Origin of the sequence: Streptomyces pimonensis (genome assembly GCF_041380215.1) — a bacterium.
GTDB classification, from domain to species: Bacteria; Actinomycetota; Actinomycetes; order Streptomycetales; family Streptomycetaceae; genus Streptomyces; species Streptomyces pimonensis.
In genome coordinates, this window is record NZ_JAHWZY010000008.1 from 110,922 (window position 1) to 167,655 (window position 56,734).

The 56,734-nt window shown below is 72.7% G+C and carries 52 protein-coding genes and 5 pseudogenes (2 of these 57 only partly in view); 33 read left to right on the forward strand and 24 right to left on the reverse strand.

What is annotated here, in order from left to right:
* The 12 genes from KYY02_RS10755 to KYY02_RS10810 form a co-directional block, all read left to right on the forward strand.
* Nucleotides 1–506, forward strand: partial view of a GNAT family N-acetyltransferase gene (locus KYY02_RS10755; protein WP_371237560.1) — the 3' portion only. Its footprint begins 67 nt before the window's first position; 506 of the gene's 573 nt are visible here — the last part of the coding sequence; its start codon lies off the left edge, out of view; it ends in the stop codon at nt 504–506.
* Between the two features lie 127 nt (nt 507–633).
* Nucleotides 634–717 carry a putative leader peptide gene (locus KYY02_RS10760; protein WP_310887545.1) on the forward strand — a complete coding sequence of 28 codons (84 nt, stop codon included), beginning with the start codon at nt 634–636 and terminating at the stop codon, nt 715–717.
* 158 nt (nt 718–875) lie between these two features.
* On the forward strand, nt 876–2,576 hold the full coding sequence (locus tag KYY02_RS10765) for a nitrite/sulfite reductase (protein WP_371237561.1): 1,701 nt from the start codon (nt 876–878) through the stop codon (nt 2,574–2,576).
* The gene (locus tag KYY02_RS10770; RefSeq protein ID WP_371237563.1) at nt 2,573–2,752 is read left to right on the forward strand and encodes a hypothetical protein; all 180 of its coding nucleotides are present in this window, start codon (nt 2,573–2,575) and stop codon (nt 2,750–2,752) included. Before KYY02_RS10765 ends, KYY02_RS10770 begins: the two co-directional genes overlap by 4 nt.
* The gene (locus KYY02_RS10775) at nt 2,749–3,459 is read left to right on the forward strand and encodes a phosphoadenylyl-sulfate reductase (RefSeq protein WP_371237564.1); all 711 of its coding nucleotides are present in this window, start codon (nt 2,749–2,751) and stop codon (nt 3,457–3,459) included. The genes KYY02_RS10770 and KYY02_RS10775 overlap by 4 nt, the downstream gene beginning before the upstream one ends.
* Before the next feature lies 1 nt (nt 3,460).
* Entirely contained in the window at nt 3,461–4,030 is a 570-nt protein-coding gene (gene cysC / locus KYY02_RS10780; RefSeq protein ID WP_371237566.1) for an adenylyl-sulfate kinase, read from the forward strand.
* Nucleotides 4,027–4,962: a sulfate adenylyltransferase subunit CysD gene (gene cysD, locus KYY02_RS10785; RefSeq protein WP_371237567.1), complete on the forward strand. Its 936-nt coding sequence runs from the start codon at nt 4,027–4,029 to the stop codon at nt 4,960–4,962. Before cysC ends, cysD begins: the two co-directional genes overlap by 4 nt.
* A 2-nt stretch (nt 4,963–4,964) precedes the next feature.
* Nucleotides 4,965–6,299, forward strand: a complete 1,335-nt coding sequence (locus KYY02_RS10790; RefSeq protein WP_371237568.1) for a sulfate adenylyltransferase subunit 1 — start codon at nt 4,965–4,967, stop codon at nt 6,297–6,299.
* A 230-nt stretch (nt 6,300–6,529) separates the two neighbouring features.
* On the forward strand, nt 6,530–7,633 hold the full coding sequence (locus tag KYY02_RS10795) for an aliphatic sulfonate ABC transporter substrate-binding protein (protein ID WP_371237569.1): 1,104 nt from the start codon (nt 6,530–6,532) through the stop codon (nt 7,631–7,633).
* A gap of 36 nt (nt 7,634–7,669) precedes the next feature.
* Nucleotides 7,670–8,458 carry an ABC transporter ATP-binding protein gene (locus KYY02_RS10800; protein WP_371237570.1) on the forward strand — a complete coding sequence of 263 codons (789 nt, stop codon included), beginning with the start codon at nt 7,670–7,672 and terminating at the stop codon, nt 8,456–8,458.
* Complete coding sequence (locus tag KYY02_RS10805; RefSeq protein ID WP_371237571.1) at nt 8,445–9,341, forward strand: ABC transporter permease; 897 nt, start codon at nt 8,445–8,447, stop codon at nt 9,339–9,341. The genes KYY02_RS10800 and KYY02_RS10805 overlap by 14 nt, the downstream gene beginning before the upstream one ends.
* 8 nt (nt 9,342–9,349) lie before the next feature.
* Nucleotides 9,350–10,087 (forward strand): sirohydrochlorin chelatase, encoded by a 738-nt coding sequence (locus KYY02_RS10810; RefSeq protein ID WP_371237573.1) that lies wholly within the window; start codon nt 9,350–9,352, stop codon nt 10,085–10,087.
* A gap of 34 nt (nt 10,088–10,121) precedes the next feature.
* Here KYY02_RS10810 and KYY02_RS10815 read toward each other — a convergent pair whose 3' ends face one another.
* Entirely contained in the window at nt 10,122–10,496 is a 375-nt protein-coding gene (locus KYY02_RS10815; RefSeq protein ID WP_371237574.1) for a nuclear transport factor 2 family protein, read from the reverse strand.
* Nucleotides 10,483–11,037: a DUF1697 domain-containing protein gene (locus tag KYY02_RS10820; protein ID WP_371237575.1), complete on the reverse strand. Its 555-nt coding sequence runs from the start codon at nt 11,035–11,037 to the stop codon at nt 10,483–10,485. The genes KYY02_RS10815 and KYY02_RS10820 overlap by 14 nt, the downstream gene beginning before the upstream one ends.
* Before the next feature lie 259 nt (nt 11,038–11,296).
* On the opposite strand from KYY02_RS10820, the gene KYY02_RS10825 reads away from it, so the two are divergent.
* A complete protein-coding gene (locus KYY02_RS10825; RefSeq protein ID WP_371237576.1) occupies nt 11,297–13,546 on the forward strand; it encodes an MMPL family transporter in 2,250 nt (749 codons plus the stop codon).
* Between the two features lie 205 nt (nt 13,547–13,751).
* Here the strand turns inward: KYY02_RS10825 and KYY02_RS10830 are convergent, their stop codons facing one another.
* The gene (locus KYY02_RS10830; RefSeq protein WP_371237577.1) at nt 13,752–15,002 is read right to left on the reverse strand and encodes a glycosyltransferase; all 1,251 of its coding nucleotides are present in this window, start codon (nt 15,000–15,002) and stop codon (nt 13,752–13,754) included.
* Nucleotides 14,999–15,650, reverse strand: a pseudogene (locus KYY02_RS10835) (rRNA adenine N-6-methyltransferase family protein); the annotation flags it as partial. The pseudogene KYY02_RS10835 and the gene KYY02_RS10830, both read right to left, overlap by 4 nt.
* A gap of 21 nt (nt 15,651–15,671) precedes the next feature.
* On the opposite strand from KYY02_RS10835, the gene KYY02_RS10840 reads away from it, so the two are divergent.
* The 3 genes from KYY02_RS10840 (at nt 15,672) to KYY02_RS10850 (ending at nt 17,738) form a co-directional block, all read left to right on the forward strand.
* On the forward strand, nt 15,672–16,535 hold the full coding sequence (locus KYY02_RS10840; protein ID WP_371237578.1) for a phosphotransferase: 864 nt from the start codon (nt 15,672–15,674) through the stop codon (nt 16,533–16,535).
* 665 nt (nt 16,536–17,200) lie between these two features.
* Nucleotides 17,201–17,470 carry a hypothetical protein gene (locus KYY02_RS10845; protein ID WP_371237729.1) on the forward strand — a complete coding sequence of 90 codons (270 nt, stop codon included), beginning with the start codon at nt 17,201–17,203 and terminating at the stop codon, nt 17,468–17,470.
* 163 nt (nt 17,471–17,633) lie between these two features.
* Nucleotides 17,634–17,738, forward strand: a complete 105-nt coding sequence (locus KYY02_RS10850; RefSeq protein WP_371237723.1) for a hypothetical protein — start codon at nt 17,634–17,636, stop codon at nt 17,736–17,738.
* A 13-nt stretch (nt 17,739–17,751) separates the two neighbouring features.
* On the opposite strand, the gene KYY02_RS10855 is transcribed toward KYY02_RS10850, so the two are convergent.
* The 3 genes and pseudogenes from KYY02_RS10855 to KYY02_RS10865 all read right to left on the reverse strand — a co-directional run bounded on the left by KYY02_RS10855 (nt 17,752) and on the right by KYY02_RS10865 (nt 20,181).
* On the reverse strand, nt 17,752–18,462 hold the full coding sequence (locus tag KYY02_RS10855; protein WP_371237580.1) for a 3'-5' exonuclease: 711 nt from the start codon (nt 18,460–18,462) through the stop codon (nt 17,752–17,754).
* A gap of 89 nt (nt 18,463–18,551) precedes the next feature.
* A pseudogene (locus KYY02_RS10860) lies at nt 18,552–18,833 on the reverse strand (3'-5' exonuclease family protein); the annotation flags it as partial.
* A gap of 106 nt (nt 18,834–18,939) precedes the next feature.
* Entirely contained in the window at nt 18,940–20,181 is a 1,242-nt protein-coding gene (locus tag KYY02_RS10865; protein ID WP_371237581.1) for a DUF5919 domain-containing protein, read from the reverse strand.
* 300 nt (nt 20,182–20,481) lie between these two features.
* Here KYY02_RS10865 and glgX point away from each other — a divergent pair, with 300 nt between their 5' ends.
* From glgX to KYY02_RS10880, 3 genes and pseudogenes are all read left to right on the forward strand, one after another.
* Nucleotides 20,482–22,617, forward strand: a complete 2,136-nt coding sequence (gene glgX / locus KYY02_RS10870) for a glycogen debranching protein GlgX (protein ID WP_371237582.1) — start codon at nt 20,482–20,484, stop codon at nt 22,615–22,617.
* Between the two features lie 101 nt (nt 22,618–22,718).
* Nucleotides 22,719–25,076 carry a malto-oligosyltrehalose synthase gene (gene treY / locus KYY02_RS10875; protein ID WP_371237583.1) on the forward strand — a complete coding sequence of 786 codons (2,358 nt, stop codon included), beginning with the start codon at nt 22,719–22,721 and terminating at the stop codon, nt 25,074–25,076.
* Nucleotides 25,077–25,142: 66 nt separating this feature from the next.
* Nucleotides 25,143–26,390 (forward strand): annotated as a pseudogene (locus KYY02_RS10880) (M14 family zinc carboxypeptidase).
* Nucleotides 26,391–26,591: 201 nt separating this feature from the next.
* Here the strand turns inward: KYY02_RS10880 and KYY02_RS10885 are convergent.
* Both KYY02_RS10885 and KYY02_RS10890 read right to left on the reverse strand, forming a co-directional pair.
* Nucleotides 26,592–27,008, reverse strand: a complete 417-nt coding sequence (locus tag KYY02_RS10885) for an SSI family serine proteinase inhibitor (RefSeq protein WP_371237584.1) — start codon at nt 27,006–27,008, stop codon at nt 26,592–26,594.
* Between the two features lie 123 nt (nt 27,009–27,131).
* A complete protein-coding gene (locus KYY02_RS10890) occupies nt 27,132–27,683 on the reverse strand; it encodes an FHA domain-containing protein (RefSeq protein ID WP_371237586.1) in 552 nt (183 codons plus the stop codon).
* Nucleotides 27,684–27,856: 173 nt separating this feature from the next.
* Here KYY02_RS10890 and treZ point away from each other — a divergent pair, with 173 nt between their 5' ends.
* Complete coding sequence (treZ, locus tag KYY02_RS10895) at nt 27,857–29,602, forward strand: malto-oligosyltrehalose trehalohydrolase (RefSeq protein WP_371237588.1); 1,746 nt, start codon at nt 27,857–27,859, stop codon at nt 29,600–29,602.
* Between the two features lie 9 nt (nt 29,603–29,611).
* Here the strand turns inward: treZ and KYY02_RS10900 are convergent, their stop codons facing one another.
* Nucleotides 29,612–30,568, reverse strand: coding sequence for an aminoglycoside phosphotransferase family protein (locus KYY02_RS10900; protein WP_371237590.1), 957 nt, complete (start codon nt 30,566–30,568; stop codon nt 29,612–29,614).
* 50 nt (nt 30,569–30,618) lie between these two features.
* Nucleotides 30,619–31,746, reverse strand: a complete 1,128-nt coding sequence (locus KYY02_RS10905; protein ID WP_371237591.1) for an aminopeptidase P family protein — start codon at nt 31,744–31,746, stop codon at nt 30,619–30,621.
* Between the two features lie 331 nt (nt 31,747–32,077).
* Between KYY02_RS10905 and KYY02_RS34055 the strand changes: the two genes are divergently transcribed.
* Nucleotides 32,078–32,206, forward strand: a complete 129-nt coding sequence (locus tag KYY02_RS34055; protein WP_503167863.1) for a hypothetical protein — start codon at nt 32,078–32,080, stop codon at nt 32,204–32,206.
* On the opposite strand, the gene KYY02_RS10915 is transcribed toward KYY02_RS34055, so the two are convergent.
* The 4 genes from KYY02_RS10915 to KYY02_RS10930 all read right to left on the reverse strand — a co-directional run bounded on the left by KYY02_RS10915 (nt 32,199) and on the right by KYY02_RS10930 (nt 36,987).
* On the reverse strand, nt 32,199–32,627 hold the full coding sequence (locus KYY02_RS10915) for a PDZ domain-containing protein (RefSeq protein WP_371237594.1): 429 nt from the start codon (nt 32,625–32,627) through the stop codon (nt 32,199–32,201). The two genes, KYY02_RS34055 and KYY02_RS10915, sit on opposite strands and share 8 nt — an antisense overlap.
* Nucleotides 32,628–32,858: 231 nt before the next feature.
* Entirely contained in the window at nt 32,859–35,018 is a 2,160-nt protein-coding gene (gene cyc2 / locus KYY02_RS10920; protein ID WP_371237596.1) for a germacradienol/geosmin synthase Cyc2, read from the reverse strand.
* Nucleotides 35,019–35,113: 95 nt separating this feature from the next.
* Nucleotides 35,114–36,298 carry a damage-control phosphatase ARMT1 family protein gene (locus tag KYY02_RS10925; protein WP_371237597.1) on the reverse strand — a complete coding sequence of 395 codons (1,185 nt, stop codon included), beginning with the start codon at nt 36,296–36,298 and terminating at the stop codon, nt 35,114–35,116.
* 41 nt (nt 36,299–36,339) lie between these two features.
* Nucleotides 36,340–36,987 (reverse strand): ScbR family autoregulator-binding transcription factor, encoded by a 648-nt coding sequence (locus tag KYY02_RS10930; protein ID WP_371237599.1) that lies wholly within the window; start codon nt 36,985–36,987, stop codon nt 36,340–36,342.
* A 968-nt stretch (nt 36,988–37,955) separates the two neighbouring features.
* Between KYY02_RS10930 and KYY02_RS10935 the strand changes: the two genes are divergently transcribed.
* The 5 genes from KYY02_RS10935 to KYY02_RS10955 are packed head-to-tail and all read left to right on the forward strand — an operon-like array spanning nt 37,956 to nt 42,796.
* Nucleotides 37,956–38,966, forward strand: a complete 1,011-nt coding sequence (locus tag KYY02_RS10935; protein WP_371237600.1) for a substrate-binding domain-containing protein — start codon at nt 37,956–37,958, stop codon at nt 38,964–38,966.
* A gap of 51 nt (nt 38,967–39,017) precedes the next feature.
* Nucleotides 39,018–41,384, forward strand: coding sequence for a sensor histidine kinase (locus tag KYY02_RS10940; protein ID WP_371237602.1), 2,367 nt, complete (start codon nt 39,018–39,020; stop codon nt 41,382–41,384).
* Between the two features lie 36 nt (nt 41,385–41,420).
* A complete protein-coding gene (locus KYY02_RS10945; protein WP_371237603.1) occupies nt 41,421–41,852 on the forward strand; it encodes a roadblock/LC7 domain-containing protein in 432 nt (143 codons plus the stop codon).
* A 1-nt stretch (nt 41,853) separates the two neighbouring features.
* Complete coding sequence (locus KYY02_RS10950) at nt 41,854–42,213, forward strand: DUF742 domain-containing protein (protein ID WP_371237605.1); 360 nt, start codon at nt 41,854–41,856, stop codon at nt 42,211–42,213.
* On the forward strand, nt 42,200–42,796 hold the full coding sequence (locus KYY02_RS10955; RefSeq protein WP_371237607.1) for a GTP-binding protein: 597 nt from the start codon (nt 42,200–42,202) through the stop codon (nt 42,794–42,796). Before KYY02_RS10950 ends, KYY02_RS10955 begins: the two co-directional genes overlap by 14 nt.
* Before the next feature lie 43 nt (nt 42,797–42,839).
* Here the strand turns inward: KYY02_RS10955 and KYY02_RS10960 are convergent, their stop codons facing one another.
* The 5 genes from KYY02_RS10960 to KYY02_RS10980 form a co-directional block, all read right to left on the reverse strand.
* Nucleotides 42,840–43,799, reverse strand: a complete 960-nt coding sequence (locus KYY02_RS10960; protein WP_371237609.1) for an ABC transporter substrate-binding protein — start codon at nt 43,797–43,799, stop codon at nt 42,840–42,842.
* Nucleotides 43,800–43,873: 74 nt separating this feature from the next.
* A complete protein-coding gene (locus KYY02_RS10965) occupies nt 43,874–44,539 on the reverse strand; it encodes an ABC transporter permease (protein WP_371237611.1) in 666 nt (221 codons plus the stop codon).
* The gene (locus KYY02_RS10970) at nt 44,536–45,237 is read right to left on the reverse strand and encodes an ABC transporter permease (protein ID WP_371237615.1); all 702 of its coding nucleotides are present in this window, start codon (nt 45,235–45,237) and stop codon (nt 44,536–44,538) included. The genes KYY02_RS10965 and KYY02_RS10970 overlap by 4 nt, the downstream gene beginning before the upstream one ends.
* Nucleotides 45,234–46,358: an ABC transporter ATP-binding protein gene (locus KYY02_RS10975; protein WP_371237616.1), complete on the reverse strand. Its 1,125-nt coding sequence runs from the start codon at nt 46,356–46,358 to the stop codon at nt 45,234–45,236. The genes KYY02_RS10970 and KYY02_RS10975 overlap by 4 nt, the downstream gene beginning before the upstream one ends.
* A 326-nt stretch (nt 46,359–46,684) precedes the next feature.
* Entirely contained in the window at nt 46,685–46,921 is a 237-nt protein-coding gene (locus tag KYY02_RS10980) for a hypothetical protein (protein ID WP_371237617.1), read from the reverse strand.
* Nucleotides 46,922–47,360: 439 nt separating this feature from the next.
* Here KYY02_RS10980 and KYY02_RS10985 point away from each other — a divergent pair.
* From KYY02_RS10985 to KYY02_RS11005, 5 genes and pseudogenes are all read left to right on the forward strand, one after another.
* Nucleotides 47,361–48,203: pseudogene (locus tag KYY02_RS10985) on the forward strand (aminoglycoside phosphotransferase family protein).
* Nucleotides 48,204–48,310: 107 nt separating this feature from the next.
* Nucleotides 48,311–48,895 carry a TetR/AcrR family transcriptional regulator gene (locus KYY02_RS10990; protein WP_371237618.1) on the forward strand — a complete coding sequence of 195 codons (585 nt, stop codon included), beginning with the start codon at nt 48,311–48,313 and terminating at the stop codon, nt 48,893–48,895.
* A 78-nt stretch (nt 48,896–48,973) separates the two neighbouring features.
* The gene (locus KYY02_RS10995; protein WP_371237619.1) at nt 48,974–50,320 is read left to right on the forward strand and encodes an MFS transporter; all 1,347 of its coding nucleotides are present in this window, start codon (nt 48,974–48,976) and stop codon (nt 50,318–50,320) included.
* 25 nt (nt 50,321–50,345) lie between these two features.
* Entirely contained in the window at nt 50,346–51,104 is a 759-nt protein-coding gene (locus KYY02_RS11000; protein WP_371237621.1) for an SDR family NAD(P)-dependent oxidoreductase, read from the forward strand.
* A gap of 229 nt (nt 51,105–51,333) precedes the next feature.
* Nucleotides 51,334–51,723 carry a hypothetical protein gene (locus KYY02_RS11005; protein WP_371237622.1) on the forward strand — a complete coding sequence of 130 codons (390 nt, stop codon included), beginning with the start codon at nt 51,334–51,336 and terminating at the stop codon, nt 51,721–51,723.
* 148 nt (nt 51,724–51,871) lie between these two features.
* Here the strand turns inward: KYY02_RS11005 and KYY02_RS11010 are convergent.
* From KYY02_RS11010 to KYY02_RS11020, 3 genes and pseudogenes are all read right to left on the reverse strand, one after another.
* A pseudogene (locus KYY02_RS11010) lies at nt 51,872–52,594 on the reverse strand (FAD:protein FMN transferase); the annotation flags it as partial.
* A 1-nt stretch (nt 52,595) separates the two neighbouring features.
* Nucleotides 52,596–52,994, reverse strand: a complete 399-nt coding sequence (locus KYY02_RS11015; RefSeq protein WP_371237624.1) for an FMN-binding protein — start codon at nt 52,992–52,994, stop codon at nt 52,596–52,598.
* 37 nt (nt 52,995–53,031) lie between these two features.
* Nucleotides 53,032–54,372, reverse strand: coding sequence for a ferredoxin reductase family protein (locus tag KYY02_RS11020; RefSeq protein WP_371237625.1), 1,341 nt, complete (start codon nt 54,370–54,372; stop codon nt 53,032–53,034).
* Between the two features lie 149 nt (nt 54,373–54,521).
* On the opposite strand from KYY02_RS11020, the gene KYY02_RS11025 reads away from it, so the two are divergent.
* Nucleotides 54,522–55,211, forward strand: a complete 690-nt coding sequence (locus tag KYY02_RS11025; protein ID WP_371237627.1) for a response regulator transcription factor — start codon at nt 54,522–54,524, stop codon at nt 55,209–55,211.
* A complete protein-coding gene (locus KYY02_RS11030) occupies nt 55,208–56,689 on the forward strand; it encodes a sensor histidine kinase (RefSeq protein ID WP_371237628.1) in 1,482 nt (493 codons plus the stop codon). The genes KYY02_RS11025 and KYY02_RS11030 overlap by 4 nt, the downstream gene beginning before the upstream one ends.
* A gap of 9 nt (nt 56,690–56,698) precedes the next feature.
* On the opposite strand, the gene msrB is transcribed toward KYY02_RS11030, so the two are convergent.
* Nucleotides 56,699–56,734, reverse strand: partial view of a peptide-methionine (R)-S-oxide reductase MsrB gene (msrB, locus tag KYY02_RS11035; RefSeq protein ID WP_371237630.1) — the 3' end only. It continues 372 nt past the right edge of the window; 36 of the gene's 408 nt are visible here — the last part of the coding sequence; its start codon lies off the right edge, out of view — the gene reads right to left on this strand; it ends in the stop codon at nt 56,699–56,701.

A 56,734-nucleotide genomic window follows, 5' to 3' on the forward strand; every position in this document is an offset into this window, starting at 1 on the left:
CCGCGCCCGAGGGGGACGTGCGGGTCGTCCGCTCCGAGGTGCCCTGCCCCGAGTTCAGCCGCTTCCTGTACGCCTCGGTCGGCGGGGACATCCGCTGGACCGACCGGCTGGGCTGGACGTACGCGCGGTGGCTGGAGCACCTGGACCGGCCCGAGGTGGAGACGTGGGTCGCCTACGACCGGGGGACGCCCGCCGGGTACGTGGAGTTGGAGGCCCAGGAGGGCGGGGTCGTCGAGATCGTCCACTTCGGGCTGCTGCCCGCCTTCCGGGGACGGCGCATCGGCGGGCACCTGCTGTCGTACGGCACGGCCCGCGCCTGGGACCTGGCGGACCGCCGGCCGGGGCTGAAGCCGACCACGCGGGTGTGGCTGCACACCTGCAGCAAGGACGGCGAGCACGCCCTGGACAACTACCGGCGCCGCGGCTTCACCCTGTTCGACACCAAGGTCGAAAAGGAACCGGAAGTACCGGCTCCCGGTCCGTGGTCCGGGGCCTATCCCACCTGACCGGCACGGACAAGACCACCTGCGGCACTTGTGACCAAGAACACCCTTGTCTCTTACTTCGAGACAAGGGTGTCCGCAGTTTGGACGAAGCTGGACTGTGTCCAGATCGCCGTGCCACGCTTCCGCCATGCCTGGAACTGGAATCGCCTTGGTGAGTCGGCGGCACGTCGACCTCGGCCGCATGTCCAGCGCCATCTGTCCGGCGCGCTGAGAGCGCCCAGCATCGCCCGGCGCCCCTTCCTCGCCCCACTCCCCGCGCGATGAGGCGCACTTGAACCCGCGCACGCACGCGTGCAGGTCAGAGCCGCCCCTCGCCGACGGCGCCACGCGCCGACACCACCCATCGCTGTCCCGAAGGACGTATCAACCATGGCCGCCACCCCGCAGAAGCCTGCTGCCGCGACTTCCCGCCGCAAGGTGAGCCGTCACCGCGGAGAGGGACAGTGGGCCGCGGGCCACTTCACCCCGCTCAACGGAAACGAGCAGTTCAAGAAGGACGACGACGGTCTCAATGTGCGGACACGTATTGAGACGATCTACTCCAAGCGCGGTTTCGACTCGATCGACCCCAACGACCTGCGCGGCCGGATGCGGTGGTGGGGTCTGTACACCCAGCGCAAGCCCGGGATCGACGGCGGCAAGACCGCGGTCCTGGCGCCGGAGGAGCTGGACGACAAGTACTTCATGCTGCGGGTGCGCATCGACGGCGGGGCGCTGACGACCCGGCAGCTGCGGGTGATCGGCGAGGTCTCGCAGGAGTTCGCGCGCGGTACCGCCGACATCACCGACCGGCAGAACATCCAGTACCACTGGATCCGGGTCGAGGACGTGCCCGAGATCTGGGAGCGTCTGGAGGGCGTCGGCCTGTCCACGGTCACCGCCTGCGGCGACACCCCCCGCGTGATGATCGCCTCCCCCGTCGCCGGCATCGCCGAGGACGAGATCATCGACGCCACGCCGGCGCTGGAGGAGATGAAGCGCCGGGTCCTGAACAACAAGGCGTACTCGAACCTCCCCCGGAAGTTCAAGACGGCCATCTCGGGTTCGCCGCTGCTGGACGTGGTGCACGAGATCAACGACGTCGCGTTCGTCGGCGTACGGCACCCCGAGCACGGCCCCGGCTTCGACGTCTGGGTCGGCGGCGGCCTGTCCACCAACCCCAAGCTGGGCGTGCGGCTCGGCGCCTGGGTGCCGATCGACGAGGTGCCGGACGTCTACGAGGGCGTCATCTCGATCTTCCGTGACTACGGCTACCGCCGGCTGCGCACCCGGGCCCGCCTGAAGTTCCTCGTCGCCGACTGGGGCGCGGAGAAGTTCCGCCAGGTGCTGGAGGACGAGTACCTGGGCGGGCGCAGGCTGATCGACGGACCCGCTCCCGAGCAGCCGGTGCAGCAGTGGCGCGACCACGTCGGTGTGCACCGGCAGAAGGACGGCCGCTACTACGTCGGTTTCGCCCCGCGGGTCGGCCGCGTCGACGGCACCACGCTCACCAAGATCGCGGACCTCGCGGAGGCGCACGGCTCCGGCCGGATCCGTACCACCGTCGAGCAGAAAATGATCATCCTCGACGTCGAGGAGGACCGGGTCGACTCCCTCGTGGAGTCCCTGGAGGCGCTGGACCTCAGTGCCCGGCCCTCCTCGTTCCGGCGCGGCACCATGGCCTGCACCGGCATCGAGTTCTGCAAGATCGCCATCGTCGAGACCAAGGCGCGCGGCGCCTCGCTGATCGACGAACTCGAGCGCCGCATCCCGGACTTCGACGAGCCGATCACCATCAACCTCAACGGCTGCCCCAACGCCTGCGCCCGCATCCAGGTGGCGGACATCGGTCTCAAGGGCCAGCTGATGATCGACGAGAAGGGCGAGCAGGTCGAGGGCTACCAGGTGCACCTGGGCGGCGCGCTCGGTCTGGAGCCGTCCTTCGGACGCAAGGTCCGCGGCCTGAAGGTGACCTCGGACGAGCTGCCCGACTACATCGAGCGGGTCCTCAAGCGCTTCCAGGAGGAGCGCGAGGACGGCGAGCGGTTCGCGGCCTGGGTCGGCCGCGCGTCGGACGAGGCCCTGTCGTGAGCGAGCGTGCGGCGCCGTTCCACTGCCCCTACTGCGGCGACGAGGACCTGCGTCCCGGGGAACAGGGCCACGGGGCGTGGGAGTGCGGCGCGTGCAACCGAGCCTTTCAGCTGAAGTTCCTCGGGCTGCTCGCCCGGGGACTCGAGCGATCCGACACGCGAGGGGACCGGACATGACGGCTGGTCAGGAAGAGCGAACCGCCGAGGACCTGAAGGCCCTGGCCGAGCAGGCGGGCCGGGACCTGGAGGACGCCTCCGCCCTGGAGATCCTCCGGTGGGCCGCCGGGACCTTCGGCAGGCGGTTCTGCGTGACCTCCTCGATGGAGGACGCGGTGGTCGCCCACCTCGCCTCCCGCGCGCTGCCCGGCGTCGACGTGGTGTTCCTCGACACCGGCTACCACTTCCCGGAGACCATCGGCACCCGCGACGCGGTGGAGGCCGTGATGGACGTGAACGTCATCACGCTGACCCCGCGGCAGACGGTCGCCGAGCAGGACGCGGAGTACGGCCCGAGGCTGCACGACCGCGACCCCGACCTGTGCTGCGCGCTGCGCAAGGTCCGGCCGCTGGAGGAGGGCCTGGAGGGCTACCTGGCCTGGGCGACCGGCCTGCGCCGCGACGAGTCCCCGACCCGGGCGGGCACCCCGGTCGTCGGCTGGGACGAGAAGCGGCGGAAGGTGAAGATCTCCCCCATCGCGAAGTGGTCACAGGAAGACGTACGAACGTACGTAGACGAGCACGGCGTCCTCACCAATCCACTGCTGATGGACGGCTACGCCTCCGTGGGCTGCGCGCCCTGCACCCGCCGGGTGCTTCAGGGCGAGGACGCGCGCGCCGGCCGCTGGGCGGGCCGCTCCAAGACCGAGTGCGGGCTGCACGGCTGACATGACGACGACCACCGAGATCCAGGAGAACCACGTGACGACCGGAGCCACCGTCTGGCTCACGGGTCTGCCGAGCGCAGGCAAGACCACCATCGCCCACGAACTGGCGGGCCGGCTGCGCGAGCAGGGCCGCCGGGTCGAGGTGCTCGACGGCGACGAGATCCGCGAGTTCCTCTCCGCGGGGCTCGGCTTCACCCGCGAGGACCGGCACACCAACGTGCAGCGCATCGGCTTCGTCGCCGAACTGCTCGCCCGCAACGGCGTACTCGCCCTCGTCCCGGTCATCGCGCCGTACGCGGACAGCCGGGACGCGGTCCGGGGGCGGCACGAGACGAACGGCACGCCGTACGTCGAGGTGCACGTGGCGACCCCGGTCGAGGTGTGCTCCGTACGCGATGTGAAGGGCCTGTACGCCAAGCAGGCCGCGGGCGAACTCACCGGACTGACCGGTGTGGACGACCCGTACGAGGAGCCCGAGACGCCCGATCTGCGGATCGAGTCCCAGAACCAGACCGTGCAGGAGTCCGCGGCGTCGGTGCATGCCGTGCTCAGCGAAAGGGGACTGGCATGACGACCGTCGCCACCGTGGAAGAGGGGACGGACAACCCGTACGCCCTCTCCCATCTGGACGCCCTCGAGTCCGAGGCGGTGCACATCTTCCGTGAGGTGGCGGGCGAGTTCGAGAAGCCGGTGATCCTGTTCTCCGGCGGCAAGGACTCCATCCTCATGCTGCACCTGGCGCTGAAGGCGTTCACCCCGGCGCCGGTCCCGTTCCCGCTGCTGCACGTCGACACCGGGCACAACTTCCCCGAGGTCCTCGACTACCGCGACCGCACGGTCGCGAAGCACGGGCTGCGGCTGCACGTCGCCTCCGTGCAGGACTACATCGACCGCGGGGTGCTCAAGGAGCGCCCCGACGGCACCCGCAACCCGTTGCAGACCCTGCCGCTCACCGAGAAGATCCGAAGCGAGAGGTTCGACGCCGTGTTCGGCGGCGGGCGCCGCGACGAGGAGAAGGCCCGCGCCAAGGAGCGGGTGTTCTCGCTGCGCGACGAGTTCTCCCAGTGGGACCCGCGCCGTCAGCGCCCCGAGCTGTGGAACCTGTACAACGGCCGGCACGCCCCCGGTGAGCACGTCCGCGTGTTCCCGCTGTCCAACTGGACCGAGCTGGACGTGTGGCAGTACATCGCCCGCGAGGACATCGAGCTGCCGGAGATCTACTACGCGCACGAGCGCGAGGTGTTCCGCCGCAGCGACATGTGGCTGACCGCCGGTGAGTGGGGCGGCCCGAGGGACGGCGAGACCGTCGAGAAGAGGCTCGTGCGCTACCGCACCGTGGGCGACATGTCCTGCACCGGCGCGGTGGACTCCGACGCCGACACCGTCGAGAAGGTGATCACCGAGATCGCCGCCTCCCGGCTCACCGAGCGCGGTGCCACCCGCGCCGACGACAAGCTCTCCGAGGCCGCGATGGAAGACCGCAAGCGCGAGGGGTACTTCTAGACATGAGCACCATCACCACCGAGGAGCTCGCGGCCACCACCCTGCTGCGGTTCGCCACCGCCGGCTCCGTCGACGACGGCAAGTCCACGCTGGTGGGCCGGCTGCTGCACGACTCCAAGTCGGTCCTCACCGACCAGCTGGAGGCCGTGGAGCGCGCGTCGGCCGGCCGCGGTCAGGGGGCGCCCGACCTCGCGCTGCTCACCGACGGTCTGCGGGCCGAGCGGGAGCAGGGCATCACCATCGACGTGGCCTACCGCTACTTCGCCACGCCCCGGCGCCGGTTCGTCCTCGCCGACACCCCGGGCCACGTGCAGTACACCCGGAACATGGTCACCGGCGCCTCCACGGCCGAGCTGACGGTGGTCCTGGTCGACGCCCGCAACGGCGTCGTCGAGCAGACCCGCCGGCACGCCGCCATCGCCGCCCTGCTGCGCGTCCCGCACGTGGTCCTCGCCGTGAACAAGATGGACCTGGTGGACTACCGGGAGTCCGTGTTCGCCGGCATAGCCGAGGAGTTCACGGCGTACGCGACCGAGCTGGGCGTCCCCGAGGTCACCGCGATCCCGATCTCGGCCCTCGTCGGCGACAACGTGGTGGAGCCGTCCGCGCACATGGACTGGTACGGCGGCCCGACCGTGCTGGAGCACCTGGAGACCGTCCCGGTCAGCCACGACCTGGCGCACTGCCACGCCCGGCTGCCCGTGCAGTACGTGATCCGGCCGCAGAGCGCCGAGCACCCCGACTACCGGGGCTACGCGGGGCAGATCGCGGCGGGCACCTTCCGGGTGGGCGACGAGGTGACCGTGCTGCCGTCCGGCCGGACCACGACGGTCACCGGGATCGACCTGCTGGGCGAGCCCGTCGACGTCGCCTGGACGCCGCAGTCGGTGACGCTGCTGCTGGCCGACGACATCGACATCTCCCGCGGTGACCTGATCGTCCCCAGCAAGGACGCGCCGGCCACCTCGCAGGACGTCGAGGCCACCGTGTGCCACGTCGCCGACCAGCCGCTGACCGTCGGCCACCGGGTGCTGCTCAAGCACGGCACCCGCACCGTCAAGGCGATCGTGAAGGACATCCCGTCCCGGCTGACGCTGGACGACCTGTCGCTGCACCCGCACCCCGGGCAGCTCACCGCCAACGACATCGGCCGGGTGAAGATCCGCACCGCCGAGCCGCTGCCCGCCGACTCCTACGCGGACTCGCGGCGCACCGGTTCGTTCATCCTCATCGACCCGGGCGACGGCACCACGCTCACCGCCGGCATGGTCGGTGAGTCCTTCGCCGCACCGGAGCCCGTCAGGGACGGGGCCGAGGACGACGGGTGGGACTTCTGAGCATGAACCCCACCGACTTCTACTCCGGGTTCGCGAAGGAGGGCGGCCGCGTCGGCAGCGGGGCCCTCGGCAGCGGGCAGGGCGGAGTGGCCCGATGTGCGCGATGACGTACGCGCACCGCTCGCGCGCCCTCACCCCCCGCCGCCGTAGACGAAAACCCGCCGACTTCCCGGCCACGGCCTGAGAGACCAGGACCGTGACCGCCGGGCCCTGCGAGAGGAACACCTCCCGTGCCTGCCACGAACGCCCTGCGCCGTGCCCTCGCGGTGACGGCCGTGCTGCCGCTGCTCACCCTGGCAGCCTGCGGCTACGGGTCCCAGGCCAAGGACGACGACTCCGTGAAGGTCGCCGCCGGGGCGAAGAAGACCGACGGTCTCGACTCCGTCCGGATCGGCTACTTCGGCAACCTCACCCACGGCACCGCGCTGGTGGGGAACAGGAAGGGCCTGTTCCAGAAGGAACTCGGCGGCACCGAGGCGAAGTACGCCGTCTTCAACGCGGGGCCGTCGGAGATCGAGGCGCTCAACTCCGGTTCCATCGACATCGGTTTCATCGGCCCCTCCCCCGCCGTCAACGGCTACACCAAGTCCGGCGGCAGGAACCTGCGCATCATCGGCGGTTCGGCGTCCGGTGGGGTCAAGCTCGTGGTGAACCCGGACGAGGTGAAGTCCCTGAAGGACGTCGAGGGCAAGCGGATCGCGACCCCGCAGCTCGGCAACACCCAGGACGTGGCGTTCCTCAACTGGGCGGCCGAGCAGGGCTGGAAGGTCGACGCCCGGAGCGGCAAGGGCGACGTCACGGTCGTCCGCAGCGACAACAAGGTCACCCCGGACGCGTTCGGGGCCGGGTCGATCGACGGCGCCTGGGTGCCGGAGCCGACCGCGTCGAAGCTGGTCGCGCAGGGCGGCAAGGTGCTGCTGGACGAGACGTCCCTGTGGCCGGACGGGAAGTTCGTGATCACGAACATCATCGTGCGCCAGGAGTTCCTGGAGAAGCACCCGAAGGCCGTCGAGGCGGTGCTGAAGGCGTCCGTCGAGACCAACCGGTGGATCAACGCCCATCCGGACGAGGCGAAGACGGTCGCCAACGAACAGCTGGCGGCCGACTCCGGCAAGGCGCTGCCCGCCGAGGTGCTGGACCCGGCGTGGGAGTCGATCACGTTCACCGACGACCCGCTGGCCGCCACGCTCGCCGCCCAGGCCGAGCACGCCGTCAAGGCGGGTCTGCTGGAGCAGCCGGATCTGGACGGCATCCACGACCTCACGCTGCTCAACGAGGTCCTGGAGGCCGCCGGTGAACCGGCCGCCGACGACGCCGGACTCGGCGCCAGGTAAGCCCGGATCACGATGAGTTCCCAGGAGGTGACGACCATGGCCACGACCCTCGCCAAGGCCGCCGACAGCACCGAGGCGCACAGGCCCGCCGCCCGGATCGAGCACGTCTCGAAGTCGTATCCGGGCCCCGCCGGACAGCAGCTCGTGCTGGACGACATCAGCCTCGATGTCGCGCCCGGTGAGTTCGTCACCCTCCTGGGTGCCTCGGGCTGCGGGAAGTCCACGCTGCTGAACCTGGTCGCGGGGCTCGACCGCCCCACGGCCGGCACGATCGGCACGGACGGCCGGCCGGCGCTGATGTTCCAGGAGCACGCGCTGTTCCCGTGGCTGACCGCGGGCAAGAACGTCGAACTCGCCCTGAAGTTGCGGGGTGTGCAGAAGAACGAACGCCGCGGACGGGCCGAGGAGCTGCTCGGGCTCGTCCGGCTGAAGGGCGCGTACGGCAAGCGGGTGCACGAGCTGTCCGGCGGCATGCGCCAGCGTGTGGCGCTGGCCCGGGCGATCGCCCAGGACAGCCGGCTGCTGCTGATGGACGAGCCGTTCGCGGCGCTGGACGCCATCACGCGGGACGTGCTGCACGACGAGCTGACCAGGATCTGGCGCGAGACCCGGCTGTCCGTCCTGTTCGTCACGCACAACGTGCGCGAGGCCGTCCGGCTCGCGCAGCGGGTGGTGCTGCTGTCCTCCCGTCCGGGCCGGATCGCCCGCGAGTGGACGGTGGACATCCCGCATCCGCGCCGTATCGAGGACACCGCCGTGGCGGAACTGTCCGTCGAGATCACCGAAGAACTCCGTGGGGAGATCCGCCGTCATGGCCAGCACTGAGACGACCGCGAGGGACAAGGACGGGGGCGACCTCGCCGGTCTGGAGGCGGGTCTCGACGCGCTGGAGACGGTGCAGACCGGACGCAAGCCGCTGCGGCGGACCTTCGTGGAGAAGATCCTGCCGCCGGTCGTCGCCATCGCCCTGGTGCTGGCGGTGTGGCAGGCCCTGGTCTCCTTCGGGATCGTCGACGATCCGACCAAGCTGCCCTCGCCGGGCGCGGTGTGGGGCGTCCTGCGTGAGGCGTGGCTCCAGGGCGAGCTGCTCGGCTACATCTGGACCAGTGTCTCGCGCGGTCTGCTCGGCTTCTTCTTCGCGCTGTTGATCGGCACCCCGCTGGGGCTGCTGGTGGCGCGGGTGAAGTTCGTGCGCGCGGCGATCGGGCCGATCCTGTCCGGGCTGCAGTCGCTGCCGTCGGTGGCGTGGGTGCCGCCGGCGGTGATCTGGCTGGGTCTGAACAACCAGATGATGTACGCCGTCATCCTGCTCGGCGCGGTCCCCTCGATCGCCAACGGCCTGGTCTCCGGCGTCGACCAGGTGCCCCCGCTGTTCCTGCGGGCCGGCCGCACGCTGGGCGCGACGGGGCTGAAGGGCACCTGGCACATCGTGCTGCCGGCCGCGCTGCCGGGCTACGTCGCGGGCCTGAAGCAGGGCTGGGCGTTCTCCTGGCGTTCGCTGATGGCCGCGGAGATCATCGCATCCTTCCCGGACCTCGGCGTGGGCCTCGGCCAGCTCCTCGAGAACGGCCGCAACGCCAGCGACATGGCCATGGTCTTCGAGGCCATCCTGCTGATCCTGACCGTCGGCATCGCCATCGACCTGCTGATCTTCAGTCCGCTGGAGCGGTGGGTGCTGCGCAGCCGCGGTCTGCTGGTGAAGGGGTGAGGAACACCGTGCGCCGTCCGGTACTTCTCGTCGTCGCCCACGGCAGCCGCGATCCGCGGCACGCCGCGACCGTGCACGAACTGGTGGGTCGGGTACGGTCGCTGCGGCCGGGGCTGCGGGTGGAGACCGGGTTCCTGGACTTCAACATCCCCTCCGTCCAAGGGGTGCTGGAGTCCCTGGACGCGGAGGGCGTCCGCGACGTGGTCGCCCTCCCGCTGCTGCTGACCCGCGCCTTCCACGCCAAGTCGGACATCCCGGCGGTGCTGACCCAGGCGCCGCCGCGGCTGCGGATCCACCAGGCCGAGGTGCTGGGTCCGTCCCCGCTCCTGCTGTCGGCGCTGGAGCGCCGGCTGTACGAGGCGGGCCTGACGCCCGCCGACAAGTCCTCGACAGGGGTCGTGCTGGCCTCGGCGGGGTCCTCCGACCCGGAGGCGATCGCAGTGATCGCAGCAATCGCGCGGGAGTGGCGGCACACCGGTTGGTGCGCCGTGCGGCCTGCGTTCGCCTCCGCATCCCTGCCCCGCACCGAGCAGGCGGTACGCGAACTGCGCGCCCTCGGCTGCGCTCGCGTCGCCGTCGCGCCGTACGTCCTGGCCCCCGGCTTCCTCCCGGACCGGATCGCCCGGGGCGCGGCCGGGGCGGACGTCCTCGCGGGCGTGCTGGGCCCGGCGCCGGAGGTGGCGCGGGTCCTGCTGGAGCGGTACGACGAGGCGCGGGCACCGCTGCTCGCGGCGGTCGGCGCCTGATCCGCCGGGGCCCCTGTGCGGGTGGCCTGCCGGGTCACGCCGTGTCGGCGTGGAACAACGTGCCCTGGTGGAAGTAGAGGCGCCAGCCCTGCCCGGTGAGACGCCACAGCGAGCTTCGACGGGCTCGACGGCCGCCCTGGTCCGTGTCGAAGGTGAGATGGACGACGTCGGGTGCGAGCCGGACGGCGTTCATGCGGGAGACGGTGGTGGCAGCGCCGCCGGAGGCGTGCTCCGCGGCGAGCGCGGCGATGACCGAAGCACGGTCCCAGATCCGTCCGGACGCGCCGAACTCGAGGAACTCGGGGTGCAGCAGCTCCCCGACACGCTCGGGCGAGCGGCGCACCTGCGGGTCCAGCAGACTCAGCTCGCCCGCGACGGCCGCCTCCACAGCGGCGTCATGGCCGGTCACCGGTGAGCTCCGCCAGTTTGAGGACGGTGTTCCAGTTGCGGCTGGTGGCGACGGTGCCCTTGGTGACACGGGGCCCGGCCAGCTGCCCGGCGAGCGCGGAGCGGCCCAGGCCGTTCGGGGCGTACAGGTAGAGCGCGCGGTCGCCCAGCCGGAACTCCTCGGGCAGGTACGCCCGTGGATCGATCCCGGCGAAGCGCTCGGGAGCGACGGGCGCGGAGAAGTACATGACGTGGAGCTGCCTGGGCTCCAGCTCGTCGGCCGGGTACGGGCAGGCCTCGACGATCCCCTTCAGATAGGCGTGGTCGCGCACGATCACGTCCACGGCGAAGCCGAAGTGCCGCCCGATCGCCTCCGACAGCCCGGCGGCCAGCGACTCCTCGTCGCCGTGCGCGGCGGTGAACACCGCCTGACCGCTCTGCAGGTGGGTGCGCACCCCGTCGTGGCCGAGGCCCTCCACGAGGGTCCGCAGTTCGGCCATCGGCACTTTCCGGCTGCCACCCACGTTGATCCCGCGCAGCAGCGCCGCGTATCTCGTCGCCATGCCGCACAGCCTAGAACGGCTTGCTCCACGGGAGGGACATGACGGCGGGTCCGCACCCTGACCACCGGCCCCGACATCCCGGACAGGTGTAAGGGGCCGCTGTCCTCCCCAGTGGGGAGGGGCCGGGCGCCGAGGGGATGACCCGGGGCCCCCGAGCCTCACCGGACAGCACGACGAGACGGGCTTATCCGGCCCATACCTTCGGAAGCGTCAGGTGGCGGCAGGGGGTCGCTGCCGAGCACGAGGGAGCGAGCCCGTCATGGGGAACGGACAATCACGAGTGCGGGGCCTCGCCGCCCGGGCCGGCGGCTGGAGCGCCCGGCACCGCTGGGCGGCCGTCGGCATCTGGGTGCTGTTCGTCGTGCTGGCGATGGGACTCGGCTCGGCCGCGGGCCGGGCCGACGTCGGCGACAGCGATCAGCTCAAGGGAGAGACCAGTACCGCCGCCCGCATCGTCGAGGACGCCGGCATCGAGGAGCCGGCCGGTGAGAGCGTGCTGATCCAGGCGAAGGGAGAGGGCCTCACGGCCACCGACCAGGAGTTCCGGTCCGCGGTCGCCGCGGTCGTCACGGCGGTGGAGGGGACCGGCGAGGTCACGGAGGTCACCTCGCCGTACGAGAGCGACACCATCTCGAAGGACGGGCGCAGCGCGCTGGTCCAGTTCGGCATGCGGGGCGACTCGGACACCGCCGGTGAGCGGGTCGAGCCGGTGCTGAACGCCGTGGAGGAGGTCCAGCGGGACCACCAGTCGCTGCGGATCGAGGAGATCGGCGGCGCCAGCATGATGAAGACGTTCGACGACGCGTTCGGCGACGACTTCAAGAAGGCCGAGTACTCCGCGGTGCCGGTGGCGCTCGGCATCCTGCTGATCGCGTTCGGCGCGCTGGTGGCGGCGCTGTTGCCGGTGGTGCTGGCGATCACCGCGATCATGGCGACGATGGGGCTGATGGGTCTGGTCAGCCATCTGCAGCCGATGAGCGAGACCGCGAACTCGGTGATGCTGCTGGTGGGCCTGGCCGTGGGGGTCGACTACTGCCTGTTCTACCTGCGTCGTGAGCGTGAGGAGCGGGCGGCCGGACGGGACGCGCAGACCGCGCTGCGGATCGCCGCCGCCACCAGTGGCCGTGCGATCGTCGTCTCCGGTGTCACGGTGTGCGTGGCCATGGCGGGCATGCTGTTCACCGGGCTCGCCGAGTTCGAGGCGATGGGCCTGGCCTCGCTGATGGTCGTGGCGGTCGCCATGGTCGGTTCCGTCACCGTCCTGCCCGCGCTCCTGTCGCTGCTGGGCGAGCGGGTCGAGAAGGGCCGTCTGCCGTTCCTGCGCCGGCGGCGCACCGGCGGCAGCGGTGACAGCCGGTTCTGGTCGGCCGTACTGGAGCGGGTGCTCGCCAAGCCGGTGCTGTCGGTCGTGGTGGCGACCGGTGCGCTGCTGGCGGCAGCCGCTCCGGCGATCGGGATGAAGACGCAGAACCTCACGCTGGACCAGGAGTTCGGCGACTCGCTGCCGATCGTGCAGACCTACAACCGGGTCAACGAGGCGTTCCCGGGCGGCTCGGAGCCGGCCGAGGTGGTCGTCAAGGCGGACGACATCAACGCACCCGAGGTGAAGTCCGCACTCGCCGCCTTCCGTGAGCAGGCGATCAGTTCGGGGGCCTCGCGCGGCCCGGTCGAGATCAAGCTGCACGACCAGCGGAACGTCGCCTTCGTCCACGTGCCCCTGGTGGGCGGCTCCGACCAGGACAAGGCGGGCGAGAGCCTGGACAAGCTGCGCGACGAGGTACGGCCCGCCACGCTCGGTGCGGTCGACGGCGTCGAGGCGCCGATCACCGGACAGGTCGCCGGGAACAAGGACTTCAACGACCAGCTGGTCGGCTCCGTCGCCCCGGTCTTCGCCTTCGTGGTGGTCTTCGCCTTCCTGGTGATGCTGCTGTCGTTCCGCTCGCTGACGGTCGCGATCACCTCGATCGTGCTGAACCTGCTGTCGGTGGGCGCCGCGTACGGCATCCTCGTGGCGGTCTTCCAGCACGGCTGGGGCGCCTCCCTGGTGGGCGCGGAGGGCGTCGGCGCGATCATCACGTGGCTGCCGCTGTTCCTCTTCGTGATCCTGTTCGGCCTGTCGACGGACTATCACGTGTTCGTGGTCTCCCGGATCCGCGAGGCCCGGCTGCGGGGCCGTACGACGCGGGACGCGGTCCGGCACGGTGTGGTCACCACGGCCGGCGTGGTCACCAGCGCCGCGGTCATCATGGTCGCCGTGTTCGGGATCTTCGGGACGCTGTCCATGCAGTCCATGAAGCAGATGGGCGTCGGCCTGGCGGCGGCGGTGCTGATCGACGCGACGGTCATCCGGGGTGTGCTGCTGCCCGCGGTGATGACGCTGCTGGGCGAGCGCAACTGGTACCTGCCGAAGTGGCTGCACCGGATGCCCGACCTGACCCACGACGAGTCACCGGAGGCGGTGGCGCCGCCGGCGTCACGGGACGACGAGGGCGAGCGGGTACCGGTGTGATCCGGTAGGCGCGCTGCGGGAACGGGCCCGGCGGTTCTCCGCCGGGCCCGCACAGCTGCGGACAAGTCGTGCCTCCCCCGGCGCCTTGAGGGCCCGGGAGGTGCCCCGGGGCGGTGGGGCCCGCTCGAGCGCGGCCGGGAGCGGGGAGGCACCCCTCGAACGCGGGTGGGTGGGACGCGTCCCCGCCCAGCTGCCCGCAGTCGCATCAGCGCCGCGCAGGCAACTCCGCCTCGATCAGATCTGCCGCCCGACGCGTACCGCCCTCCTCCGCCATCTCCGCCCGGATGCCCCTCAGTCGCCGGGCGACCTCCGGGTCGTCGACGAGGGCGAGGGCCGCCGCCCTCAGCACCTCGGCGTTCGCCTCGTCCGCCGGAACGTGCCGGGCCACCCCGAGCCCCTGGAGCATGTCCGCGTTGCCGAACTGGTCCACGGCCTGCGGTACGGCGATCATCGGCGTGGCCGTGGCCAGCCCCTCCTGGCTGCCGCCGGCCCCGGCGTGGGTGACGAACAGGTCGGCCTGCTCGAGGATCGCGAGCTGCGGCACCCAGGACCGCACCTCGACGTTCCCCGGCACGTCCCCCAGCTCGGCGGGGCCGACGTGCCTGCCGACCTGGAGCACCAGGTGCCAGCCGGCCAGCTCCCCGAACGCCTTGACGCACTCCCGGTAGAAGGCCGGCTGCTTGGTGAAGGACGACCCGAGCGACACGAGTACGACCTTCTCGGCGCCGGCGGGACGCCGCCAGTCGCCCTCGGCGGCGCGATCGCCCTGGCAGGCCCCGACGAAGGAGTACACGCTCTCGTCGACCCGGTCGGCGTGGGGCTGGAGCGCCTTGGGGATCAGGACGATCGAGCGGGCGGGGCGGCCCGCGAAGTCGTCGGGGTGCCGAGTGATCCCGTTCTCCTCCAGCCAGGCGTGGAAGCGGGCGTAGTACGCCTGCCCCCGCTCGGTCTTCTTCGGCTCCTCCCACATCGGCTCGGCCACCTCCTTCTCGTGCCCGTCCCAGGCGACGAGGCACGGCGAGAGGGAGACCGCGGGCACGCCCCAGCGGTGGGCGAGCACGCGGGCCGGGTACGAGGCGATGTCGTGCAGGACGAGGTCGGGGGTGTCGCCCTCGTAGGCCTCGACGAGCTGCGGGAGCGCCTGGATCGCGTCGTTCAGGAACGGCTCCACGTTGTCCAGCAGTGTGGAGCCCCAGGCCTCCGGGTCGTCGTCGGGGCCGGGCAGCGTGCTGTTCCACAGCCTGGGCTCGGCGCCGGTTTCGGCGACCTTCTTCTCGAACAGCGGCGGGATCGCGTACGTGACCCGGTGGCCGCGCGCCACGAGCTCGCGGATCACCTCGAGGCTCGGGTTCACGTGACCGTGGGCGGCGATGGAGAACATGGCGATGTGCGCGGGAGTGGTCATGCCGGAACCATAAGCGAGACGATACGTCTCGTGCAATCCTTTTCCGTTCACGGGACCGGCGCCTCGTACGGCCGCAGCCACCGCTCGGGCGCCACCTCGCCCACCAGCGCCCCGGAGTCCCGTCGCGCCGCCGGGGACGCGCCCTGCGCAGGGAGGCGTGCAGCGAGCCGCCGGCCCCGGAGAAGCCCAGGCTCCGCCGGCCGTCGGCCGCGGCGGCGTCGAGCAGCGGGGTCCGACGGCGTTCGACGCGGACGACACCGGCGTCGCCCCGGGGCACGGGCCGGAAGGAGCCCCGGCCGACCCGGGCGGGCAGCCGCCACTCGGGGCGGGGCCGGGTCGGCTCCGTGAGGCGGGTCCAGCTGCCGTGGTCGCCGGTGCGCCTGCCTGCGTACTCGAGCGGGGTGGGGAGGGTGGTGTCGGTGAGCCGGGGGCGCGCAGACACCGGTCGACGACGGCCGCGGTGCGGGAGAACGGCACCTTCCCGGCGACGGGGAACGGCGTGCGCGGCGGGCGCGCGGCGAGGAAGTCGGCGCCGACGACGCGGACGTGGGCGCGGCGGAGAAACGGCCGCGCGGCGCGGGCGGGCCAGGTCATGACCGTGAAGGCGGTTCGCCCCCGTCGAGGCACCGTGCACACCGCCGCCACCCGTGCGAATGCGACACTGGCCGACGGCCGACCGGATCCCGGTGGTCGGACGCGCATGGACACGGAGGCGGACGGATGGACGAGGCACGGGCACGGGACGTGCTGGCGGCGGCCGGGGTGCTGCCCGGTGCGGCGGCGGACGCACGGCTGCTCGCCCTCGGCGAGAACGCGGTCTTCGCCGCCGGCGGCCTGGCCGTCAAGGTGGGCCGGGACGCCGAGCTGCTGGAGCGGGCCCGCCGGGAGCTGGCCGTCGCGGGGTGGCTGGCGGAGCAGGACGTACCGGCGGTGCGGGCGGCCGAGCCGGAGGTCCTGCTGGTCGAGGGGCACCCGGTGACCGTGTGGCACCGGCTGCCTGAGGCGGTGCGGCCCGCCGAACCCCGGGACCTGGCCGGACTGCTGCGGCTGGTGCACGCACTGCCCGCTCCCCCCTTCCCGCTGCCGCCCCGCGAGCTGCTGGGCGGTGTGGAGCGCTGGCTGCGACTGGCGGGCGACGCCATCGACCCCGCGGACGCGGCGTACCTGCGCGGGCGCCGCGACGGTTTCGCGGCGGCCGCGGCGGTGCTGACGCCCGAGCTGCCACGGGGGCCCGTCCACGGGGACGCGCTGCCCCGCAACGTGCACATCGGGCCGGACGGGCCGGTCCTGGTCGACCTGGAGACCTTCTCGACCGATCTGCGCGAGCACGACCTGGTGGTCATGGTCCTCTCGCACGACCGCTACGGGCTGCCGGACGAGGCGTACGCGTCCTTCACCGCTGCCTACGGCTGGGACGTGCGCGCCTGGGAGGGCTGCTCGGTGCTGCGCGGCGCGCGGGAGACCGCCAGCTGCGCCTGGGTCGCCCAGCACGCCCCGGGCAACCCCAGGGCGCTGGCCGAGTTCCGGCGCCGGGTGGCGTCGCTGCGGGACGGGGACGAGGGCGTGCGCTGGTATCCCTTCTGACCCGGACCGCGCGGCGCGCCGGACCCGCTCGCCCGCCGGCTCCCGCGGCGGCCAGGCGCCGTCGGCCACCGCGGTGCCGTCGCCCTTGCGACGCAGGAAGTCCTGGAGGGCCGCCGCCCACGCGGCGTACCACCCGATCCGACGGCGGTGCGGCCGCACCGGGTCGAGGGCCGCGGCCTCGGGGTGGCGGCCGGCTGTCGCGCAGGCCGGCCGGGCCGCGGCGGGGGCGTCGGCGGTCGCGTCGTGTGCCGAGTCGAGGACGGCGCCGTACTCCGCGCAGACCGCTTCGAGGTCGCGCTTGCCGCGCCGGTAGCGGTCGACGGAACGGTCGATGGTGTACGGGTCGACGACCGGTGCGGGGTCGACGCCGTCCAGGCGGTCGCGCAGGGACGACAGCCGGCCAGCGCGCCTACGGGCCGCCATACGTCGCCACCCCGCCTCCGCCGACCGCGACCTGCGGCGCCGCGTGAACGTCGCCCTGGACTTCCTGGCCTGGATGGACCAACGCGGCCTGGCCCCCGCCGACCTCGCCCAGGAGTACATCGACGGCTGGACCGCCGGGGCCGCCACCCCGCTGCCCGAGCTGCGGACAAAACGGCAGACAGCGTTCAAGCCACCGACTGACCTCGTGAGGTTGTTCTTCGCGCATTCAGGAGGGGGCCGCCATGACCCAGCCATTCCCGCCCATCGAACCGTACGCGCACGGCCTCCTCGAGGTCGGCGACGGCAACCGGATCCACTGGAAGACGAGTGGCAACCCCGACGGAAAGGCGGCCCTGTGCGTGCGCGGCGGCCCCAGCAGCGGTGGGCGCCGCGGCAGTCGCACGCTGTCCGACCCCGAGGTCCACCGGATCTCCTCACGTCGGCGAATCAGCGTCTCCCCGAGGCAGCCGACCGGAGAAATCGCGTCACGCGCATCGCTCGCCGCTGCCTGATGCCGCAGTTCGTCCAGCAGGTCGGCCAAGTCGTGACCGGCGTCGTGACCGAACTCGTGCCGTTCGGCGCCTTCGTCCGTACAGAGGACCGAGAGGACGGCTTCGAAGGCTCGTACACACCACCGAGCTGTCCGAAAAGCCCGTTGCCAACCCCGAGGACGTCATTCAGGTGGGCGCCTCTCTCGCCGTGAGGATCCTCGACGTCGACCCCGCCAGGCGGCGCATCACTCTCTCCCGCCTGCAGGCTCTCGCGCACGGAAGGGCGTGACCCACCTGGGTCATCAGCTGCGCGGGACAACCGGCCAAGCCCGCTCGACGACTGCCGCCGGGTTCGTGGTCCGCCTCAGGTACGCCTGCAAAGAGGCTGACTGCTCGGCCGCCGCTCGTATCTGGAGGTCGTGCAGGTCCGCCAAGGACATCGTCCCGATGGGCTGGTGCTTCTCCCCCAGGCGTCGCACCACACGGGCCGCAGCCACCGCGTCCGCCCTCGCATCGTGTGCGTCGTCGAGCGACACACCGTAGTGCGCGCACAACGCGTGGAGGGCACGCTTGCCCTTCCGGTACTTGTCGATGTGCTTGTCGATCACCAGGGGATCGATGACCGGTGAGGGAAGGGCGCCCAGCCGCTCACTGAGCGACTCCAGCCCGTACCGCCGGCACTCACGGTCCAGCAGTGACAGGTCGTAGCGCGCGTTCATCACGACCAGAGGCGTCCCCGCCTGCAGGACCTCGGCGACGTCCTGTGTGATCTCCTTGATGGCGAACGGGGCCGGGGCCCCCTGCTCGCGGGCGTGCTCCGTCGAGATGCCGTGGATCGCCGCAGCCTCTTCCGGTATCGCCACCCCGGGATCGAGCAGCCAGGTCCGTTCCGTCGAGATGCCTCCGTCCGGCTCCAGGCGTACGACCGCCGCGGTGACGATGCGGTCGGTCTCGATGTCCGTGCCCGTGGTCTCCAGGTCGAAGGCCACCAGAGGCCCAGTGGTCCAGGTCATCACGCGGCCTCCACTCCGGCGCAGGCCGGAACCTGGCACGCCGCCGCCGGATGAGACGTCCCAGACGCGCCTGAGGCGCGTGGACGGGAGGCGGCGTCGTAGGCGACGACCGGGGCGCCCGCCCCCCAGGGGGCGGCGAGGGCGTCGGCGACCTGGGTGGCGGGGCGGCCCTCGGCGGTCGCCCGCTCGTTGCCGACGCCGTGCACGGCCGCCGGGACCGGCACGCCCGGGTCGGCCGGCCGCTCCCGGCGGCCCACCGCCTCCCCCGCCCTGACCTCGATCGCGGTCCCCGTGACGATCCGCGCCTCGTGCGGGTCGGTGCCCGTCGTCCCCAGGCCGAAGCCGATCAGCAGCTCCCGGTGCCAGCCCATGGCTGCCTCCTTCTGTGTGGTGCGTTCCCCCAGTGGTTCCCACCCTCGCACGCACCACTGACAATCAGAGGATCGCGTTCCGCTTGACGGCCTCTCCCCGGGGCGTTCACGACACCGGCCGCGAATCCGTCCACATCAGCTCGAACTCCTCGCGGTAGGTGGGGAACAGCCCGCCTTCCTCGACCTCGCCCGGTTTGACCACTTTGGCACCGTTGCGCAGGACCAGCACCGGCGCCTCCATCCCCCGGATCCGGCGCAGGTGGTTCTGCACGACCGCGACACCGTCCGACCCGTCCCCGTCCACCAGGTAGGCGGTGCAGCGGGGCGTCTCGTCGTAGACCTGGATCTCGAAGGCGCCGGGGTCGCGCAGCCGGGACCGGACCCGGCGCATGTGCAGGATGTTCATCTCGACGCTGCGGCCGAGCTCGCCGCGCTTGAGGCCGAGTTCGCGCTCGCGGCGCTTGACCGCGCTGGAGGCCGGGTTCAGGAACAGCAGCCGCACCCGGCAGCCGGACTCCGCCAGCCGCACCAGACGCCGCCCGGAGAAGTTCTGCACCAGCAGGTTGAGACCGATGCCGAGGGCGTCGAGCCGGCGGGCCCCGCCGAAGATGTCCTCGGCCGGGAACTGGCGCAGCAGCCGCACCCGGTCCGGGTGGACGGCGACCACGTCGGCGTACCGGTCGCCGACCAGGTCCTCGACCGCGTCGACGGGCAGCCGGCGCGCGGACGGCACGTCGCCGCCGGCGCCGAGCATCTCCAGCAGCCGCGCGGAGGCCCGCTCGGCCTGTCCGAGCACCGCCTCGGACAGCGCGCGGTTGCGGGAGACGACGTTCCGGGTGACCTCCAGCTCGTCCAGGGCGAGTTCGACGTCCCGGCGGTCGTCGAAGTACGGCTCGAAGCAGGGCCAGTGCGCCACCATCAGCTCGCGCAGCTGCGGCAGCGTGAGGAAGGACAGGACGTTGTCGTCGGCCGGGTCGAGCAGATAGCCCTTGCGGCGGCTGACCTCGCGCACCGCGACCGCGCGCTGCACCCACTCCTGCCCGGCGGGCCCGGCGGCGGCGACCACCCAGTTGTCGCCGTGCACGGGCTCGTAGACGGGGCGCAGGACTGCGGCCACGACCGCGCGCAACCGCTGCTCGACGAGGTTCAGCCAGATGTAGGCGCGGCCGGCCCGCTGGGCGCGGGTGCGCACCTCGCGCCAGGCGTCGGCGCCCCAGTCCAGCTCCGGCCCGATCGATCCCGCTTCCATCGGCCGTGCCAGGGACACCGCACCGGGCGGGACGCCCGTGGAACCACTCCCCTCGTGACCGTCGTCACCAGGGGGCAGTTCCAGCCCTCCCGCGCCCACCCGCGTACCGCCTTCCGCTCCCCCGAGCACTCCGTCCCGACGATCAAGGAGAGTACTCCGCCAGCGGCGCACGGTGCAGCCCGATGGACAGGGTCGTTTCCCAACTTCCCGCAATCACCGGACCGTTCCGCCCCGAGGGTCCCCGGGAGTGAGCGGATTCATAGCAAGATCGACGGCGGACGGGGGTCATCGGGCCCGGGGCCCTGGGTAGAAGGTGGTTCCCGCCCTTTCGAAGAGACACGGAAACACCCGGAGCCAAGGCGCCCCCACCGGTGCCGTACACCTGAAAGAGTCATATCCATGCAGGTCTGGCCTGGCGAGGCGTATCCGCTCGGTGCCACGTACGACGGCGCCGGAACGAATTTCGCGGTCTTCACGGAAGCCGCGGACCGAGTGGAGCTGTGTCTGCTGCACGACGACGGCTCCGAGACCGCGGTCGAACTGCGCGAGAGCGACGCGTTCGTGCGGCACGCGTACCTGCCCGGGATCATGCCCGGGCAACGGTACGGCTTCCGCGTGCACGGGCCGTACGCCCCCGAACGGGGACTGCGCTGCAATTCGGCGAAGCTGCTGCTCGATCCGTACGCGCGTGCGATCAGCGGCTCGGTCCAGTGGGGCGAGGATGTGTACGGCTACCACTTCGACGCCCCCGACCGGCGCAACGACCTCGACTCGGCGCCGCACACGATGACGTCGGTCGTGGTCAACCCGTACTTCGACTGGGGCGACGACCGGCCCCCCCGTACGGAGTACCACCACACGGTGATCTACGAGGCCCACGTCAAGGGCCTCACCATGCGCCACCCTGGGCTGCCGGAGGAGCTGCGCGGCACCTACGCGGGCCTGGCGCACCCCGCGGTGATCGAGCACCTGACCGAGCTGGGCGTGACGGCGCTGGAGCTGATGCCGGTGCACCAGTTCGTCAACGACCACCGCCTGGTGGACATGGGCCTGAACAACTACTGGGGCTACAACACGATCGGTTTCTTCGCCCCGCACAACGCCTACGCGTCCTGGGGCGACCGGGGCCAGCAGGTGCTGGAGTTCAAGTCGGCGGTGAAGGCGCTGCACGAGGCCGGCATCGAGGTGATCCTCGACGTGGTCTACAACCACACCGCCGAGGGCAACCACCTGGGCCCCACGCTGTCCCTCAAGGGCATCGACAACCCGTCGTACTACCGGCTGAGCGACGACCCGCGGTACTACATGGACACCACGGGCACGGGGAACTCCCTTCTCATGCGGTCCCCGCACGTGCTGCAGATGATCATGGACTCGCTGCGGTACTGGGTCACCGAGATGCACGTCGACGGGTTCCGCTTCGACCTGGCGGCTACCCTCGCGCGGCAGTTCCACGAGGTGGACCGGCTGTCGTCGTTCTTCGACCTGGTCCAGCAGGACCCGGTGGTCTCCCAGGTGAAGCTGATCGCCGAGCCGTGGGACGTGGGCGAGGGCGGCTACCAGGTGGGCAACTTCCCGCCGCTGTGGACCGAGTGGAACGGCAAGTACCGCGACACCGTGCGGGACCTGTGGCGGGGCGAGCCGCGCACGCTCGCGGAGTTCGCCTCCCGGCTGACCGGCTCCTCCGACCTGTACCAGGACGACGGACGGCGCCCGCTGGCCTCGATCAACTTCGTCACCTGTCACGACGGTTTCACGCTGCACGACCTGGTGGCCTACAACGACAAGCACAACGAGGCCAACGGCGAGGACAACCGGGACGGCGAGAGCCACAACCGGTCCTGGAACTGCGGGGCCGAGGGCGGGACCGACGACCCGGACGTGCTGCGGCTGCGGGCCCGGCAGATGCGCAACTTCATCGCCACGCTGATGCTCTCCCAGGGTGTGCCGATGATCAGCCACGGCGACGAGGTGGCCCGCACCCAGCGCGGCAACAACAACGCCTACTGCCAGGACAACGAGCTGGCCTGGCTGGACTGGCCCGCGCCCGGCGGGGAGGAGGGCGAGGAGGACCCGCGCCGGCGGCTGCTGGAGTTCACCCGCGCGATGGTGTGGCTGCGCAAGGACCACCCGGTGTTCCGGCGGCGCCGCTTCTTCCACGGGCGGCCGGTGGAGGGCACCCACGACGACCTCTCCGACATCGCCTGGTTCACCCCCGAGGGCACGGAGATGACCCAACAGGACTGGGACTCCGCGCGGGCGTCGGCGCTGACGGTGTTCCTCAACGGCAACGCGATCTCCGAGCCCGGGCAGCGCGGGGAGCGCATCACGGACGACTCGTTCCTGCTGATGTTCAACGCCTCCCCCGAGCCGCTGGACTTCGTCGTGCCGGTCGACCACGGCCGGCAGTGGCAGGTGGTCGTCGACACCGCCCGCGCGGACGGCGTACCGCCGGGGACCGGTCCGAAGGCGGCGGCCGGCGCCCGCCTGACGCTGACCGACCGCAGCATGACGGTGCTGCGACGGCCGGCGTAGCACGGCACCCGGCACACACCGGAGTCACCCGTCCGGGCGGCGGGTGGACCGGTGGAGGGAGCGAGGGCACGAAAGGCCGCCACGCGGGTACGTAGGTTCCCATGACCCCTGAGCGACCTGACCCGGCGGTGCCCACGGCCACCTACCGGCTGCAGCTGCAGCCCGGCTTCCCGTTCGGGGCGGCGGCGGACGCCGTGCCGTACGTGGCCTCGCTCGGCGTGTCCCACCTGCATCTGTCGCCCGTCCTGGAGGCCGTGCCCGGCTCGCGGCACGGTTACGACGTGGTGGACCACGCGCGCGTGCGCGAGGAACTGGGCGGCGAGGAGGGCCTGCGGGAGCTGGCGCGCACCGCGCGGGAGCGCGGTCTCGGCCTGGTCGTGGACATCGTCCCGAACCACATGGCGATGTCCCCGCGCCACAACCGGGCCCTGTGGGAGGTGCTGCGCGACGGGCCCGCCTCGCGCCACGCGCGGTGGTTCGACATCGACTGGGAGGCGCAGGGCGGCCAGGTGCTGCTGCCGGTGCTCGGAGGGCCGCTCGGCCAGGAGGCCGGCCACCTGAGGACCGACGGCGACGTGCTGCGCTACCACGACCACGTGTTCCCGCTGCGCGAGGGGACGGCCGGGCTGCCGCTGCCGCAGCTGCTGGACGCGCAGTGGTACCGCCCCGTGTGGTGGCGTCTGGCGCGGACCGAGCTGAACTACCGGCGGTTCTTCAGCATCTCCGAGCTGATCGGGGTGCGGGTGGAGGACCCGGAGGTGTTCGAGGCCACCCACGCCAAGATCCTGGAGCTGCTGCGGGAGGGCGTGATCGACGGACTGCGCGTCGACCACCCCGACGGGCTCGCCGACCCCGACGGCTATCTGCGGCGGCTGCACGAGGCCACGGGCGGCCGGTGGACGGTGGTGGAGAAGATCCTCGCCGACGGCGAATCGCTGCCCGCCTCCTGGCCTGTCGCCGGCACCACCGGTTACGACGCCCTGCGGCACGTGGACGGGCTGTTCACGGCCCCGGCGGGGTTCGGGGAGCTGCTCGGCCGGTACCGGCGGTTCGCGGCCCCGCAGCCGGACCGGGGCGGCGACTGGGACGCCACGGTGCGGCGAGCCGCGTACCAGGTGCTCGCGCACGAGCTGGCCACCGAGGTGGACCGGCTGACCCGGGTGGCGGTCCGGCTGTGCGCGACCGCTCCGCAGACCGGGCTGCGCGACCGCGCGCCCTGGGCGCTGCGCACCGCCCTGCGGGAACTGCTGGTGCGGCTGGAGGTGTACCGCCCGTACGACTCCGTGGACGCGTCCGCGGTGGTCACCGAGGAGGCCGCCACCGAGGCCCGGCGCGCCTTCGCCGTCCCCGAGGAGGCCGGGGCGGTGGACGTCGTACGGGACCTGGTGCTCGGACGGTACGGGGACGGCGCGGAGTACGTGGAGTTCCGTACGCGGTTCGCGCAGACCGCGTCGGCGCTGCGGGCCAAGTCCGTGGAGGACACGGCGTTCTACCGCTACGTGCCGCTGCTGTCGGCGACGGAGGTGGGCGGGAACCCCGGCGACCCGGCGGTGTCCCCGGAGCGTTTCCACGCGTACTGCGCGCGCGTGCAGCGCGACTGGCCGTCGACCGGGACGGTCGTCTCGACGCACGACACCAAGCGCAGTGCCGATGTGCGGGCGGCGCTGCAGGTGCTCACCGAGTGCCCGGAGCGCTGGGCGGACGTCCTGGCGGAGGTCACCCGCGCGGACGAGGGTGTGCCGGACGCGCAGCTGGCGTGGGCTGCCTGGCAGACGGTGTTCGGGCTCGGCCCGGCGGAGGAGGAGCGGATGCGGGGGGCGCTGCTGAAGCACGTGCGGGAGGCGGGGCTGCACACGAGCTGGACGGAGCAGGAACCGCCGTACGAGGAGGCGGTGGCGCGGTTCGTGGCGGCGGGGCCGTGCGGGGCGCCGGGCGAGCGGGTGGCGACGCTGCGCGCCTCGCTGGAGGCGCACATCCGGGCGAACGTGCTGGGCACGGCGCTGGTCCACCTGACGATGCCGGGGGTGCCCGACCTCTACCAGGGCACCGAGCACGAGTACCGGGCGCTGGTCGATCCGGACAACCGGCAAACCGTGCGGTTCGCGGACGACGGGAGCGACGGGAGCGGCAAGGGGACGGTGACGAGGGCGGCGCTGCGGCTGCGGGCGCGGCGGCCGGACGTCTTCGGCGACACGGCCGCCTACGAACCGCTGTCCGCCGAGGGGCCCGCGGCGGCGCACTGCCTGGCCTTCGTACGCTCCGGCGAGGTGCTCACCGTCGTGACCCGGCTGTCGCTCCGGCTGGCGGAGGCGGGCGGCTGGCGCGACACCCGGCTGTCCCTGCCGCCGGGACGGTGGGCCGACGCGTTGGGGAGGGGAGGGGAGTTCAGCGGGCACGCGCGCGTGGAGGAACTGCTCGGGCGGTCACCCGTGGCGCTGCTGGAGCGACTCCCGGACTGAGCGCCCTTGACACCGCCTCCCCGCCGTGGGGTACTGCGCCATGCGGATGCGGGTGGTGACGGGGGGGTGGGTCCGCTGCTGGAGCTGCGCTATCCAACGGTGGCCGAACTGGTCCTCGCCGCCCGCGCGCTGGCGGCCGGGGCGCCCGGTCTGTGCGTCCTGCGGCAGGTGGGGGTCTCCCGGGCGGGCCGGCCGTTGCACCTGCTGTCCGTCGGACACGCGCGACAGGCCGTGCTGGTGGTCGCCGACGCCCACGCCAACGAACCGGCCGGCGGGGGCACGCTGCTGGCGCTGGCCCGGCAAACGGTCCGGGAGCGGAGGCTGCGCGACGGCGTCTCGTGGCACTTCCCGCTGTGCGCGGACCCCGACGGGGCGAGCCTCCATGTGACGCCGGCGCCGCGCAGTCTGTACGACTACCACCTGGGGTTCTTCCGTCCCGCGGGGCCGGGGCAGCCGGAGTGGGCGCCGTCGGTGCTGCCGCCCGGCCGGCTGCCGCCCGGGACCCGGCGCTGACCGGGGTCATCGACGAGGTGCGGCCCTGTCTGCAGGTGTCCCTGCACGGTACCGATCTGGGCGGCAGCTGGGTGCAGTTGACCAGGGACGTGCCCGGGCTCGCGGAGCCGTTCGCCAAGTCGGCGGCGCGGTCGCACATTCCGGTGGAGACGGGCGCCTCGGACGCGGCGGGCTGGCCGGCGTCCGGCCCCGGGGTGCACGTGATGCCGGTGCCGGAGGCCGCGCCGGCCTGTCCGAGCCTGACCGACGACGCACGGCACAGCACCTGGTACCACGCCCACCGGTACGGCGGCCTGACGGCGGTGATCGAGGTGCCGATGTGGGCCGGCGACCTGACGGGCGGTCCGGCGCCGCATCCGGACCCGGACGCGGCGCTGTGCCGACTCGCGGACCGGCTGCTGCGGGACGCGGACGAGGTGCGGCGGGCGCTGGAGGAGGCCCGTCCGCGGCACGGGCCCGCGGACGGGCCGCTGCTGCGGGCGGCCGCCTGGGACTGGAGCTGGTACCGGGGCTGGCCGCCGATCTGGTCCGCACGCCGCCCGTGGGCGGTACGCGGGCGTACGTGGGCAGCGTGGACGCGTTCACGCGCCGGGTGCCGCTCAGGGCGGCGGCGATGCTGCGGCGGGCGCTGCGGGGGAGCGACGCGGGGGCGGCGGATCGGCTGGAGGGGCTGGTCGCGCGCCGGAGCGCCGCGTTCGCCGGGCGCTTCGGCGCCGGTGGGTGCCGGTGGACCATCAGGTCGAGCACCGGTCCCGCACGGTGCTGGTGGCTGCCCGCCGGGCCCGCGAGCAGGCTCGGTGACGGGGCGCTCGCGGGCGGGGCGTCCGTGGCGGGGCCCCTGCGTGCGGGGCGTCGGTGCCGGGCGGGGGCGGTGCGCAGCCCGGCGAGGGGGTGCCTCTCCTTCCCTCGTGTGCTCGGGCGGGAAGGCACCTCACCGCCCTGGGGTGCCTCCCCAGTGCTTCGAGGCACTGGGGGAGGCACGGGCGCCCGCGGCCGGGTCGGTCACCGGGTGTCCAGGGCGAAGACCGAACCTGTCCGGGCGGTCAGCATGCAGGTGTTCGAGAAGGTTTCGGTGTAGTCGACGGGACGGCCGCGCCACCTTCCGCTCGCGTGCGCCGTCACCGGAGCGAAGATCATCGGGCAGACGAGGTCCTTCGCCGGGATGTCGGCGATGCGCCCGTCCACCGCGGCCAGCTCCGCGCAGGCCTCGGCGGCGCGCCGGTGGCCCCGGGGCGGGTCGCACCGCAGCATGGTGCCGCCCTCCGCGGTGGACGGCGTCCTCGCGCGGCCGACCGTGAGCATCAGCCAGCTGTCCTCGGCGGAGTGTCCGCCGCCGGCCCGCGCGGGCGCCGCGCACGCGAGCAGGACGAGGGCGGCGGCCAGTCCCGCCCGTACCGCTTTCACTGAGATGTGCGTCATTCCCGATGCATCGGCACGACGGCGCCCGGACCCCACCCGGCTCACCCGAACGGAAGGCTCCACGGGCGGCCGGGGCTCCGGGGTACGTCAGCGCCTCGACGACCGTGCGGGCTTCCCCGGAAGTCAGTGCGCCGCGAGCCGGTAGGTGATCTGCCCGAAGCCGATCTGGTCGCCCTCGCGGACGACGGCCGCGCCGACCACCCGCCGCCCGTTCACCGTGGTGCCGTTGGTGGAGCCGAGGTCCCGCAGCACCCAGAGGCCGCCCTGGTGGCGGAGTTCGGCGTGCACGCGGGAGACCGTCTCGTGGCTGAGCCGCAGTCCGCTGCCGGGGTCGCGGCCTATGCGCAGGGGGTGGCCGGTCACCGGGTGCGGCAGCAGCAGCTTGGGGAGCTTCTCGGCCTGCCAGGCCCGGCGCAGCCGCACGGTGAATCCGGAGACGGCCTCCACGGTGCCCAACACCAGGCGGGAGACGCGGTTTTCCCGCGGGAGGTCGGCGGTGAGCGCGGCGAGCTCGTCGGAACGGCGGGCCACGAGCGCGAGTTCCATGCGCCGGACGAACGTGTCGTGGGACAGGCGTCCCATGGCGACGCCGTCCCGCAGCACGCTCAGCGCCTTGTCGCGCTCCGCGTCGGAGAGCCGCGCGGGATACGTGTGGAACTCGAAGGACGACGTCACGTCGCCGATTGTCGGTCAGTCACGGCCGGGCTGTCCAGGAAGCGGGGAAACGGCCGCCACGCGCGCGTGCCCGGCGACACCTGCCGCGAAAGGGAGGATCCCCCGGCGATTCGATCTCCCATGGAGCACGATGGAGGGGCTACATCACGGTGAGCAGACGAAGGGGACCGTCCGTGCAGTTCGAGGTGTGGGCACCGCAGGCCGGCCGAGTGACGCTCCAGTGCGACGGCGTCAGGCACGCGTTGGAGCGCGATCCGGAGCGGGAGGGGTGGTGGCGGGGGGAGGCCGGGGCGCACGACGGGTCCCGGTACGGCTTCGCGCTGGACGACGGGCCCGTCCTGCCCGACCCGCGCTCGCGCCGGCAGCCGGACGGGCCGGACGGACTGAGCGCCGTCGTCGACCACGACCGGTTCGCCTGGCGCACGGAGTGGACGGGACGCCCGCTGCCCGGTGCGGTGCTGTACGAGCTGCACGTGGGCACGTACACGCGTGAGGGCACCTTCGACGCCGCCGCCGAGCGGCTCGGCCACCTCGCGGAGCTGGGCGTGACGCACGTCGAGCTGATGCCGGTGTGCCCGTTCCCGGGCCGGCACGGATGGGGGTACGAGGGGGTCTCGCTGTGGGCGGTGCACGAGCCGTACGGCGGACCCGAGGGACTGAAACGGTTCGTCGACCGGGCGCACGCGCTCGGCCTCGGCGTCGTGCTGGACGTCGTGCACAACCACCTGGGACCGTCCGGGAACCATCTGCCGTCGTTCGGGCCGTACTTCACGGACACCCATCACACCCCGTGGGGGGCGGCGGTCAATCTGGACGCGCCCGGCTCCGACGAGGTGCGCGCGTTCCTCGTGGACAGCGCGCTGGCGTGGTTGCGGGACTACCGGTTCGACGGGCTGCGGCTGGACGCGGTGCACGCGCTGGTGGACACGCGCGCGTGCCACTTCCTGGAGGAGCTGTCCGGGGCCGTGGACGCCCTCGCCGCCGGCACCGGCCGCCCCCTGTTCCTGATCGCCGAGTCGGATCTGAACGATCCCAGGGTCGTCCGGCCCCGCGCGCAGGGCGGCTTCGGGCTGCACGCGCAGTGGAACGACGACTTCCACCACGCCCTGCACACCGCGCTGACGGGTGAGGCGCAGGGCTACTACGCCGACTTCGCGCGCGCCCCGTTCGCGGCCCTCGCCAAGACGCTCACCGGCGGGTTCTTCCACGACGGGACGTACTCCAGCTTCCGGGGCCGGCGCCACGGCCGCCCCCTGGACCGCGACCGGGTGGCCGGGCACCGGCTCCTCGGCTACAGCCAGACCCACGACCAGGTCGGCAACCGCGCCCGGGGGGACCGTCTGGCCGCCCTGGTCTCCCCCGGACTGCTGGCCTGCGCGGCGGCCCTCACGCTGACCGCTCCCTTCACTCCCATGCTGTTCATGGGCGAGGAGTGGGCGGCGGGCACGCCCTGGCAGTTCTTCACCGACCACACCGACCCGGAGCTCGCCAAGGCGGTGAGCGCGGGCAGACGGCGGGAGTTCGCGGCGCACGGCTGGGCCGAGCAGGACGTGCCCGACCCGCAGGACCCCGCCACCCGCGACCGCTCCTGCCTCGACTGGTCGGAACCGGAACGCGAGCCCCACGCGCGCGTGCTGTCCTGGTACCGGCTCCTTCTCGCCCTGCGCCACGAGCACCCGGACCTCACCGACCCCGACCTCGGCGACACCAAGGTGGTCCACGACGAGGGGCGCCGCTGGCTGGCCTTCCGGCGGGGGGACGTCCGGGTCGCGGTGAACCTCGGCGCCGAGCGGGCGGCGATCCCCCTGGGCGTCCCCGGCGCACGCGTCCTGGCGGCGTGGGAGCCGGTGCAGTCCCCGGGCCCGGACGGGGTGCTGCACCTGCCCGCGGAGTCGGCTGTGGTGCTGCTGCAGGAGTGACCGCCGCGGCTACGGGACTTCGTCGCCGCCGCCGAGGTCCGTCACGCGTTCCAGCATGATCGGCTCCCAGGCGCGGCGCAGTCCGATGCGCGAGGGGCGCGGCGACGGGGCGGTGGCAGGGCCGGCGAGCGCCTCGGCGAGCCGGACGAGGGCATCGCAGCGGGCCAGCCACAGCCCGCGCAGGCAGGGGCGGGCGCCGTAGCCGGCGAGGGTGGCGGCGCGCACGGCGGCCGGGGCGCCGACGGCGAGGGCGAGGCCCGCGATGTCCTCGGCGGGGTCGCCGACCACCGCCGCGTCCCAGCCCAGGACGCCTCGTACCCGGCCGTCCGCGCTCACCACGAGGTGCCCGCCGGTGAGGGCGTGGTGGACGAGGACGGCCGTACCGGGCTGGACGGCGAGCTGGACCGCGGCGGACGGGGTGAACCGGTTCAGCCGGCCCGGGTCGAACTCGTCGGCCGCGGCCAGCCGTCCGGCGGCCTCCGCGGCGGCCCGGCGCAGGGCCTCCAGGGAGCGCGGGGAGACGCGCGGCACGCCGAGCGTCTCCGCCTGCCGCACCGGCACCTCCCGCAGTCCCGAGAGCAGCCCGGCCAGATCGGCCTCGCCGACGGCGGACACGCGGTGCTCCTCCCCCGTGCCGCCGGCCAGCCGGGTGTCCAGGCTGCAGAGCAGACCGGGCGCCCACTCGCCGTGCGCCACGGCGGACGGCAGCGCGACCGGGACGTGCGGGCGGACGAGGTCACGCAGCCGCAGCTCGCGGCGGCGGCGCACGCTCGCCTCACGGTCCGGGGCGAGGCGCAGCACATGGCGGGTGCCGACCCACCAAATGGCGGGCTCGGCACCCGCGGCGACGGGCCGGACGTCGGGTCCGGCGGCGGATTCCGCGCCGCCGGGCCCGACGCCGTCCCTCAGCAGGGAACGGGCCAGCCGGCGGACGGTGTCCGTGGTGGGTGTCGGTGTCCGGGTCATGGTCGCGCCATTGCCGTTCGGGGAGGCGGGGAGAGGACGGAAGGGGCCGTTCAGTCCACTGTCACCATCTCCCGCTCGGTGTTGTTCAGCCGCCGTCCGCCGTCCTCGGTCACGGTCACGATGTCCTCGATGCGCACGCCGAACCGGCCGGGCAGGTAGACGCCGGGTTCGACGGAGAAGCACATGCCGGGGACGAGGGGCTGCTCCTCTCCCTCGATCATGTAGGGCGGCTCGTGCGTGGTGACGCCGATGCCGTGCCCGGTGCGGTGGATGAAGTACTCCCCGTACCCGGCGTCGGCGATGACCGCGCGGGCGGCCCGGTCGACGTCCTGGCAGGCGGCTCCGGGCCGTACCGCGCGAAAGCCCGCCTCCTGCGCCTCGCGCACCAGGTCGTGCACCCGGCGCTCCTCGTCGGTGGGTTCGCCGACGTGGACGGTGCGGGAGGTGTCCGAGCCGTAGCCGTCCTTGAGGCCGCCGAAGTCGAGGACGACCATGTCGCCGCGTTCGATGACGCGGTCGCCGATCTCGTGGTGGGGGTTGGCGCCGTTGGGGCCGGAGGCGACGATCGTGAAGTCGACCTGGGAGTGTCCGAACCGGCGCAGCAGGGCGGCCAGATCGGCGGCGACGTCGGTCTCGCGGCGGCCGGCGAAGGCGACCTGCCTGATCTCCTCGAAGGCCGCGTCCGCCGCGGCCCCGGCGGCGGCCAGGAGCTCCAGCTCCGCCGCGTCCTTGACGGCGCGCAGCATCGGCAGGACCTCGGTGAGGGAGGCGTACGAGGTGCCGGGCAGCGCCTTCTGCAGGCCGAGCAGGTGCATGGCCCAGGCGTTGTCGCTGATGCCGAACCGTCCGTCCGCGTCCAGCAGGGCGGCGGTGGCGGCGTAGGGGTCCTTGCCGTCGGTCCAGTCGTACAGGGTGAGGGCACCGGCCCCGAGGGCGCGCTCGGCGTCCGGGGCCTCCAGGGCGGGGACGACGAGCACGGGGTCCCGGCCGGCCGTCAGCACCAGCAGGGTGAGCCGCTCGGTGACGGCGGTGGGGGTGTAGCCGGTGAGCCACACCAGGTCGGGGCCGGGTGCCACGAGCAGTCCGGCGAGGCCTGCGTCGGCGGCCTGTCGCGCCGCACGCTCCCTACGGGCCTCGTAGTCGTCGGCGGTGAAGGACGCGGGCGCGGCGCCGGTCATTTCGGGGGCCTCCCAGGGCGACAGCGGTTACGGGCAGCATCCTGCCCGGCGGGCAGGGTCGGCGCGAGCCGGTTCGCGGTGTTCGCTCCGCCGCCCTCCCCGGCCGACGGCAGGACATCACCCTTCCCTGACGGTCTCCCGGACCCGCTCGCCTTCCACCACCCGCCGGTGCCGCTGCACCATCCCCTGTCCGATTCCTGCCCGCTGCGCGCCGGAGCGGCCGACCGCCCTGCCGGCGCGCCGCCCCGAGGTCGCCGGGCTGATCACCGGCCACGCCCACGCCTCGGCCGCCACCACGTTCGCGGGCCGCCCGGTCCTGGTGGGACCGGGCGTGAACCGGACGCCGCGGCTGCCCCGGGAGGGCGAGCAGACCGCGGACCGGAACGCCCCGGTCGGGTCCGTCTTCCACGTACTGGACGGCGGGGGCCGGCTCACCGGCCACTTCCGCGTGGTCATGTGACGATGCCGGGGACCGCCGTCAGTTGCTGGTGGCCACCGCCACGACGGCGTACGGTCAGTGTCACCTCGTCGCCCGGGCGGGCCCGGGCGACGGCGCGCGCCAGGCCGGCGGCCGAGTCGACACGGGTGGCGCCGAAGGCGAGGAGGACGTCGCCGCGTGCGAGACCGGCCGAGGCCCCGGGGCCGGGCACGTGCACGCCGACGACCAGCGCCCCGGGTCCTTCGTCGTCGGCCACCTCCACCCCGAGCCGGGCGACCGGCTCGGACGGGGCGGACCGCGGCGACGCGGCCGGGACGGCGGACTCCACCCCCGCCTGCCGCTTCAGCCCGGTGAGCCCGCCCGCGCCGGCGATCGTGGCCCCCACCGCCCCCAGCCCGGCCCCGGAGAGCACCAGGACCGCTCCGGTCAGCGCCCCGAGCACCGCGGTTACCACCCGGCGCCCGCGCCGCCGCCCGGGGCGCCGGCCGGGCGGGCCGGAGCCCGGCCCGTCCCCGGATCCGCCGCCCCCGTCCCCGGGCATCGGTCTGGGGCGTAACGCGGTCTGTTCCATGGTTCGCCTCCGGCGGCAGTACAGGCGGTGCTGGTGGTGCAGGCGGTGCTGGTGGTGGTGCTCGTGGTGCTTGTGTACGGGCGGTGCTGGTGGTGCCGGGCGTCAGACGAGGACCGGCGGCGCCGGCACGCGGTTCGGGAGGAAGCCGTGGACCCGGCCGGACAGGTACTCGTCCTTGTACCGGTCGACGTTCCGGTGCCAGTTGAGGATGCCCGCCATCCAGTTCCGCAGATCCGTCACATACCCCCCCATGATCGCCCGCGCCTCGTCCGACAGGTCGAAATCGTCGTAGACGACGGGCAGTTCGTGCTCCACGACATGCTCGAACTGGCGCATCCGCTGGTTCATCAGGTCCTGTACCACGGGCAGCGCGGTCGGATAGTCGACGCCGAAGAAGTTCTGCACCACGAGGACCGCGTTGTGCATCTCGCCCTCGAACTCGATCTCCTTCTGGTACGAGAAGATGTCGTTGAGCAGGCACGCGTAGTCGATCGCCGCGTTCTCCAGGGAGCGGACGGGACCACTGCGGTAGACCTCCGGCGGCACCGCCGGTCCGTGCCCGGCGCGGCAGAGTCCCAGGGTGAGGTCGGAGCCGAAGGTGGCGCGGCGCATCTCCAGGTAGTCCACGGGGTCCGGGACGCGGTTCTGGATCTGGTTGGACAGCTCCCACACCCAGGCCTCGGTCATCGTGTCGACGGCCGACTTCAGGGGACGGCGCTCATCGGGCGTCATACCGGCCGTCGTACGCCTCCACAGGTCGATCAGCGCCCTCTCCATGGCGTTGACGGGCGGCGGCGGGATCTCCTCGGGACCCAGGGGCATGCAGGCCGACAGGCGGGCCGTGGTCAGCCGCGCGGCGGCCAGGTCGCGGCGGTGGCCGTAGACGAGCGGGTAGTAGTCGTCGCCGTAGGTGCCGAAGGCCAGCCAGTCGGAGGCGAGGTCGAGCTGCTCCTGGGTGGCGTCCGGGTCGAGGCCCGCTGCGCACAGCGGGAGGTCGCAGCTGGCGAGCTTGTCCTCGTCCCAGACGCCCTCGCCGAGGAAGCCGATCTCGCGCGACCACTCCAGCAGGTGCCGCCGCGCGCCGTCGAGGGCGGGGCTGAGCCGCAGCGGGAACGGCATGCGGATGTCGGGGACGATCGACGGGCCGACCTTCCGGAACGGCACGTGCGTGTGGGCGCGCAGCCGCTCGGCCGCCGCGCCCGCGAGCAGGGCGCCGACGTCGGCGGCGGACGTCCCGGGGCCGGACAGGGACTGCCAGGGGGCACCGGACCGTGCGCCCTCGTTCATGTAACGGCTGGAGCGCAGATGCCATTCGTGGCCGCCGGACTGCCAGTCCTGCAGGCCCTTCGCGTACGCCGCGACGGCCGCGGTCTCGGCCGGGGTGAGCCCGTTCTCCAGCGCCACGGCGGGGACTTCGGTGAACGCGGTGTGCTCGAACTGGTGGAGCCGCGAGGTGAGGACGTCGTTGACGATGTCGGCGGCCTCCTGGGTGGTGCAGCCGAAGAAGGTCTCCAGGACGAGCACGCCGTTGCTGAGCTCGCCCTCGTCCTCGACCTCCCGCTGGTAGGAGAACAGGTCGTTGCGCAGGTGCACGGCGTCGGAGAAGGTCTCCGTCAGCACCCTGAGCGGCCTGGTCCCGGCGACGGCGGGGGGCACTTCGGCGGTGGCGTACTCCACGAGCCCGGCGGACCAGGGTGCGCCGCCCACCTTGCGGCGCATCTCGATGTATTCGACGGGGTTGGCGACCCGCCCCTCGTTGATGTTGGACAGCTCCCACAGGGACTCGTTGAGGAGGTGCTCGGTGGCGAGGGCGAACCGGCGGCGCCAGCCGGCGGACATCGCCGGCACCGTGCGCGCCCACAGGTCGGCGAGGCCCGCCTCGACCGGGTTCTCCGGCGCGGGGACCCCGGCCGCCGGGTCGAGCGGCATGAACAGCGGCAGCCGGTCCAGGTGGGCCTTGCCGGCGGCGCGGTCCTGGGTGCGTTTGAACTTCTCCAGGAAGTGGTCGTCGAAGAAGAAGACCCACACGTACCAGTCGGTGATGAGCGAGAGGGCGGGCCCGTCGCAGTCGGGATGGGTGTAGGCGCAGAGCAGACCGTAGTCGTGCGCGTCGAGGTCGGCCTGCTCCCAGACCCCGCTGCCCTCCAGCATGCCCATCTCGCGCGCCCATCCGGTCGAGTGGGCGCGGGCCTCGTCGACGTGCGGGTTGAGCCGCGCGGGATGCGGCAGGTAGAAGTGCGGGAGTTCGAACGGCTGCGTCATGGCCGGGAGCTACCCGCGGCCCGGTGGCGGCATCCACCGGCCCGAGCATGATCACACCATCGCGTGAACCGTGCCCCGTACGGGAGTTGCGGATCCTAGGTCCGGACCTGGATCAGCGCGTGGGTGCCGCCGGTGCGCCAGCGCTGCTCCTCCGCCGCGACCAGTACCGCCTCGGTGTCGGCGGTCAGTCCGGTGACCACGTCGGACTTCAGGGTGCGCAGGGCGGCGACCGGACCCGGGAAGTACGTGGTGACCTCCGCGAAGGACGTGGTCGGGGGCCAGTACCGGTCGCCCACGAGGCGGCGGTAGTTGAGGTCGCCCTTGACGACGGTGAGCGCGGCGGCGGCGAAGTCCGCGCGGAGGCCGTCCGGCATGTCCGCGTACGGCAGCGGCGCGCAGGAGAACGGATGGGCGCGGAGGGCGAGCCGGCCGTCGGTGAGCGCGGCCCACAGGCAGCGGCCGTACTCGGCCGCCGCGCCCTGGGCGCCGGTGAGCCGGCGCACCGCGTCGACGACGTCGGCGGTGGTGGCGTCGGACACGTAGTACGGGTACGGCTTGACGTGCAGCACCGCCCGGGCGATCCGGCCGTGCGTCAACAGGTGGGCGATGAGCAGCAGGTCCGGGACGAGTTCGCGGCCCGCGTTGTCGGCGACCAGGCACAGGGTGCCGGCGCCGGTGCCGGAGGCGCCGAGCAGCGGCCACAGCCGTTCGCTGTCGTCGGCCACCAGGGCGGGGACGGCGGCCGTCTCCTCGGCGCCCTCGGCGGACAACCGGAAGCCGAGGTCGGCACGGTTGCCCCACAGGGAGCCGTGCAGCAGGGCACGGGCCCGTTCGTCCTCCGACTGCCGGGCGAGGTCGTCGAGCGCGGCCAGTTCCTCGTCCGTGGCGGGCGAGTCGAGTTCGGCGAGCTTGGAGGGGCGGAACGGGTCCACGCCCTGCCAGGGGCCGGGGGCGAAGTAGCCCACCGCCTCCAGCAGTCGGCGGTAGAACCAGCTCTCGGACCACAGCCACGGCACCTCGTACCAGGAGCGGCCGGCGTGGGCGTCCATCCCCCAGGACTCCCAGTGCCGCCGGTCGTGCGCGTCGGCGGGGAGGGGCTCGATCGTGCCCCCCGTGCAGTCGGCGAGCAGGACGTCGAGCGCGCGGTGCTGCTCGGGTCCGTACGGGAAGGTCTCGCGCACCTGCCGGATGATCGCCGGGTGCCGCTCGGCCAGCACTCCGTGGGGGAAGGTGCCGGGCTCGTCGCCGCGGATGACGGGTGCGGTGGGGTGGTCGGACATGCGGCTCACCGTAACGCGCGCCGGCCGTCGCGCGCCGCGGGTCACACCGGCGCGATCTCCCGCTCCAGCCGCGCGGCCAGGCTGAGGTAGCGGGCGCGTCGGGTGACGGGGACCAGGCCCCGGATGAGGATCTGCCACATCTCGGCCGTACGGCGGGGCTGCCGGGCGACGGATTCACGGGAGCGGCCGACGACGCGGGTGCCGACGAAGAAGCAGACCAGGGAGTGCGCCACGACGTCGATGTCGATGTCCGGGTGGACGTCGGACTCCTTGACGGCGCCCAGGAGCCGGGCCGTGACGATGTCCAGCCACTCGGTGAAGGGATGGCTCAGCGGGGGGCGCGGCCGGGCGCCGCCGGTGGCGAGCCGCAGTCCGGCCCGCAGGACGGGGTCCTCGGCCGACATCCTGGCTATGCAGAAGGTGAGGCGCATCAGCGCCTCCAGGGAGGTGTGCCCCCGGAGTTCGGTGTCCCTGGCCAGCCGGCGGCTGGTGGCGGACTGGAGTTCCAGGATGGCGTGGGCGAGGTCCTCCTTCGCGGCGAAGTGGAAGTAGAGGGCCCCCTTGGTGACCTGGGCGTGCTCGACGATGTCGCTGAGACTGGTCGATTCATAGCCCTGTCGGTCGAACAACTCGGCGGCGGCCGTGATGATCGTCGCACGGGTCTGCTCGGCGCGTACCTGCCTCGCCATCGCCTGAACTCCTGAGCCGGAAAGGAACGGGTCATGCTGTTTGTTTTCACGCCCGGTACACGGTATCTCACACTGTGGCGATACTCATCACGTGGGCACCCCACCGAAGTTGAGCATATCGGGCAGAACGAACGCGCGCTCCAAAAGAAAACGGCACGTCCGGTATCTAAGTGTGTCAGGTGCGGGGGCAAAAGAGAACGGCGGGCCGACCGGCGCCCCCTCCGCACCGGTCGGCCCACCCTCTCCGGGGTGGATCGGAGGGTCGGCCGCCGGTCGTCGAGCCGGCCGGTGTGGTGGGACGCCGTGTCCCGAACCCGCGGTTTCCGGGTGCCGTTCGCGGTCTCGGCGGACGCGTTCACCGTGCAGGTGGTCCGCACGTCGTCCGCGGAGCCCGAGAAGCCGCGGACTTCGGGCGGTGGACCGAACCCGTCCGGCGCCATCAGGTCGACGACCGGGGCACCGCGCCAGGGGCGGGCGATGCCCACGCCCGCCCGGAGGGTGGACGGCGCGTTGCCGCTGTGGCCCCCGGCGGTGATCGGCGACCCGACCGCGGAGCCGTTGTGCGGGATGGACAGGAGGTTGGTGCTGGAGTGCGCGGAGCCCGTCGGCGTACCACCCCTGACGGCCCGGACGGCCCTGGCGGCGGCCGCCGGGCCCGCGCCGCAGCCGCCGGAGCAGGTTCCGGGCAGCGCGCGGGCGCCGGGCCTGGTCGCCGCCCCGATCCGGGCCGGGGCGGTTCCGTACCGCCCCTTCGGTTCGACGGCGGGAAACGGCCGTACCGTGTTCACGGTTCATCACAATGCGGCAGCATCGCCTCACTTCACGTGGCTGTTCACTTGACGTCCACTGGTCCCACAGGGTTGGCTCCGGCCCAGCGAGAGTCACCCGTTCGGCGCACGCCCCCCCGTGGTTCCGTCGGCGCTCTCCCCCTGCTCTTGCTCGGCCGCACAGCGAGGTCCGCACCCCTCATGAACACTCGTCCCCCGTCCCGCCGCCTCCCGCGACGCCGTCCGGCGGCGCTGGCAGTTGCCGCCGGTCTGCTGGCGGCCGGCTGCTCCGCCTTCGGCTCGGCCGACGACTCCTCGGGCTCCGGCGGCGCGAGCGGCTCCGGAGCCGGACGGGTCAAGGTCACGATGGTGACCCACGGCGACGAGGGCGACGCCTTCTGGGACCGGGTGAAGAGGGGGGCCGAGGCGGCGGCCGCCAAGGACGACATCGAGCTGACGTACGTGAGCGACCCGGACCCGGCGGGGCAGGCCGAGCTGGTCCGCGAGGCGGTCCGCGAGGGTGTCGACGGCATCGCGCTCACGCTGGCCAAGCCGGCGGCCATGAAGGGCCCGGTCAACGAGGCGCGGGCCGCGAACATCCCCGTGGTGGGGCTCAACTCCGGTATCGACGCCTGGAAGCCGGCGGGGCTGCTGGAGTTCTTCGGCCAGGACGAGAGCCTGGCGGGCCGGGCCGTCGGCGACAAGCTGGACGAGCTGAAGGCCGAGCACGCCCTGTGCGTCGTCCACGAGCGGGGCAACGTCGCTCTGGAGGCCCGCTGCGCCGGCGTGAGGAAGGCGTTCGGCGGGACGACCGAGAACCTCTACGTGGACGGCACCGACATGCGCGCCGTCTCCGGCATCATCGCCGCCCGGCTGCGGCAGGACCAGACCATCGACGAGGTGGTCACCAACGGGGCGGACTTCGCGCTCACCGCGGTCGAGGCCGTCGCGGAGGCGGACAGCGAGGCCGGCGTCGTCACCTTCGACCTCAACGAGGACCTGGTGGACGCCGTGCGCGGCGGCAACGTCCAGTTCGCCGTCGACCAGCAGCCCTACCTCCAGGGCTACCTCGCCGTCGACGCGCTGTGGCTGTACCGGACCAACGGCAACATCAGCGGCGGCGGGGTCGCGCCCGTGCTCACCGGGCCCGCGTTCGTCACGAAGGCCAACGCGGACTCGGTCGCCGGGTTCGCCGCCGACGGAACCCGCTGACGGGCCCGCCCGTGCGTACTCCTCCCACCACCCGACCGCTCTAGGACCACGATGTCTCCACGGACAGGTGCCCGGCGCCGTCTCGGCTCCATACGTCTCTCGCTGTTCCTCCTCGCCCTGGTGCCCGGCGTCACCCTCGCCGGCATATGGGGCCTGACGACGATCCAGATGTTCTCCGAGGGGCTGCAGTTGCGTTCCCAGACGGAACTGAGCCGGTCGACCGGCGCGATGGGCACGCACGCCACGCTGGCGTTGCAGCAGGAGCGCCGGCTGACCGCCGCATGGCTGGCCGAGCCGGACACCCCCCGGACCGCCCTGGAGGCCCAGCGCAGGAAGACCGACGACGCGGTGGCGGAACTGACCGGTCAGGCGGATGCGATCGCCGAGGCGCCGGCGCGCATCTCGGACCGCATGTACGGGGTGCTCGGCTCGGTGGGCAGCCTGGAGTACTACCGGGACCAGGTGGACGCGCCCAGCGACATCACCGCCGAGCAGGCACTCGACCAGTACACCTCGATCATCGACGACCAGATCCACGCCTTCCGGGAACTCTCCCAGGTCGACGACGGAGACCTGACCTCGCAGGCCGGCCCCCTGGTCTCACTGGAGCACGCGGCGGAACTGGTCTCCGAGGAGGACGCACGGCTCACCCTCGCCTGGCCCTCCGGGCGTCTGGACGCGGAGGGCTGGGGCGAGTTCGCGGAGCTGGTGCACACCCGCCGCTGGCTGGTCAACGACCAGGTCATGCCCTCCCTGCACGGCGAGGCCAAGACCCGGACCGAGCAGATCCTGCAGAGCTCCGAGTGGCGTGCCCTGGAGGCGGTCGAGGACCAGGTGCTGGCGACCGCGCCCACCGGCGAGAACCGCACCGTCGAACTGCCGGACCTGCGGGAGCGGTGGAACGAGGCCATGGACCGGGTCTCCCCGCAGTACGCCGCCATGATCCGGCAGCAGACCGACGCGCTGCTCACCCGCAGCGCCGACGAGGCCCGCAGCCTGCTGCTGACGGCCGCCTCCCTGAGCGCCGCCGGACTGCTCGCGCTGCTGCTGTGCGTCGGCCTGTCCTGGCGCATCACCCGCTCGCTGTCCCGTCGGCTGCGCGGCCTGCGGGTGGCCACCCTCGGCCTGGCCGAGGAGCGGCTGCCCGATGTGGTGGCCCGGCTGGAGCGGGGCGAGAAGGTCGACGCGGAGTCGGCGACGACCCCGCTGGATTACGGACACGACGAACTGGGCCAGGTCGCACAGGCGTTCAACACCGCGCAGCGCACGGCCGTGCACACCGCGATCGAACTCGCCGAGACCCGGCGCGGTTTCCAGAAGGTCATTCTCGGCATCGCGCGGCAGAGCCAGAACCTGGTCAACCTCCAGCTCAGCAAGCTCGACGCGCTGGAGCGTCGGCACACCGACCCCGAGGTCCTCAAGGGACTGTACGAACTGGACTCCACGGCGAGCCAGTTGCGCCGGTACGAAGAGAACCTGGTCATCGTCAGCGGTGAGCGCCCCGGCCGCACGTGGAGCGAGCCGGTCGCGCTGATCGACATCGTGCGCAGCGCCGTCGGGGAGGTCGCCGAGTACCAGCGGGTGGAGGTGTTCACCGAGGAGGAGGTGTCGCTCGCCCCGCCCGCGGTGGCCGACGTCATCCACCTGCTGGCCGAGCTGATCGACAACGCGACGGTGTACTCGCCGGCGCCGAGTCCCGTCACGGTGCGGGCGGCGATGGTGGCCAAGGGCCTCGCCGTCGAGGTCGAGGACCGGGGCCTGGGCATGTCGGACGGCGACTACGCCTCCCTGAACGCCCAGTTGGCCAAGGCGCCGCAGTTCGACGTGGTGGCGCTCGCCGACGACCTCCGGCTCGGCATGTTCGTGATCTCCCAACTCGCGCACCGGCACGGCATCTCCGTGACCCTGCGCTCCTCGCCGTACGGCGGGACGACGGCGATCGTGCTGGTCCCGCACGAGATCGTGGTGCGGGACGCGCCGTCCGGCGGTCCGCGGGAGACGCGCACCGGGGGCGCGCAGGACCGGGCGGACGACGGGCACGAGGGGACCGTGACCACCGATGCGAAGCAGACCGCGGCGGCCCGGTCGGCGACCGCCGTCCGGGCCGCCCCCGCACCGGCCGCACCGGTGCCCGCACCCCGCCGGGACGGGCTCACCCCGCTCCCCCGCCGGGTGCCGCAGACCAGCCTGGCCGCCGAACTCCGCGAGGAGTCCGTCCCGGACGCCGAGGACGACTCCGGCGGCTTCACCGCGGAACACGCCGCCTCCTCCCTCGCCGGCTTCCAGCGCGGCACGTCCCAGGCGCGGGACGACGACACCGACGAGGCCGGACCGCAGGACGACACGGGCGGGGCGGACGAGGCGGCGCACGTGCCCGCCGCTCCCGCCGAGTCCCCGAATCCGCCCGCCGACCGCTGACCGCCGACCGCCGACCGTTTACGAAGGAACACCGCCATGACACGCCCCACCCCCGCCACCCACACCCAGCTGGACCAGCTGCTGACCGGACTCGTCGAGCGGGTCGCCGACGTGAACCAGGCCGTGGTGCTCTCCGAGGACGGACTGGTGGTGAGCAAGTCCACCGGCTTCCTGCGGGACGACGCGGAACGCCTGGCGGCGACCGCGTCCGGTCTGATGAGCCTCAGCAAGGGCGTCAGCATGGACTTCCGCGGCGGCCCGGTGCGCCAGGCTCTCATCGAGATGGCGCACAGCTACCTGATCCTCACCTCGGCCGGTCCCGGCGCCCATCTGGTGGTGCTGACCGGTCCGGGCGCGGACGTCGGCGTGGTGGCGTACCAGATGAACATGCTGGTGAAGAAGATAGGCGAGCACCTCAGCGCGGCCCCGCGGGACATCGCGGGGCCGGCCGTCGACCCCGGCGCGTGAGGTGGGCGGAAGCGACTCGACGGGCCGGCTCGTACGACCGTTCACCCTGACCGGTGGCCGGACCCGGCCCAGCCGTGCCGACTTCACGCTCATCACGACGGTGACGGCGGCGGATCCGCAGCCCGAGGGGGCGGCCCGGCCGCAGCCCGAGCACCTCCGGATCCTGCGGCTGTGCGCCGAGCCGATGGCGGTCGCCGAGCTCGCCGCACGTCTCGACCTGCCCATGAGCGTGGTCGTCATCATGCTGTGCGACCTGCTGGAGGCGGGACGGATCACCGTCCGCCCGCCGCGTCCCGTCGACCGCACCACCGTGGACCTGGATCTGCTGCAGAAAGTGAGGGAGGGCCTTGGCCGGCTCTGACACCACCGCGCGGGCGTCCGCCGGGCGTCCGGCACCCGACACGGTCAAGATCCTGATCGCCGGTGGCTTCGGCGTGGGCAAGACGACCATGGTCGGCTCGGTCAGCGAGATCACCCCGCTGCGCACCGAGGAGCCGCTGACCATGGCGGGTCTGGACGTCGACGACCTGAACGGCGTCGAGGAGAAACACGCCACCACGGTCGCCCTGGACTTCGGCCGGATCAGCGTCTCGGACGACCTCGTGCTGTACCTCTTCGGCACGCCGGGGCAGCAGCGGTTCTGGTTCATGTGGAACGACCTGGCCGTCGGTGCCCTGGGCGCGGTGGTCCTGGTGGACGTGCGCAGGCCCAAGACCAGTTTCGCCGCGATCGACTTCTTCGAGCGCCGGGGCATCCCGTTCGTGATCGCCGTCAACGGCTTCCACGGGGAGCACCCGTACCCGGTCGAGGACATCCGGGAGGCGCTGGCGCTGCCGGACGGCGTGCCCGTGCTGCTGTGCGACGCGCGGGAGCGGGAGTCGTGCCGGGACGTGCTGATCGCGCTGATCGACCGGCTGATCGCGCAGGCGGCCCCGGCGCGGTGAACGGCCTCCGGGGCGCGGCCCGCCGGCCGCGCCCCGGGCGGGCTCAGTCCAGGCCGGCCGACTTCAGCCAGGCCTTCGCCACGTCCAGCGGGTCCTTCTTCTCCAGCTGCACCTGGGCGTCCAGGTCGAGGAGGGTCTCGGTGTCCAGTTTCGCGGAGACCGCGTTCAGCGCCTCCACGCCTTCCCGGGGCAGCCCCTCCTTGGACACCAGCGGGGTGACGTTGGCGAAGCCGAAGAGGTTCTCCGGGTCCTTCAGGACGACGAACTTCTCCTTGACGATGGCGGGGTCGGTGGTGAAGACGTCCGCGGCCTGGACCTCGTTCCTGCTGAGCGCCGCCCGGGTGAGCGGGCCGCCCGCGTCGAGCGCCTTGAACGACTTGAACTTCAGGCCGTAGACGGTCTCCAGGCCCTTCAGTCCCTGCTGCCGGGTCTGGAACTCGGGCGAGCCGCCGATCACCAGCTCCGGAGCGGCGTCCTTGAGGTCGGCGAGGGTCGATGCGTCGGTGAGACCGTACTTCCTCGCCGTCTCGGCGTTGACGCCGACCGAGTCCTTGTCCTCGGCGGGCGAGGACTCCAGCAGGGTCAGCGACGTGTCCAGCTTTGCCTTGACGGCCTCGTTCACGGCCCGAGCGGACTCCTGCCCGGCCTCGGGGTCGAGGTAGGCGAGGAGGGAGCCGTTGTACTCCGGCAGGACGGTGAGGGAGCCGTTCCTCATCAGGCCGTACGTCGTCTCACGGCTGCCGATGTTGTGCTTGTAGTCGACCTTGAGGCCGGCGGCGCGGAGGGCCTCGCCGTAGATGTCGGCGAGCAGGGTGCTCTCGGCGAAGTTGTTGGAGCCGACGACGACGGTGCCGGTTTCGGCCTTCCCTCCGTCGAGGGGGTTGTCCGAGGTGTCGCCGGAGGAGGAACAGCCCGCGAGCAGCACCGCCACGGCGGTGAACGCGGCGGCCGCCGCGCCGGTGTGCCTCGTCCTGGACCTGCTGCTCTGCGCGGTGGAAGTCATTCGCCGATCCAATCCAGCCGCTCACGGCGAGTCAAGAACGTCCGGATCACGTTTGCCGCACATCCGCTCGCACATCAGCGTCTGCGCACCCCGGGGGAGACCGCCAGTCGTCCCACCGCCCAGAACACCGCGAGGGTGAGCAGCGCCAGGACGGCCACCAGGGTGGCGCCGCCGACCACCTTCTCGTAGTCGCGCTGGTAGAGCCCGTCGATGATGTACCGGCCGAGCCCGCCCAGACTGACGTACGCGGCGATGGTGGCCGTCGACACGATCTGGACGGCCGCGGAGCGCAGGCCGCTGAGGATCAGCGGGAGCGCCACGGGCACCTCGACCCGGAAGAGGATCCGCGACTCGTGCATGCCCATGCCCCGCGCGGCGTCCACGGGGGCGGGGTCGACGGAGCGGACCGCCTCGTAGGTGGTCACCAGGATCGGTGGGACGGCCAGCACGACCAGCGGGACCATGACGGGCAGCAGCCCGAAGCCGATCAGCAGGACGGCCAGCACCAGCAGACCGAAACTGGGCAGCGCGCGGGCGGCGTTGGCGATGAAGGCGAGCGCGTTGCCGCCGCGTCCGGTGTGACCGGTCAGCAGGCCGACGGGCAGCCCGACGGCGGCGGCGACGGCGAGGGCCAGCAGGGAGTACTGGAGGTGTTCCCGGAAGCGCTGCGGGATGCCGTCGTAGCCGTGCCAGTGGGCACTGTCGCTGAAGAAGGCGTTGACGAAGTGGAGGACGTTCACCGGACCGCCCCCTGCGGGGTGGTCTCCGCCCGCCGCACGGCGGGTTTCGCACGGGTGCCGCCGCGCGGCATCCACGGCGTCAGCAGCACCCGCAGCGCGACCAGCAGGACGTCGCACAGGATCGCCAGGGCGGCCATCGTGGCCACGGCGTTCACCGCGAGTTCGGGTCGGTCGTACTTCTGCGCGGCGGCGAGCAGGTTGCCGAGGGCGCCCTGGTTGCCGATCAGGGCGCCGACGCTGACCAGGGAGATGCTGGACGCGGTGGCGACCCGGAGTCCGGCGATGACGGCGGGTGCGGCGATCGGCAACTGCACCTGGAGGTAACGGCGTACGGGGCCGAAGCCCATGGCGGTGGCCGCGGCGAGGGTCTCCTCCGGCACCGAGCGCACGCCGTCGACGATGGCCGGGACCAGGACGACCAGGCCGTACAGGGCCAGCGGGATCATCACGGTGAGTTCGGTCTGGCCGGTGTAGTCGATGAGGACGACGAAGAACGCCAGGGAGGGGACGGCGTACAGCACGGTCGTCAGGCCGAGCACGGGTGGGTACAGCCAGCGGAAGCGCCCGCACAGCTGCGCGATCGGCAGTGCGAGGAGCAGCCCGGCGGCCACCGGCAGCAGGGCCTCCCTCATGTGCAGGCCGATCAGCCCGGCCCAACTGTGCTGGAGGTCGCTGGGGATGTCGAAGAAGCCGGTCATCCCGCGACCTTCTCCTCGTCGGCGCGGCCGGCCGTGTGGGCGGCGCGGATGGCCTCGCCGATGGACTGCTGGGAGACGACGCCGGTCACCCGGCCGTGGCCGTCCACGGCGACCGCCCGGCCGACGGGCGAGAGCACGGCGCAGTCGAGGGCGACCCGCAGGGAGTCGGCGCCGGGCACGAACGGCCGCCCGTACGGCAGCAGTCGGTCCGTGCGGATGTCGCCGGCGGTCAGTTCGTCACGCTCCGCCCAGCCGAGCGGGCGGCCGTCGGCGTCGGTGACCAGGAGGTGGGGGGCCTCGGCGGCGGCGATCCGTACGGCGGGGGCGTCGGCCGGGATCACGGCGTCGGTGGTCAGCTCCAGTGCGGCGGAGGGGAAGAGAGACAGCCGCCGGATGCCGCGGTCGGCGCCGAGGAAGTCCTCGACGAAGCCGTCCGCGGGGTTCGACAGCAGTTCGGCGGGCGGCGCGTACTGGGCGAGCCGCCCGCCCTCGCGCAGTACGGCGACCATGGTGCCGATCCTGATCGCCTCGTCGATGTCGTGGGTGACGAAGACGATGGTCTTGCCCAGCTCGTCCTGGATGCGCAGGAGTTCGTCCTGCAGTCCCTTGCGCACCACGGGGTCGACGGCGGAGAACGGCTCGTCCATCAGCAGTACCGGCGGGTCCGCGGCGAGCGCCCGCGCCACGCCGACGCGCTGCTGCTGTCCGCCGGAAAGCTGGTACGGGTACCGCTTGGCCAGCGAGGGGTCCAGGCCCACCCGCTCCATCAGCTCCGCCGCCCGCTCCCGGGCCCGCTGCCTGCCCCAGCCGAGCAGACGGGGCACGGTGGCGATGTTGTCGACGATCGTACGGTGCGGGAAGAGCCCGGCGTTCTGGATGACGTACCCCATGGAGCGGCGCAGGGCGGTGACCGGCTGCCGCTGGATGTCCTCGCCGTCGAGCAGGATCGTTCCCTCGGTGGGCTCGACCATCCGGTTGACCATGCGGAGGGTGGTCGTCTTGCCGCACCCCGAGGGTCCGACGAGGACGGTGATCGAGCGGTCGGGGATCTCCAGCGACAGCCGGTCGACCGCCACCGTGCCGTCCGGGTACCGCTTCGTGACTGAATCGATCCGTATCAAGACGCGGAACACCCTTCCGGTGGGCGGACGGCTCTGGCCTGGGCCTGACGATCTGACGCCGGTCGAGTCTAGACGGCGCCCCTGAGGAGCACCTCGAAGCGCCGGACGCCCGTGTCGCCACCGGGACGGGCACCGGGGCGCGTTCGGGAAGCGCCGCGGGCCGGCGCTCGATCTCCTCGATCTTCGACATGCGCATGATGACCTTGTCGAACTCACCCACCTCGGCATTCACCCATACGAGCGGGGCGTCCCGATGCCCACTGAGCTGTCCCTCTTCCAGCGACAGCCGGGCACCGTCCGGGGCGTCACCGCCCCGGCCACGGTCCTCAACACGATCGGACGCCGCCGCGAAGAGATCGCCGGGACCAACCCGGCCTTCGCGGGCACCAGGTTCGCTCCCCCACGACCTCCGTCGGCTCTTCGCCACCGACATCGTCGACGGCGGCCTGCCGATCCACATCGGCGCGGCCCTGCTCGGACACCTGAATCCGCAGACCGCTCAGGGCTACGTCGCGGTCTTCGCCGAGGACATCGTCAAGCACTACCAGGAGTTCCTCAACCACCGCCGAGTCCTGCGTCCCGAGGGCGAGCACACCGACGTCACACCCGGGGAACGGGCGGAGTTCGAGAGCACTTCGACAAGCGCAAGGCCGAACTCGGCAACTGCGCTCGCCTCTGCGGATCACCCTGCCGGCACCAGCGCGCCCGCATCCGACGCCCCATGCTCCAGGTCAGCACAGAGATGTCGCCCGGGCTCGCCGAGTCGGAGAAGAATCGCCGACCGAGACGCAAGAGGGCCCACGAGGAGCAACGGTTCGGCGAGATCGAAGGAACCGACATGTCACCCACCCCCCTCCGGCCCAAGCAGGCAGATGCCGCACGACTCACACGCCGGGTCCCCGTGGACCTGGGAATCCCGCGGCCGCGCAACCAGGAAGAACACATCAAACCGCCCTGCTGTCCCCAGACAGGTATGTGTACACAACGATGAGGGAGGACTGTATGGAGCCGCCGGAACTCCGCCGGGCAGTTGAGGCAGCACGGGCGACCGCTTCGGAGCTGGGCCTTCAGGTCGACGATGTGGTCGTCATCCACAACTCGGACCGCGTCGCGCTGCGCCTGGTCCCTTGCGACGTCCTGGCTCGGGTCGCGCCTTCGGGGCATCTGGCTGATTCCGCGTTCGAAGTAGAGGTTGCTCGCCGCCTCGCCGACGTCGACGCTCCGATGGCCGAGCTCGACCCTCGTGTCGCCCCCCGGGTCCATTCGCGTGACACCTTCGCCATCTCGCTCTGGACCTACTACGAGCCCGTGGGATCAGAGATCGCGCCGGCCGACCACGCGGACGCGTTCACGCGGCACCACGCCGCCCTGCGGCAGATCGGTCTGGACGCACCGCATTTCACCGATCGGGTCGCCGTGGCACTGAGAGAGGTGAACGACCGGGACCGGTCCCCCGAACTGCCCGATTCAGACCGGGAACTCCTCGGCAACACTCTCACCGGTTGAAGCGCCGCGATCAGCGTCGGCAAAGCCGACGGCCAGCTGTTGCACGGCGAGCCGCATCCGGGCAACCTTCTGAACACAAGGAGGGGGCCGCTCCTCGTGGACCTCGCCACGTGCTGCCGAGGACCGATCGAGTTCGGCCTCGCCCACACACCCGAAGAAGTGGCAAAGCACTGCGCGGGGGCCGACCACGACCTGATCCACCGATGCCGCGCCCTGGACTGGGCGATGTCCTCCGCCTGGCGCTGGCGCCGAGACGACCACATGCCCGACCGGGACCACTGGAGAGTCGCAGGGCTCAACCAAGTCCGTGCCGCACTCGATCGTTGCGGACTGGGCTGAACCGGAGACAGAGGGACTGCCGGGCCGGCCCCGATCCGCTGCACCGTGTCCGGCCACGGTGCGCGGTTATTTGACCGGTCGTTCCATATGCGTCTATGGTCTTCGACGTGGCCAGGACCAAGGAATTCGATCCGGACGCCGCGCTGCAGTCGGCCCTTGAACTGTTCTGGCGGCGCGGCTACGAAGCGACGTCGATAACGGACCTCGTCGAGCACCTCGGCATCGGCCGCGCCAGCATCTACGCGACCTTCGGCAGCAAGCACGAGCTGTATTTGAAGGCCATGGACCGGTACGCCGAGACGCGCGACCCGGCTCTCCTCGCCGAGTTGTCCCAGCCGGGCCCCGCACTGCCTGCGGTGCGGGCGGTGGTGCGTCGCTTCGCCGCAGAGGCCGCCTCCCCGGAAGGCCGGCTGAACGGCTGTTTCGTCACCAACACGGCAGCCGAGCTGGCCCCGCACGACCCTGCGGCGGCCCGCCGGGTCGAGCTCAGCTGGGAGCATGTCGAGACCCTGCTGCACTCCGCGCTCGTACGCGCCCGGGCTCAGGGCGAGCTGCCCGAGGGCCGTGATCCGCGTGCGCTGGCCCGCATGCTGCTCGTCCTGCTGCAGGGGGTACGGATCATCGGTAAGGCGTCGAACGATCCCGCCCGGGTGCGGGACGCGACCGAACAGGCCCTGGCCCTGCTGGACTGACTCACACTCACCGGAACCACCGGCTTTCTTCCGCATGCCCAAATAATGAACCGATCAGTCAAATATCAGGAGGTCGGCATGACCGCCACGGGCGCTGCCCGCGTCGCCGCTATGCGGCAGCGATACGCCTTCATCCTCCTCGGTGGCGTCCAGACCACGCTGATCTTCACGCTCGCTGCGCTCGCCATACCGCTTCCCCTCATCGGGCGCGATTTAGGCCTGCGCCGCGCCGACTTGATCCTGCTCAGCGCCGCCTACGGACTGACCTTCGCCGGGCTGCTGCTCTTCGGCGGACGCCTCGCGGACCGCTATGGCGGGCGGCGTGCCCTCACCGCAGGCCTGGTCCTCTTCGCCGCCGCCTCGGCCGCCGCCCCGCTCGCCCCCGGCATCGGGACACTGCTCGCAGCGCGCTTCACGCAGGGCGCGGGGGCGGCTCTGATCGCGCCCGCCGCCATGGCCTTGCTGCGAGCCGTCTTCCCCTCCCCACCCGCGTACGGCAGGGCGATGGCCACCTGGGGCGGGCTCTCGGTACTCGGCGCGACCGCGGGCAATCTGCTCTCCGGCGTCATCTCAGCGCTGTTGTCCTGGCGTTGGACCTTCGCCGTACCACTCGTGGTGGCCTTCGCAGCCCTCCCCCTCACGTTCCGGCTGCTGCCGGACATCACGCCGAGCCGGGGCAGGGCCCTCGACCTGCCGGGGGCCCTGCTCGCCACCGCCGGGATCACCCTCGCCAGTTACGGACTCGTCGTCACCGACACCCTCCCCTGGTCGTCGGCCGGCGTGCTCGTGCCGCTGCTCTGCGGGGCCGCGCTGCTGGCCGCTTTCCGGTACGCCGAGCGCCGCGCCCGCGACCCGCTGCTGCCGCCCCGTTTCCTGCTCGACCGGCGGCGGGTCCTCGCTCTCGCGGCCATCGCACTGAGCTCTTGCGGGACCGCGCTGACCTTCGTGGTCCTCTCGCTCCACCTCCAGCAGGCGCGCGACTGGTCACAGCTGCGGACCTCGGCGGCGTTCGTACCGTTCGCTGTCGCGCTGATCGCCTCGGGCCGGGCGGCAGGGCCGCTCATCGGCCGGTACGGGGCCCGAACCGTCACAGCGGCCGGGCTCTGCACAGGCGCGGGCGGGCTCGCCCTCCTCGCGCTCACCGGGATCGACGCCCACATCTCATACGGGTATGGACTGCTGCCGGGCCTCGTGCTGCTGCCGGCCGGCACGGCGGCCTCCTTCGCGGGAGCCGCCGTGCTCGCCACCGAAGGCGTGCCGCAGCAGCAGACCGGGCTCGCGGGCGGCGTGCTGAACACCGCGATGGAATTCGGCCCGACCGTCCTGTTCGCGATCCTACTCACGCTCGGCAGCGACGCCTGGTCGCTCGCCGCGACGGGGGCCGGCCTGGCCCTCGTGGCCCTCCTGAACCACCGCGTCAAGTAATCCATCACTCAAGGGAGCCACCGAGATGAACCGCTTCACCGGCAGAACCGTCCTCGTCACCGGCGCAGGCTCCGGCCTCGGCCGCGCAATCGCGCTCGCCTTCGCCGCCGAGGGCGCGTCCGTGGTCGCCGCGGGACGTACCGCGGCCTCCCTGGACGAGACGGTCGGTCTCGTCGAGGCCACCGGCGGCACGGCCGCCGCCGTCACCGCCGATGTCACCGACTCCGGCCAGCTCCAGAACCTCGTACGTGAGAGCGTCGCCCGCTTCGGCGGACTGGACATCGCGGTCAACAACGCCGGAATACTCCGCGGCACCGTACCCGTCGGCGAGGTGAGCGAGGAGGACTGGGACGCGGTGCTGCGAACCAATGTCACCGGCGTCTGGCTGGCCATGAAGCACGAGATCGCGCACATGAGGGAGAACGGTGGCGGCGCCATCGTCAACATCTCCTCCAACCTGGGCGCACACCTGCGGATCCCGAACGTCGCCGCCTACATCACGTCCAAGGCGGCGGTCTCCGCGCTGACCCGCGCCGCCGCTCTCGACCACATCCACCAGGGCATCCGCGTCAACGCCGTCAGCCCCGGCGCCTCCGCCGCCCCCATGTCGCTGCGGCCCGGCGAGACCGAGGCCGACCGCGCCGAGCGAGTGAAGACGGAAAACCCGCTCGGCCGGGTCGCGGAAGCCGAAGAAGTGGCGGCCGCGGTGCTCTACCTCGCCTCGCCCGCAGCCGGCGCGGCGGTCGGCGCCGACCTGGTCCTCGACAGTGGGGCCTCGGCCTGACGGTTCGTAGGCTTCGGCGTCAACCTTCCCAGCAGGGAACTCCGCCACGACGGGCTGGAACGCGAGCCGCGTCCCCACCAGAGCGGCCGCACCGCGGTGCGGCCGGCGTCAACAGCGGCATCGACTCCGCGGAGCGCGGAACTGGCCCGTCGGCTTTGTTCACGAGAACCGGTTCTCGTGAACAGAGCCACTCGCCGACATCGACGGTGACGGTTACGCCGATCTGGCCGTGGGCGTGTCCGGCACGGCGGAGAAGGGGGACCGCCGGGGCGGACAGGTCCGGCCCGCCGACACGGACGCCGACGGCCGCTCCGGGCTGCCGGCCACGGCACCCGGCGAGAACACCGACGACGGGGCGGTCTGGTGGCCTGCCGCCTCCACGACCGGGACGGTGAGCACCGGATCGTGGCCGTACGGCGGAGGCTCACTCGTCGCTCGGCGCTTCCGGTACCGACGCGCGCTTCGGTACGTCGATCGACGAGTGAGCCGGAACCCCCGGCGCTCCGCTGTTCCTGTGGCGGACAGGTTCGGCACAGGGTTCGTCAGGGGGGTGTGGCCCGAAGAGGGTGGCGTCGGAACGGGGGCTCGGTGGAGAAGGTGCCTGTCCGGACAGGTGTGACCGGCTCGGACGTGCCCTGTTGAAGGAACGCTGCGGCGTCCCTGCCCCGGCCGCGATCGCCTCGTCGCCCCGGCCGTGCCGGGCCAGGACCTGCGCCAGTTCGACCGCACCACGGCGCTGCGGCGGGCGGCTGCACCGCCTCCCCCGCCGCACCCGCCGCCGGGAAGCCCGGCGACCGCACGACCCGCCGGTCCGCCGTCACGGCGAAGACCTCGCAGCCGGGGCGCGCGGCGGCCCACGCGACACCCTCCGGGCCCAGGGCGAAGGCCGCCGTGGCGACCGCGTCCGCCTCCGTCAGGGTGGGGGCGGTGACGGTCAGGGCGAGCAGGCCGGTGGCCGGGCGGCCGGTGCGGCCGTCGACGACGTGGTCGCCGCGTTCGTAGCGCGCGGAGGTCGCGACCGCGCCGTCGGTGAGCTCCACGACGGTGCACAGCCGGCCGGCGTGTTCCGGGTGCCGTACGCCCACGCGCCACGGCCCGCCGACGGCGACCACGTCACCGCCGGCGTTGAGGCAGAACCGGCGCGCTCCCGCCGCCCGCAGCAGCTCGGCGCCCTTCTGCACCGACCAGCCCTTCACCACCGCGCACGGGTCGAGGCGCCGGCCCGGCAGCCGTGCGTCGAACGCGCCCCCGGTGGCGGTCCGGTACCGCTCGCAGAGGGCGAGGACCTCGGTCAGTCCGGGGCTGAGCCGGTCCGGGTCCAGCTCGCCCCGGTCCAGCCGGGAGACCTCGCTGTCCTCGCGGAACGGGCTGAAGCGGGCGTCGACCTCGCGCAGCCAGGCGAAGAGGTCGTCCGCCGCGGCCACGGCGAACCCCTCGTCGTCGATGCGCAGCGACACCGGGAAGCCCATGACGTGTTCGACGCGCCGCACGTCAGGAGCCCTGTGCGTCGAGGGCGGCCTGCAGGGACTGCCGGTAGCCGTCGCTGGTGACGGTGGCGCCGGAGACCGTGTCGACGTCGGCGCTCTGGACCTCCAGCGTCTCCTCGATCAGCACCGGCACGGCGGCCGTGGTCTGCGGGTGGTCCGGCTGCCGGAGCATCCGCACGGCGCTGATGCGGTCGCCGTCGAGGGTGACCTCGACCTGCACGGGGCCCTTCTCGGTGTCGACGGTGGGACCGGCCACGATCCGGGTGGTGCCGCCCGGGGAGGTGGACGCCGAGGGGGCGGGCGCGGGTCCGGCGACCGCCGGCTCCGGGGCCGGCGGGGTGTGACGCCAGACCGGGATCAGTGCGGCGGCGCTCAGGACCAGGACGGGCAGTGCTCGTTTCACGGTGTTCTCCTCGTTCCCCTCGTTCGTCCCGCGTCCGTCATCCGGCCAGGCTGAAGCGCTCGTGGTGGATCTGCCGCCTCGGTACGCCCAGTTCGCGCAGGCCGCGCAGGACCGCGGCGGTCATGCCGGGCGGGCCGCAGACGTAGACGTCCCGGTCGGTGAGGTCGGGCACCAGGCGGGACAGTTCGCCGGGGGCGAGCCGGTCGGGCACGGACGGGCCGGTGACCAGGTGGAGTTCGGCGCCCTTGGCGTGGGCCAGTTCGCGCAGCTCGTCGTGGAGGACGGCGTCGGCCTCCGTGTTCACCCGGTAGAGGACGACGGCGTGCCCGTGCAGCTCCTCCAGCAGGGCCCGGATCGGGGTGACGCCGACGCCGCCGGCGATGAGCAGGACGTCCGGGCGGGTGCGGCGCAGGGCGGTGAAGGCGCCGTAGGGGCCCTCGGCGAAGACACGGGTGCCGGGCTCGAGGTGGCGCAGGGCCGCGCTGCCGTCGCCGGCCGCCTTGACGGTGAGCCGCAGGGTGCGGCCGTCGGGCGCGGCGGACAGGGAGAACGGGTTCGCCTGCCACCAGCGGTCCTTCGTCAGGAACCGCCACAGGAAGAACTGGCCGGCCCGGGCGGGCAGCCGGTCCAGGTCGCGGCCGGTGATGTGGACGGAGACCACCTGGTCGTTCTCGGGGACGACGGCCGTGACCCGCAGCCGGTGGCGCCGGTTCCGCCACAGCGGCAGGACCAGCCGGCCGGCGAACACCGCGGCGAGGGCGGCGCCCCACAGTCCGTACCAGTAGGCGGTGGCGGCGGGGGACGCGGTGAAGGTGGACCCCGCGGCGACCTGGTGGGTGAAGGCCAGGACCACGGCGACGTACGTGTAGAGGTGGACGAAGTGCCAGGTCTCGTAGGCGAGGCGGCGTCGCGCACGGCGGGCCGAGACCGCGCCCACGACGAGGATCAGCGCCAGCGCGACGACCGCGCGCAGCACGCCCTCGACGGTCCCCGCGAGGTCGACGAGCTGGTCCACCGGGTCCATGGAGGACATCTCGGCGTAGCCGAAGGTGATGAAGACCGCGTGGCCGAGGAGCGTCCACAGCAGTCCGAAGCCTGTCCAGCGGTGCCACAGCGTCAGCCGGTCCATGCCGATCCGGCGGTCCAGCCAGGGCAGCCGGGCCACCAGCAGCAGCTGGAACGCCATCAGCAGGGCGGCGTACAGGCCGGTGAGACGGCCCAGCAGGAGGAGGGCGTTGACGCCGAAGCCCGCCCGGACGAAGAAGACGGCCACCGCCGCCGCGTTCGCGGCGAGCAGGCCGTACAGGCCGATGCGCGCCACCGCTTCGGGGCGTCGCCCCGCGGTGGGGGGTGCGGGAGGCGGTGGGACAGCTGGCACGCCGGAAACTCCTTGATCGGGTCCTGGGGTTCCGAGCTTGGTCACAGGCGCTGTCGATTCCCTGTCGGTCAACTTTCAAGTTTTTATCGATCGAGATGTGAGGGCGCACCGCCTCTGGCGCCGGGCACGGTGTGCCGCAGTATGGGCGGGTGGAAAAAGTACGACTCCTCGTCGTGGACGACGACCCGCCGATAGCCGACCTGGTGGCGACGGTCGCCCGCTACGAGGGCTGGGAGGCGGTCACCGCCAACTCGGGTGAGGAGGCGCTGCGCCGCGCCGCCGAGTTCCGCCCGGACATCGTGGTGCTCGACCTGATGCTGCCGGACGTCGACGGCTTCGGCGTCCTGGACCGGCTGCGGCGCTCCGGGACGATGGTGCCGGTGGTGTTCCTCACCGCGCGGGACGGGGTCGCCGACCGGGTGGCGGGGCTGACCCGGGGCGGGGACGACTACCTGATCAAGCCGTTCGCGGTGGAGGAGCTGATGGCCCGGCTGCGCACGGTGCTGCGGCGCAGCACCGGGCCGGGGCACCAGCGGTCGGTGCTGCGGGTGGCGGACCTGACGATGGACGAGGACACCCGCGAGGTGCGGCGCGGTGGACGGCTGCTGTCGCTGACGCCGACCGAGTACGAGGTGCTGCGCTACCTGATGCGCCGCTCGCCGACCGTACTGACCAAGGCGCAGATCCTGGACCACGTGTGGGAGTACGGCTTCGGGGGCCGCTCCAACGTGGTGGAGCTGGTGGTGAGCCGGCTGCGGCGCAAGCTGGACGACACCGGTGCGCCGCTGATCCAGACGGTGCGGGGCTTCGGGTACGTGATCCGGCGGGCCGCCGAGTGAGGGCGTGGCTGCGGCGGCTGCGGCGGCTGCGGCTGCGGGACACCTACCGGAGGGTGCGCCTCGGCACCCGGCTGGCGCTGGGCCTCGGGGTGCTGTCGCTCGCGGTCTTCGCGGTCGTCGGCACCGCGCTCACCACGTACATGCACGACTACCTGGAGCGGCAGCTGGGCGACCAGCTGAAGCTGATCCAGGCCGTGCAGGCCAAGGACGCGGCGGCGCACGGCACGGTCAGGCGGAAGCCGTACTACGGCTGGTACACGGCGGTGTACGACGTCTCCGGTGACGCGGTCAGCCTGCGCCGGCCCTCCGACGTGCCCGAGGACACCCGTGCCCTGGCCGACCTGGCACGGGCGATGGCACGCTCCGACACCGACCTGACGCGCACCGCGCGCATCCGCGGGGAGGGCACCTACCGGCTGCGCGGCTGCGAGGTCGAGCCGGGGGTGGTGCTGGTGAGCGCCGCACCCGTGGAGGACATCGAGAAGACCGTCGGACAACTGGTCACGGTGCAGGTCGTGGTGTTCGCGCTCGCGCTGCTGGCGCTGGTGGTGCTCGGGCGGCGGATGCTGCGGCGCGGGCTGCAGCCGCTGAGCGACATGGCGCGCACCGCGCACGGCATCGCCTCGCACGACCTGACCGAGTCGGCGGCTCGGCTGCCGCTGCGCGCGGACGGGCGGGACGGCGGCCGGGAGGTGACGGAGCTGCGCACCGCGTTCAACACGATGCTGGAGCACATCGACGACTCCCTCGCGGTGCGCGCGGAGGCGGAGCTGCGGCTGCGCCGGTTCGTCGCGGACGCCTCGCACGAGCTGCGCACCCCGCTGATGTCGGTACGCGGCTACGCGGACCTGTTCCAGTACGCCGCCGCCAACGAGCCCGCCGAACGCGACCGGCACCTGGCCCGGCTGCGGGCGGAGGCCGCCCGGATGGGAGTGCTCCTCGACGATCTGCTGCTGCTCGCCCGGCTGGACGCGGCGGAGGTGGAGACGCCGCTGCGGACGGCGGACACGGACCTGGCGGAGCTGGTCCAGCAGGCCGCCGACGCGTTCCGGGCGAGCCACCCGGACCATCCGCTGGCGGTGACGGCCGGCGCCGGCCCGCTGGTCCTGCGGCTCGATCCGCAGCGCGTGCGGCAGGTGCTCGACAACCTGCTCACCAACGCCGCCGTGCACACCCCGGCCGGCACCCGGGTGTCGGTCGCGGTCTCCACCGGCGGCGGTTCGGCGCTGGTGCGGGTCGCCGACACGGGTCCCGGTGTCCCGGCGGAGGACCGGGAGCGGGTCTTCGACCGGTTCTACCGGGTCGACAAGGCCCGCAGCCGGGACCGGGGCGGCAGCGGGCTGGGCCTCGCTGTCGCCCGGTCGCTGGTGCGGGCGCACGGCGGCGACGTCGAGCTGAGCGGCGAGCCGGGGGTGACGGTGTTCACCGTGCGGCTGCCGCTGGGCGGTGCGGACGGGGCGCACCGCGAGGCCCCCTGACGGATCCGGTCAGTCCTCGGCGGGCTGCAGCGTCAGCGAGATGCT

Excerpts from the sequence above, each read along its gene's own strand:
- cysC (WP_371237566.1), top strand. The coding sequence starts at position 3,461 with ATGACGACGACCACCGAGATCCAGGAGAACCACGTGACGACCGGAGCC.
- KYY02_RS10995 (WP_371237619.1), top strand. The coding sequence starts at position 48,974 with ATGACCGCCACGGGCGCTGCCCGCGTCGCCGCTATGCGGCAGCGATAC.
- KYY02_RS10930 (WP_371237599.1), bottom strand. The coding sequence starts at position 36,987 with ATGGCGAGGCAGGTACGCGCCGAGCAGACCCGTGCGACGATCATCACG.
- KYY02_RS10840 (WP_371237578.1), top strand. The coding sequence starts at position 15,672 with ATGGACGAGGCACGGGCACGGGACGTGCTGGCGGCGGCCGGGGTGCTG.
- cysD (WP_371237567.1), top strand. The coding sequence starts at position 4,027 with ATGACGACCGTCGCCACCGTGGAAGAGGGGACGGACAACCCGTACGCC.
- KYY02_RS10900 (WP_371237590.1), bottom strand. The coding sequence starts at position 30,568 with ATGACCCGGACACCGACACCCACCACGGACACCGTCCGCCGGCTGGCC.
- glgX (WP_371237582.1), top strand. The coding sequence starts at position 20,482 with ATGCAGGTCTGGCCTGGCGAGGCGTATCCGCTCGGTGCCACGTACGAC.
- KYY02_RS10760 (WP_310887545.1), top strand. The coding sequence starts at position 634 with ATGCCTGGAACTGGAATCGCCTTGGTGAGTCGGCGGCACGTCGACCTC.
- KYY02_RS10855 (WP_371237580.1), bottom strand. The coding sequence starts at position 18,462 with ATGACCTGGACCACTGGGCCTCTGGTGGCCTTCGACCTGGAGACCACG.
- KYY02_RS10825 (WP_371237576.1), top strand. The coding sequence starts at position 11,297 with ATGGGGAACGGACAATCACGAGTGCGGGGCCTCGCCGCCCGGGCCGGC.
- KYY02_RS10885 (WP_371237584.1), bottom strand. The coding sequence starts at position 27,008 with ATGACGCACATCTCAGTGAAAGCGGTACGGGCGGGACTGGCCGCCGCC.
- treY (WP_371237583.1), top strand. The coding sequence starts at position 22,719 with ATGACCCCTGAGCGACCTGACCCGGCGGTGCCCACGGCCACCTACCGG.
- KYY02_RS10960 (WP_371237609.1), bottom strand. The coding sequence starts at position 43,799 with ATGACTTCCACCGCGCAGAGCAGCAGGTCCAGGACGAGGCACACCGGC.
- KYY02_RS10790 (WP_371237568.1), top strand. The coding sequence starts at position 4,965 with ATGAGCACCATCACCACCGAGGAGCTCGCGGCCACCACCCTGCTGCGG.
- KYY02_RS10935 (WP_371237600.1), top strand. The coding sequence starts at position 37,956 with ATGAACACTCGTCCCCCGTCCCGCCGCCTCCCGCGACGCCGTCCGGCG.
- KYY02_RS10845 (WP_371237729.1), top strand. The coding sequence starts at position 17,201 with ATGACCCAGCCATTCCCGCCCATCGAACCGTACGCGCACGGCCTCCTC.
- KYY02_RS11000 (WP_371237621.1), top strand. The coding sequence starts at position 50,346 with ATGAACCGCTTCACCGGCAGAACCGTCCTCGTCACCGGCGCAGGCTCC.
- cyc2 (WP_371237596.1), bottom strand. The coding sequence starts at position 35,018 with ATGACGCAGCCGTTCGAACTCCCGCACTTCTACCTGCCGCATCCCGCG.
- KYY02_RS10940 (WP_371237602.1), top strand. The coding sequence starts at position 39,018 with ATGTCTCCACGGACAGGTGCCCGGCGCCGTCTCGGCTCCATACGTCTC.
- KYY02_RS10925 (WP_371237597.1), bottom strand. The coding sequence starts at position 36,298 with ATGTCCGACCACCCCACCGCACCCGTCATCCGCGGCGACGAGCCCGGC.
- KYY02_RS10765 (WP_371237561.1), top strand. The coding sequence starts at position 876 with ATGGCCGCCACCCCGCAGAAGCCTGCTGCCGCGACTTCCCGCCGCAAG.
- KYY02_RS10805 (WP_371237571.1), top strand. The coding sequence starts at position 8,445 with ATGGCCAGCACTGAGACGACCGCGAGGGACAAGGACGGGGGCGACCTC.
- KYY02_RS10945 (WP_371237603.1), top strand. The coding sequence starts at position 41,421 with ATGACACGCCCCACCCCCGCCACCCACACCCAGCTGGACCAGCTGCTG.
- KYY02_RS10775 (WP_371237564.1), top strand. The coding sequence starts at position 2,749 with ATGACGGCTGGTCAGGAAGAGCGAACCGCCGAGGACCTGAAGGCCCTG.
- KYY02_RS10970 (WP_371237615.1), bottom strand. The coding sequence starts at position 45,237 with ATGACCGGCTTCTTCGACATCCCCAGCGACCTCCAGCACAGTTGGGCC.
- KYY02_RS10800 (WP_371237570.1), top strand. The coding sequence starts at position 7,670 with ATGGCCACGACCCTCGCCAAGGCCGCCGACAGCACCGAGGCGCACAGG.
- KYY02_RS10905 (WP_371237591.1), bottom strand. The coding sequence starts at position 31,746 with ATGACCGGCGCCGCGCCCGCGTCCTTCACCGCCGACGACTACGAGGCC.
- KYY02_RS10820 (WP_371237575.1), bottom strand. The coding sequence starts at position 11,037 with ATGGCGACGAGATACGCGGCGCTGCTGCGCGGGATCAACGTGGGTGGC.